Below are 57,040 nucleotides of genomic sequence, written 5' to 3'. Positions count from 1 at the left end.
TCAGGTCGCTGACGGTGTTGAGCTGGGGATACTCTTTGGCGATCTTGTCCGGCAGCCCCAAGGCGTAGGTGTTGCTGAAGCGCGACGGCGCCAGCCAGACCAGGCCTTTTTTGGCATCGAGTTCTTTGACCCGTGCGTAGCTCTGCTCGCTGTCGAGACGTTCCTCGACATGGTTGTAGGCGACCAGCGAAACCCCGGTGTACTCCCAGAGCAGATCCAGCTGGCCGCTCTCATGGGCACTGCGCGCCAGGTTACTGCCCAGCCCGCCGGTGATCTGCACGTCGTAGTTTTTGCTGCGCAGGTATTGCGCGGTGATCTCCGCGAGCATGGTCTGCTCGGTAAACACCCGTGCACCGATCCGCAGCAGCGGTTTATCGGCTGCTTGGGCGAACGCCGAGAACAGCGATCCCAATCCCAGAGTCAGGCTCAGCGCCAAACATAGCTTTTTCATGTCAGTTCCTTATCTCAGCGGTGCAGACCGCGCTCCAGCCAGATGCGACTACCCAGCGTGACCAAGGCATCAAGCAACAGTGCCAGCAACGCCGTGCAGGCAGCGCCCAGCAGCAGTTGCGGCTGATTGTTCAGACCAATACCGGGGAAGATCAGGCTGCCCAGGCTGTTGGCGCCAATCAGGAACGACAGCGGTGCAGTACCGACATTGAGCGCCAGCGAGACCCGCACACCACCGATGATGATCGGCACGGCATTGGGCAATTCGACCTTGAGCAGCACCTGACGCGGGGTCATGCCGATGCCGGTGGCGGCTTCTTTGAGCGAGGCAGGCACATTTTTCAGGCCTTCGTAGGTGTTGCGCACGATGGGCAACAACGAGGCGAGGAACAGCGCGAAGATGGCCGGACCACTGCCGATCCCGAGAATACCGAGAGCGATGGCCAGAACCGCGAGAGGAGGAACGGTGTTACCGATATTGAAGACTTGCATGAAGCGTTCTGCGCTGCCGACCATCGACGGTCGGCTCAGGACAATGCCGGCGGGGATACCGACCACCAGGGCCGCCAACATTGAAACCAGAACCAGAACCAGATGGGCCTGCAGGTAAAACAACAGGTCATCCTTGTACTTCACGAACGTATCAGTGCCGATCCACTGGACCAGCAGGGCCAGGAGCACGATGGTAATCGCACCTCCCAATAGCCCCTTGCCATAGCGATTAGCCACGGGCGGACTCCTTTTTTCAGTCGGCAAACCTCGCCTGTGGCGGCCCAATGGGTCGCGCGAAACGGGTTTGCGAAGAGCAGCAGGTGGGTCGCCGTAAACGGGGATGAACCCTGGCGAAAACACAAGCCATGAGCACAGCTTCGTCAAGCTGAAACGCAGGTAAATCAAGCCCTTGAAGCAGTGCCGAAATGGCCTGTTACAAGGGAATGGACGTCTCCGGGATCCGAAAGGTTCCCACGCAATGCAGCATTTGGCCACCCTTAATCGACTGAGCGGTTCGGCATTGGCCTTCACTTGCGCTATAATCTGCGCCCTTTTTTGACTCCCTTTTCAGGCGATTTCCCATGACCCAACAGGCCGCCGAAGTCGCGAAACGTCGCACTTTCGCCATCATCTCCCACCCCGACGCCGGTAAAACCACCATTACCGAAAAGCTGCTGCTGATGGGCAAGGCGATTTCGGTGGCCGGTACGGTCAAATCGCGCAAGTCCGACCGCCATGCCACCTCCGACTGGATGGAAATGGAAAAGCAGCGCGGCATTTCCATCACTACCTCGGTCATGCAGTTCCCGTATCGCGAGCACATGGTCAATCTGCTCGACACCCCCGGCCACGAAGACTTCTCGGAAGACACCTACCGCACCCTGACGGCGGTCGACTCGGCGCTGATGGTGCTCGACGGCGGTAAAGGTGTAGAGCCACGAACCATCGCCCTGATGGACGTTTGCCGCCTGCGCGACACGCCGATCGTCAGCTTTATCAACAAGCTCGACCGTGACATCCGCGACCCGATCGAGCTGCTCGACGAAATCGAAGCCGTACTGAAAATCAAGGCTGCGCCGATCACCTGGCCGATCGGTTGCTACCGCGACTTCAAGGGCGTGTACCACCTGGCAGGCGACTACATCATCGTCTACACCCCAGGCCACGGCCACGAGCGCACCGAGACCAAGATCATCCAGAAACTGGACTCCGACGAAGCCCGCGCCCACCTGGGTGACGAATACGACAATTTCGTCGAACAGCTTGAGCTGGTGCAGGGCGCCTGCCACGAGTTCGACCCGCAGGCGTTCATCGATGGCCAGATGACGCCGGTATTCTTCGGCACCGCGCTGGGCAACTTCGGCGTTGACCACGTGCTGGACGCCGTCGTCGATTGGGCGCCGCGCCCGCTGGCGCGCGCCGCCCACGAGCGGACCGTCGAGCCGGTCGAAGAGAAATTCAGCGGTTTCGTGTTCAAGATCCAGGCAAACATGGACCCCAAGCACCGAGACCGCGTGGCCTTCATGCGCATCTGCTCGGGCCGTTACGAGAAAGGCATGAAAATGCGCCACGTGCGCCTGAACAAGGACGTGCGCATCGGCGACGCCCTGACCTTCTTCTCGTCCGAGCGTGAAATGCTCGAAGAAGCCTATGCCGGCGACATCATCGGCCTGCACAACCACGGCACCATCCAGATTGGCGACACCTTCACCGAAGGTGAGAGCCTGGGTTTCACCGGCATCCCGCACTTCGCCCCGGAACTGTTCCGCCGCGTACGCCTGAAAGACCCGCTCAAATCCAAGCAACTGCGCCAGGGCCTGCAACAGCTGGCCGAAGAAGGCGCCACGCAAGTGTTCTTCCCGCAGCGCAGCAACGACATCATTCTCGGCGCCGTCGGTGTGCTGCAGTTCGACGTGGTCGCCAGCCGCCTGAAAGAGGAATACAAAGTCGAATGCGCCTACGAACCGATCACCGTCTGGTCGGCGCGCTGGATCGAGTGCGATGACAAGAAAAAGCTCGAAGAGTTTGAAACCAAGGCCTTTGAGAACCTGGCAGTGGACGGCGGCGGTCACCTGACCTACCTGGCCCCGACCCGGGTCAACCTGAGCCTGATGGAAGAACGCTGGCCGGACGTGAAATTCCGCGCGACGCGCGAGCATCATTGATATCACTGTCGCCCAGAAAGCCCGCCGCGAATGCCGAGGATGAACGAGGCATTTACGGAGCCGTTAAAAAAGCAGGCGTTCGCAATGAACGCCTGCTCAGACATCCCTGGAATGAACCGAACGCACCTGATAGGGGACTTTCGGTTCAATCACCGTGTTTTCCAGGTAACCGTGATTTAGAAGCAGGGCCTCTACAGTTTTCTCGCTGACATCAAAATGAAGAGCAGCTTGTTCACGAGAAGACTCTGAAAAATTCCCGACCAAATAATCAACCAGAGCGTCGACGGGACACAGAAACTCCGCGGCAAAGGCCCGCTGGAACTGCTGCTGTGCGGTAGCCAGATCAGTAGACACCTTCCAATGGCTACGGCTTTGCGCAGCCTCGTACAGGCTGGCGATGAAGCGGGCATATTCAAAGCGCCTGGCAACCGGATGTTTTTTGCGCGGTATCAGGCTTATTGATCCAGGCACGGATGTTTTCAGGACTGAGACACTCTGCCGATCAGCCACAGTAAACCTGTCGACCTGTTTCTCGGATACCCCCAGCAGTTGATACAACTCGAGGTCATCAATCGGCCGGTTCGCGTTATCAAGTGCAGCACGCAATTGCTTCGCAGCCGTCTCAGCCTTTTTCCAGGGCAATGCTGATACCGGTGTTGTGAAAGCTGGCAGCTCTGGCCTTCCTGAAATTCCAGGTTCCGAGTTCAGTTCCTGAATCAAACGAACCCCTTTCGCTCTCTGTGCTCCATGCAGTCCGATAAGAGGCGCCAACTCCCTCATGGCGTCTGGCCCCGTCGCCTGCTGCAGCCACAAAACTTCATCGAGCGTCGGCGCAGGACATTGCTCAGGGTCATAACCCATTTGCGCTTCCAGCACTCTGCGTTGCAAGGCCGCAGAGTCGTCCCGATCCTGGCAGACGTAACTCCAGAGTTGAGCAAGATCGCTATCTGGAAGGCCCATCGCATCAAGGCGTCCTATGACACTCTCGATAAACCCTGCGGCGCAGTTCTGGAAAGCGCTCAATGTCACGACACCTGGAGCGTCCAGACCGTACAAATAACGTACCGACTGATCTTGCCGGGCATTTTGCTCAGCCCAGATCTTCACTCCCTCTCCATCAGACGCCACGATCACCCGAGGCCAGACATAGCCATGATTGGCGGCTCCGAGCTCATGACTCATGCGCCAATCCAGCGAGGGACTGACTCCGGCTTCAGGCAAGGTCTCGTGACTGAGCCGCCACCATGACGAGGCCAGCCAAAGCGCCAAGGGATACGCAGACACGAGCACCGAGTCACTTATCGTGCGTGACCATATGCCCTCATTGCGGGTCAGGCATGTATCGGCCATCTGGAGTTTAAATTGCCCGGTGGTCGCACGAAGTACTGGATCACCCGAGCCGGGAGAAGACCACTCGATGGAAAAACTCAAATCATTCATGGCACCTCCAGCGGTCTAGAACCTCAGCAGCCAAGGGATCGCTATCAGGCATGGGATATCCGTGGTAGCGGCCTGTTTGCGGATTCTCAAGCTGCGCCTCAAGCGCAATGCCACCTTCTGCGACCGACCAGATATTCTTTGGCCAGCCGTTTTCCACTCTATCGCTGACGAGGCCCTTTTCCACGCCTTTTTTCAGTAATGCCAGGGCGACGTCGCGGGAGAAAATTTTCGCGACATCACACAGCGACTTGCCTTGTCGAGGATCAGCCGGAGGCGTCAGACCAAAATCGCCTGGATTTTTCTTGTGCTCCGGATTACCGCCATACGAAATAAGCCTGGCCCACGCTTGCAGGTGGCTTGGGGAAAACACATCAAACGAGGCAATCCGTCGCTTCAAATTAAATCTGTTATACCGTGTTTTCATACACATCCTGCCTGGTGCATCAACGATGCAAACGCTGATTGGCAGATCATCCGGGCTTTGATTTACCCAAGTGATCATTGGCTTGATGGTATCCAGAATGATCCGCATGAGCACCGCCCTCAGGCCGATTCAAAAGCAGATACGTTGTGTAAGAATTTTCTATTCAACGACACGCATACACCGCCAGCTTCTCCTGCATGAAATCCAGAAAGCACTGAATCCGCAGCGCCAGTTTGGAGTTGCGGTAGTACACCGCATTGATCGGCTGGCGATAACCGTTGTTGATATCGGCCATGATCGCAACCAGCCGGCCTTCGCGCAGGTCTTGATGGGTCATGAAGTGCGACAGGCAGGCAATCCCTTCGCCGGCCAGCGCCAGGTGGCGCAAGGTGTCGCCACTGGACGCCGCAATGGTCGGCTGAATCGGCAGGCGGTCGCCACCGGCATGGCGTAACGGCCAGTTATTGAGACTGTCGACCTGGGTAAAGCCCAGCAGGCTGTGCTGCCTGAGGTCATCAACAGTGGTCGGCCTGCCATGGCGCTCGAGGTAAGCCGGGCTGGCAACGATGTTCAAAGTGCAGCAACCCAGTGAGCGGGCGTGCAAGGTCGAGTCGCTCAACTCACTCAAGCGAATGGCAATGTCGGTGCTTTGCTCCAGCAGGTCGATGAACCAGTCGTTGCTGGTCAGCTCCAGCTGGATATCCGGGTACAGGCGGCGAAACTCGCCCACATGCGGCACCACGCAATGCAGCATGAACGGCGAGGCGGCATTGACCCGCAGACGCCCGGCCGGCTTTTGCCGCGACTGGGTCAGGTGTTCTTCGAGACTGAGCATTCGCTCAAGAATGTCCCGCGCCTGAGCGAGAAAGAATCGCCCCTCCTCGGTCAGGTCCATGCGCCGCGTGGTGCGATTGAGCAGCGTGGTGTCCAGCTTGCTTTCCAGCCGGCTGAGCGTACGGCTAACCCCCGACGGCGTCAGCCCAAGCTGTTCGGCGGCAGCGGAAATCGAACCGCTGTCGATCACGGCAACGAACACCTGTAACTCATCAGACCTGGCTTTCATGCTGCCTCCCCTGCTCAAGAGAGAGGATGGTAGCGCTGATTGGCAGGCTGATGAATGCGCTCAAACGCCAAACACCTCGCTCAGATGAGCTTCATAACGCTGCACATCGCCCTCAATATCCGGCCGCTTCATCACATCCACCGCCAGGAAGGTCGGCAGCGGCTGCATGCCCAAGAACTGGTTGGCCTTGTGGAACGGCAAGTACACCGCGTCCACGCCCTTGGCTTCGAAGAAATCGGTCGGGTCGTCGAAGGCTTGCTGCGGGGCGTTCCAGGTCAGCGACAGCATGTACTGCTTGCCATGCAGCAGACCACCGCTGCCGTATTTCTGCGACGCATCCGAACGGGTCCGACCGTCATTGGCGTACAGGCTGCCATGACCTTCGGTGAACACGTCGTCGACGTATTTTTTCACCGTCCACGGCGCCCCCATCCACCAGCCGGGCATCTGCCAGACAATCACGTCAGCCCAGAGAAATTTCTGCACTTCCTCGGCCAGCTCGTAGCCGCCGTCGATAAAGGTTTCCTGCACATCAAAACCGGCGCGGTCCATATGGGCCAGCGCGGCCTGGTGCAGGGTTGCGTTATAGCGGCCATCGGAGTGGGCGAACTGTTTGCCGCCATTCAAGAACAGAATCTTTTTCATGGTCAGAACCTTTGCCTGTCGGCACATAATCAGAGAATGGGCCGCAGAATAGACAGGTGCAGCAGCGCGACCAAGACCCGCCGGGGCAAATGACCTTTGCTTTAAAGTCACGAATTGCACAGTGATTACTGAATTAAAATCGGCTCACTGTCTATCGAGGAGATGCTCATGAGCGAGCCCGTCAGCTTCATCGTCTACGCCCATACCCGCCCGGAAAAGTCCGCCGAGTTCGCCGCGCTGTTCAGCAGTTACGTCGCTGCCAGCCGCCTTGAGCCAGGCTGTATCGAGTACCACATGCTGCGCGACCGGCAGGACCCGAGCCTGTTCATGTTCTTTGAAACCTGGGCAAGCCAGGCCCACCTGGATGTGCACGCCGCACAACCGCACATGACCCGCTTCGCCGAGCAGCGCATGGACTACCTGACCCGTGACTTCGACTTCCGCTTCGCCGACGTGCTCAGCCCTGCACCAACAGATGCAGACCCAGTGCAGCCATCCCGATAAAGAACACGCGCTTGAATACCACGGCGCTGATGCGCTGGCGCAGCCACTGGCCAAGCCACATGCCCAGCAAGGCCGGCAGCAGCGCCAGCCAGGAGGCGCCCAGTTCGGCGCCACCCAGCGCCCCGCTGCCGGCCAGCCCCGCCGCCAGCGCCAGGGTCGAGACGGTGAACGACAGGCCCAACGCTTGCACCAGTTGATCGCGCTGCAGCCCCAAGGCTTGCAGGTACGGCACGGCCGGAATCACAAATACCCCGGTGGCCGAGGTCACGATACCGGTCAGCCCACCGCACAACGGTCCCAGCCAGCGCTCGGCGCTGGCCGGCACCTTGAAGGCCGGTAACAACAGCCCGCTCAGCGCATAGACACACAGCGCAGCACCCAAGGCATGCGTCATCCACGGCCCGGCATTGATGCCCAGCCACCATGACCCCAGCCCGGTACCTACGGCAATCATCAATAGCATCGGCCATAAACGCTGGAGCAGCCCGCGCAGATGCCCGCCATTGGCCAGTTGCCAGACGTTGGTCACCGTGGACGGAATGATCAGCAATGCCGCCGCCTGCGCGGGCAACATCGCCAGGCCCAGCAGCCCCATCGCCACCGTGGGCAGGCCCAGACCAATCACCCCCTTGACCGCACCGGCCAGCAAAAAAGTGCCGACCACCAGCGCCGTCAAGGCCCATCCCAGGTTCTGATAAAACTCGATCAATGCGTTCATGGGCACAGCATGGCTCAGGCCAGACAGGTTGAACATCTGGCATATACTCAGCCAGCCTCAGGCCAAGCCTGAGGCTGAGCCCTGCAACGCAACCCCCAGCGCTGCCAGACAGCCCAAGGTAGTGATCCAGGCCCGTGCATGTCTCCCACATCTCCAATGACCCGGAATTCCCAATGCGCTTCGATCTCACCGACCTGCGGCTTTTCCTCAACATCCTGGAAACCGGCAACATCACCGCCGCGGCCAGCCGCAGCCATTTGTCGCTGGCCTCGGCCAGTGCCAGGGTGCGGGCCATGGAAGGATCGCTGAACAGCGCCTTGCTGGAGCGCAACCGGCGTGGCGTTACCCCGACCCCGGCCGGCAAGGCCCTGGGGCGGCATGCGCGGCTGATCCTGCAACAGGTCGAGCGGCTGCAAGATGAGCTGGCCGATTACGCCCAAGGCTTCAAGGGCCAGATCCGCCTGCTGTGCAACACCTCGACCCTGAGCGAGCACCTGCCCGAAGTACTGGCGGACTTTCTGGTCAGCCACCCGCATATCGATATTGATCTACAGGAACACCCCAGCCTGCGCATCCTCCACGCCCTGCGCCACGGCAGTGCCGATATCGGCATCGTCACCGATGCAGTCGACGCCAGCGACCTGCAGACCCTGCCCTTTCGCGCCGACCCGCTGGCGTTGCTCATCCCGGCCGGCCATCCACTGGAGCAGCACGACAGCCTTCGTTTCAGCCAGACCCTCGACCATGAGTTCGTCGCCCTCGCCGCCACCAGCGCGCTGGGCATCTACCTGGAAGAGCAAGCGCTGCACGCCGGCAAACGCCTGCGCATCCGGGTGCGTGCCGAAGGCGTCGACGGGGTCTTGCGCATGGTCGCCCACGGCGCTGGCCTGGGCATCGTGCCCCAGGCGGCAGTGGACCGTTGGCAGGGGACACACGGCTTCAGGGCCGTGCGCCTGGCGGATGACTGGGCAGACCGCCAGTTGCGACTGTGCGCGGTGGATTTCGCCGCGTTGCCGGGGTATGTGCGTGAGCTGGTCGAGGTCCTGGCAGCGCCCCGCTGAACGAGGCGCCAGGCAAATGCGTTACTTCAGCTCACACAAAAGCACGCGCCGCAGCCCGTTCTGGCAGGCGTTTCCCTTTCTTTCGTACGAAGTTTCCGAGAAAATCCCGACCGCTTGCATGTGTCAATTTCGGCCACTAGGCTGCGTTCGTCGCTGAAAAAACAGCGATCGGGTTTAGCAGCCTGACGAGATCATTGAGACATGCAAGCTGCCATTTATGGCGGCTTCGCGTGGGGCACCTTCGGGTGCGCCGGTCTTTCTCATGATCTCCCGGTCTGCTAACCCGCGTCGAAGCCGCCACCCTTGATCGTTTAGCAGCGATTCAGCGGTGGCCCCAACGAGGATCATGAGATGAATAAAGCAGTCCCCGACCCACCCAGCCTGGAAGACTCGATGGTCTACGTACTCAACGTGCTGCGCTGCGCCGCCGCCACCGCTTACGAGACCGCTGACAATCTGAGCGGCACCCAACGCGACCTGGCCTTTTCCACCCATCACCTGATCGACCTGGCCTGCCGCGTCGCCGACGACGCCTTGAGCCGGGTCGCCACGTAGCAACCGCTTCAGCGGCGAACGGCAGGGCGAACCTTCGCCGCTCACACGGTTCCTATCGGGGCACAGACACACAAGGAATCAGCATGGACATCCAGGACATCAAACGCCAGTTGGCAAAACCGGCGACCCGATTCGAAGCCGGCGGCTTTCGCCCGACCGATTCGCTGCAAGAAAGCTGGCTGGGCAAGGTCTTTCTTTACCGGCCCGATGAACAGATCCCCACCAATGCCGCCGGCCAGCCGCTGATTCCCTATGCGCAGTTCTACCTGCCGGCCCTGCCCTACGTCAGCCCGCTGCTGGACGGCGTGAACGTCATGACGGTGTTCATCAGCGAGCCTTTCCCCGACGGCGAAGAGCCCATGGGCGAGAACTGGCTGATCCGCGAATACACCGCAGACGATCAACTGGTGCGCAAAGACCTGAGTGTCGACACCTTTCTCAAGCCATTTGCGCTCAAGGCCACTCTGGTGGAGGCTGACTACCCGCTCTGGGATGGTGGCGGCGTACCCAGAGCGCTGGAGCTTGAAGTGCTCAAGCTGGAAGACGACGGGGTGATCGAGAGCTACTACGACCTGATTGACCACACCTACGACCACAAGATCGGCGGTTACCCCTCGTTCTGCCAGTCGGGTATCGATCCGGGCGACGACTACGAGTTCGTGTTCCAGATCTCAACCGATGACAAAATCCAGCTCAACGTGATCGACAACGGCAGCCTGATGTTCTGGAAGCACAAGACCACCGGTGAGTGGTTTCTGTACTACGACTTTCACTAAGCTGCATCAGCGTTTGCTGAACGCCAGCCGCGCCGCAAACAGCATGAAGATCACCCCGGTGGTGCGGTCCATCCACTTGATCACCGCCGGCTTGCGCAGCACCCCGGCCAGCGGCTGGGTCGCGCCGATCAGGCTCAGCGACCAGACCAGCCCCAGCACCACATGAATGCCCACCAGGCCGAAGGTCCAGGCCACCAGCGGCTCGCCCTGGGGGATGAATTGCGGCAAAAACGACACGTAGAACACGCCGATCTTCGGGTTGAGCAGGTTGCCCAGCAGCCCCTTGAGGAACCAGTTGGTCTGCCTGCCGTTCTCGCCGGCCGCCGGAGCGATGTGGCTGCGCGGGCGCAGCAGCATGTTCGCGCCCAGCCAGCACAGGTAGGCCGCGCCGCAATATTTAAGGATGTCGTAGGCCAGCTCCGACACCGCAATCAGCGCGCCGAGACCGAAGGCCACGGCCGCGCCCCATAGCAGGCAGCCCACATTGATACCCAGCGCAGCGCGCAAAGCTTGCTGTTTGCCCTCAACGGCGGCGGTGCGCAGGATCAGCGCAGTGTCCAGGCCGGGGGTGATGGTCAGCAGGGTGGCTGCGAGGGTGAAGGCGATGAGGTTATCGGCGAGGGGCATGGCTCGGGACTGCGCAGGATGGGAAAGTGCGCAGGTTAACACGACGCCATTATTCCACCGTAACAGCCGCTTTAGCGGCGATGCTTTCGCCGCTAAAGCGCCTACGGGGTTTGCTCACAACCTGACAGAATTACAACAACGGCAATGTATACGAAACAATAAAGCGGTTCTCATCGCGCCGTCCGGTCACGTCACCCACCAGTTCCACATTGCGCAGCCTGAAACTGACATTTTTGAACGTGCCGCTCTGCACGGTGTAAGTCAGGTCGATATTACGCTCCCATTCCTCGGCGTCGCGGCCCAGGTATTTGAAGTTGTCGCCATGAACATAACGGGCCATGGCCACCAGGCCAGGCACGCCTACGCCGGCAAAGTCGAAATCATAGCGGGCCTGCCAGGAGCGTTCGTCAGCGCGGTCAAAACGCAGCACCTGGACGGCGTTGGCCGCCGCTGGCAGGTCGGTGTCGTGCATGAATGGCAAGGCGCTGCCACCGGCGTTGTACTGGTAGCCGAGGCGGAACGTCTGCGGGCCGAGGGCTGCCGAAAGCATGGCCGAGGGCATGCGGCTGTCGAGCTTGCCGGCCATTTCTTCGCCCGCTTCACGGGTGTACATGTAATTGAGCTGGGCACCGAGTTTCCAGTCACCGAGTTGCTTGTTGAGGGTGCTAGTGATCAGGCTCTGCTGATACACATCCTTGAGCTCGCCTTGCCAGACGCCCACCGAAGCGTCCGGGGTGATGCGCCAGGTCGCGCCGCCATAGGTGAAGCGCTCGCTCTCGACGGTCCAGTAGTTGCCGACCTGAATCTTGCGCGCGCCAGCGAACTCGCGGTAGTTCACCCGGTTGACGCTGCCCAGGTCAAAGTCGAGGTTGTCGAACTCGCGCACGCTGAGCATCGCGCCTTCGAAGAACTGCGGCAGCAGCCGCGCATCGCCGGCCTGAAGAATCGGCAGTTTGGGAAACAGGCCACCGACTTTCAGTTCGCTTTTGGAGATCTTCATCTTCACCGCTGCAGTGGCTTCGGAGTATTCGTCCACCGAGCGCGGGTCGGCGTTACGCGCCTGGCCGGCATGCTTGTAGGCGCCGGGCAGTAACGCCGAGCCGCTGCGCGACGGCGAGGAGTCGAGTTTCAGGCCAAGACCTGCGTATACGTCGACGCCAAAGCCGATAAAGCCTTCGGTGTAGCCCGATTGCGCCTTGAAAATAAAGCCTTGGGCCCACTCTTCAATTTTCGATTGCGCCGGTTTGGTGGAGTCGCGCAAGTCGTGGTTGTAGTAGAAGTTGCGTGCGGTGATTGAGGCTTTGCTGTCGCTGATGAAGTCGGCGTGGGCGCTCAGGGGCAGGCTGGCGATGGCCAGAGTGAGTGGCGCGAGGTGCAGTTTTTTATGCGTGTTGTTCATGTTTTTTATTCTTCTTTAGTTGTGGTGGACAGCGTTGTTCAAGGCGAGCGAAACCGCCGCCCCTGACTGTTGGGCGTTGTGATGAGGGTTGTTACCTGGGGTGGATCAGGGATTATTGGCAGTGCTTTGCACTGCGTTTGCGGGCAGAGCTGCCTCCCACGAATCCGCTGGGAGGCAGCTTGCTGCCAAGCCTCTGCTCAACGATCCGTCCATTGAAAACAGACCTGACTGCTGAAGTTCTCACCCGGTGTAATCACCTGGGTGCCGGTGCTTTCATGCCCCAGCCTTTCAGCCAGATTAAAGCCATTGGCCAAGTGCGAAACCGGTTCCAGACACAGGTAATCGACACCCGCCGGGCCGAACACCACCAGGTGATCGAGCTCACTGCCAGCCTTGATGCTCAGCTGGCCTTGTGGATAACTCACCGACGCCTCACCCCCCCATTGCGACAGATAATCGGCCCAGGTTTGCGTGGCCCAATCCTGCGGGGTGATCGAGCGACGTTCTTGCCCTTGGGTAAATGCCCCACTGGCGAGGTAGTCCGGCGTGATCGCCCACTGGCGCTGGCTGTTAAAGGCCACCTGCATCTGTGGATAAGCATTGAGGTAGGGGTGCAGCCCCATGCCGCCCGGCATCGGCGTTGCGCCGTTGTTGATCAGTACCAGCTTGATCGCCAGCTCTGCGCCGCGCAGTTCGAAGTGTTGTTCGGCGCGGATTGGCCAAGGCCAGTGCGCGCCACTGTATTGCAGACTCAGCACTGCGGTGGTGTCGGACGCCGACTCGACGGTCCAGGCCAGGGTATGGCTGACGCCATGCAAGGTGTGCGGCATGGCGTCGGGGTGGACCGGCAGCGTATGACGCTCACCTGCAAAGTTCAGCGTGGCATCAGCGATCCGGTTGGAATACGGAATCAGCGGGTAAATGCCGCCACGCGGCCAGTTCAGCGGGTCAAACGGCAGGCTGGCGTCAATCGGCTTGAACACGTCCAGGCCATGCTTGCGCACCAGCAGGCGCCCTACCCGGCCACCGGATTCGGGCAGCAGGTGCAGGGTCAGGTACTCGTTGTGCAGGATCACTTCAGCTTGGGCCATGACCTTTCCCCTCTTTAATCAGGCGCGCCGGAACCGCTGGAAAACGTCCATGTCGATCTGCTGGCCCAGCCCCGCGGCCTGCGGAATGTCGAACAGACGCCCGTTGCGAATGCCTTCGATGTCGTACAGCCAACCTTGCGGCTCGACAAACAGGTACTCGATCTGCGCCACACTCGGCTGCGCGGCGGCCAGGTGCAGGCTGGCCAGAAAACCCGGGCCGAAGTACGGGCAATGCGGCAACACCGGGGTGTCGTACTGCTCGGCCAGGCGGGCGATGCGCAGGCATTCGCTGATGCCGCCGACCTTGGTCACGCTGGGCTGGATCGAATCCACGGCGCCGGCCTTGAGGGCGTTTTCGAACTGCACGGCGGTGCACCAGTTTTCCCCGGCCGACAGTGCGACACCCTGGCCACGGAAGCTGTTAAGGGTGGCGAAGTCTTCCGGCGGAAAGATCGGCTCTTCCAGCCAGGCCAGGTTCAGGTCGCGCAGGGCCGGCAGCCAGGCGCGGGTGTCATCCACCGACCAACTGCAATTGACGTCGGTGGCCAGCGGCACCTGATCGCCGATCGCGGTGCGGCAGGCGGCGATTTGCGGCAGCGTGACCTCATGCAGCTTGATGTCCGTGAAGCCCATGTCCAGAGCCTTTTCGCAGATCGCGGGAGCCACTGCGTTGTCGGCATAGCGCACCAGACTGGCGTAGGCCTGGATCTGCTTGCGCGGCTGCTCGCTGAACAACTGGTGCAGCGGCACGCCTCGGCGCTGCGCGGCGAGGTCCCACAGCGCGATGTCCACGCCGGAGATCGCGAAGGTGGTTACGCCGTAGCGGCCGAACAGGTGCAATTGCTGCTGGGTCTTGAGGTTCCAGGCCGGGATGTCAGTGATGGTTTGGCCGACCAGCACCGGCGCGATCAGCCGGTCGACGGTCGCCTTGGTGGCATCAGCGGTGAAGTAACCAAACGCCTCGCCCCAGCCCACATGGCCCTGATCGTCTTCGATACGCACCAGCACGTTTTCCAGGGTGTGCCAGGTGGTCGGGGTGATGCCCTTGCCTTTACCTCCATCAACGAAGGGAATTTCGACGATGAAGGTTTCGATCTTGCGAATGATCATTGGGCCTCTCCAGAACCGGACAACACACTGACCAGCGGACTGACCGCGTAGGCACCACCCAGGAACTGACGGCCCGAGGTTCCGGCGTCCATGGCGTCGAAGGCGAGAAAGTTCGCTGCCAGGAAGTCCTGGGCGTTGTCCTGTGGCCGGTAGCCCAGCGAACGCGCGTGATGATTGCTGAAGAACGCCTGTGGGCACTCCGACACGCCGTAGACCACGTCGTAGTTGATGGCCGGATGTTCCAGACCGATGCGCACCAGTTGCTCCAGGTCCCGGGCGCTGGTCCACAGCCGCAAACGGCGGGCATCGCTGACACGCGGGTCGGCGTTGCCGATGCGGATCACCAGGGCGCCCATGCCGGTGCGCTGTGCATACGTGGCGCAGGCGGCTTCACCAAACACCTTGCTGATCGCGTAGTAGCTGTCCGGCGCGATGGGCAGATCGTCGTAGACCTCATGGGCATCGGACGGGTACTGGCCCAGCACGTGATGGCTGCTGGCGAAGATGAACCGCTTGACCTGCGCGGCGGCGGCAGCTTCAAGCAACTGCAGGGTGGCGTCGTAGTTGGGTTTGACGGTGCTGTCGTAGCGAATGTCAGTGCCATGCGCGCAGGCCAGGTGCAGCACTGCATCGACCCCTTTGACCGCTTCCACCAGGTCCTGGGTGCGGGTCAGGTCGCCGACGAAGCCGGTTTCGTTGTCGGCCAGATCGGTGATCGGCAAACGATCGAACAGGCGCAGCGCGTAGTCCTTGCGCAACAGTGGACGAAGAGCGGTGCCGACGATGCCGGCGGCGCCAGTGATGAGCAGGGTCTGCATGGCAGCCTCCTTATATTTCGTTAGACGGTGTCAGGCTGGCGACAGGGCCGCTGTTTTGTTCTTCGCTTCACCGACAAACAGCGCCACGATCAGCGCGCCGACGATGCCCAGCGCACCGGCCAGAGCGAAGCCGCTGGAGTAGGTGCCGGACGATTGGATGATGAAGCCGGTGGCGGTCGGGGCGACGATGCCGGACAGGTTGGCCAGGCCGTGCATGAAGCCGCCCGCGGTGCCGACCTGATGATCAGGCACGGCGTCCTGGATCAGCGACCAGTAGGCTGGCGCGGTGAGCATCAAAAAGCCCACGGCGACGGTCATCACGATCACGCACTGGGTCACGCCATCCACCTGACCGGTCAGGCCGATGCAGCAGGCCGCGATCAGCAGGCAGGTGACCAGCACCACTTTGCGCGAGAACAGACGCTTGTTGGTGCGTTTGTAGATGGCGTCGATCAGCACGCCACCGGCCAGGAAGCCCAGGGTGCCCACCAGCCATGGCAGCGCGGTGACGATGCTCATGGATTTCAGGTCGATGCCCTTGGCGTCGATCAGGTAGCTGGGGAACCAGGTCATGAAGAAATAGAGGATGTAGTTGTAGCAGAACAGCGAGACGCCAGTGACCAGTACCGAACGTTGCAGGATGATCTGCAGCACCGGGGTGCGTGGCGCGTCTTGCGGCGCGGTGACCGGCACTTCACGCTCAAAGTTGATCTCGGCCAGCTCTTCGGGCGACACCTTCGGGTGCTCGACCGGGGTCGAAGTCGCCATGCGATACCAGCAGATGGCCCAGACCACACCAACGGCAGCGATGATCACAAACGCTGCGCGCCAGCCCAGCCACAGGGCCAGGAAACCGACGATGGGACCGGCCAGGGCGCCGCCCAACGGGCCGCCCGCCTGGTTGATACCGATGGCACGGGCCCGCTCCTTGATCGGAAACCAGCTGTTGACGGCCTTGTTGGCGGTGGTCGACACCGGGCCTTCACCCACGCCGAACAGGGCACGGACGATCAGCAGCGACCAGAAGTTGAAGGCCAGCGCCGTGGTGCCGCACAACACCGACCAGAAGCTCATGGCGTACGTCAGCACACGCTTGGGGCCGTAGCGGTCGGCCAGGTAGCCGCCGACGAAGCAGAACAGCGCGTAGCCGAAGAAGAAGCTACTGAAGATCATGCCTTTTTCAGCCGGGGTCAGGTGGTATTCCTGAGTGATGAAGGGCATGGCGATGGACAGTGCCGCGCGATCCACATAGTTGATCACCATGGCGATGAACAACATGGTCAGGATCGTCCAGCGGTAATTCTTTTTCTTATGCATAACGGATCTCCGTCCGGCGCACGCGTAACGCGCCAGTTATTGTTGTTGTAGTGTCCGTCGCAAAGCGCGTGCAGTGACAGGCCACTGCACGCGTTTAACGACTTTACTCGGTGTAATCGACGGCCGCCCACTCGAAGTACGTTTTCAACTCCGTGACCAGCGCGACATGCGCCGGGTGAGGCAGATAACGCTGTACCGCTGCGGCGTCGTCGAAACTCGATTCGAGCAGGTAGTCCCAGCAGATCGGGCGATCCAGCTCGTTGGCCGATACGCGCCAGGCGCGGATGAAGTCGATTTGCTTTTCGAGATCACGCATGCCTTGAACCAGCGCGGCTTCCCGTTCAGGATTCCTGTCCAGCCCCGGCAGGCGGCGGAACATCACCAGATGCTTCATCATCAGCGCGCCCTCAGTTGCCCACGACCCAGGCCGGAGCATCCTGCAGCGCTACCGGGCGCAGGAAGCGCTGGAGTGCGGCATAGCCCACGGACGTGGTCTGTGGTTGGGTTGAGGCTGGCCATGGCCCGCCATGCTGCTGCGCGGCGGTGACCGCCACGCCGGTCGGCACGCCGCCGAACAGCACCCGGCCGGCGATCTTGCGTGCCGTGCGGTAGATAGTGCGGGCCTGTTCATCAGCCTGCTCGAAGCCCCACAGGGTAGCGGTCAGGGTGCCACCGATGGCTTCCAGTACCTGATTGATCTGCTCTACCGAAGCGGCGCGAACCACCACAGCCGCAGGGCCAAATACTTCTTCACGCAAATGCACGTTGTCGATAAACGCCTGGCCGCTGACTTCGAACAGCCGTGGAGCCGGGCCTTGGGTGTCGGCGGCAGGCTGGAACAGCGCACGGGTTTCAGCCGCCTGTTCAAGCTGCGCCACGCCATGCTCGAAGCCCTTGCGCATGCCGTCGGTCAGCATGGCGTGGGTGCTCAGGGGTTGCAGCGCGGTGGCCAGGTGGTCGACAAAACGGTCGCTGGCAGCCCCTGGCAGCAGCACAATCACGCCAGGGCTGGTGCAGAACTGACCGCAGCCCATGGTGATCGAGCCGGCCAGAGTCTTGGCCAGGCTCTCGCCGTCGCGCTCAAGCACGTGCGGCAAGGCGACCAGCGGATTGATCGAACCCAGCTCGCCGAAGAACGGCACCGGCACCGGCCGTTCGTTGGCTGCACGCCACAGCGCGGTCCCGCCACCGAACGAGCCGGTGAAGGCCACGGCCGCGATCTGTGGATGCTGCACCAGGTAAGTGCCAGCGGCGCGACTGGCGCCATCGACCAGGCCGATCAGGCCGGCTGGCAGACTCTGCGCCTTGAGCACACCCTGGGCGATGTCGAACACGGCCCGCGACAGTTGCGGGTGGCCCGAGTGGGCCTTGACCACTACCGGGCAACCGGCGGCCAGCGCCGAGGCGGTATCGCCCCCGAGTACCGAGAAGGCAAACGGGAAGTTGCTGGCCGAAAACATCGCCACCGGCCCCAGCGGTTCACTGACCCGGGTCAGGCGTGGGCGACCGGCAGGCGGCGCACCGGCAATGGCCTCATCGTCGACAACGGCGTAAGGCACGCCGTTGCGCACTTCAGTGGCGAAACCGCGCAACTGGAACGCTGTACGTGCCACTTCACCATTAAGGCGACCAGCGCCCAGATGGGTTTCTGCATCGGCGAGGGCCACCAATTCAGCCTGATGGGCTTCCAGAGCCTGGGCCAGGCCGTCGAGCAGTGCGGCGCGCAAGGCCGGGGTCGAAGTGGCCCACAGCTCGGCAGTGGCGACACTGGCAGCCACCACCTGGTCAATCTGTTGCAGCTCTGGCGAGTTGTTGGCAGCCATCATTTGTCTCCTGTCGCCGGGCCGAGGTGGTAGCCACGGCCGCTGTAATCGAAGTCCACCAGCTCGTTGATCTTCACGTCCTTGTCCGCTGGCGAGGCGTAATAGGCGCGAATTTCTTTGATCAGGCCGCTGTCCTTGTCGAAGATGTACCACTCGTCGCCGCGCAGCGCGGTGCCCAGCTTGCCTTTCCAGTGGGTCCACTCGATCACCGCTTCGTCGCTGTCATGGCTGACCAGAATCTTCTCGATGGTCCACTGCGAACCGAGGTTCTCGACGCACCACACCCACTTGGCGGCGATGGTTTCAGCGCTGCGCCATGGCACCTCCGGCAGGCCGGCCGGAAAGTAGTGCACCGCGTCAGGGGTGAAGCAGGACACCAGCTTGGCGAAGTCGCCTTCATTGCAGGCGTCGAAATAGCGGCGAATGGTCTGGGCGTGCTTGTGCTCGGTCATTACGGGTTCTCCTTGTTGCCAATGACGCTCGGGATCGGCTGGCGGCCAGCGGCGATCCAGGCGTGGTACTGGGCCACGGTTTCCGGGCTGGGCGGGTACACCCCCCACAGCGCTTCGCCGGCGGCGATGCGCATGGCCAGGTAGTTCTCCAGGTCGTCCTGCACCGAGCAGTACTCGGCAACTTCTTCAGCCAGATGCGCCGGAATCACCGTCAGGCCATCGGCATCACCCACGATCACATCACCGGGATAAACCGCCACGCCGGCGCAACCGATCGGCACCTGCAGGTCGGCCACGTGGTGGTAGGAGATACGGGTGGTGGCGGTCACTTCACGGGCATAGGCCGGCAGCGGCAGTGCCGCGACCTCGCTGCCGTCGCGCAGGGCGCCGTCGGTGATGATCGCCTTGGCACCGCGAGCGATCAGGCGGGTGACCAGAATGTTGCCGGCCGAGGCGGCACGCGGGTCGTTCTGGCTGTCGATCACCAGCACATCGCCCGGCTGCACCTGCTCTACCCCCTGCCATTGCAGGTTGTCGCCGTTGGGTTTGGTGGTCATGGTGCCGTAGGTGTCGATGTCTTCACGGGCAGGAATGAAGCGCATGGTGTAGGCGCGACCAGCAAACGGCTTGATGTCCTTGCTCAGCGCACGCAGCCCCACCAGCGCCGGCTGACGAAAACCCAGCTTGAACAACTGGGTGGTCAACGAGCCACTGCTGCAGGTCGCCAGCTTGGCCAGCACGGCGTCGCTGACCACCACTTTGCGCTTGGCGGAATCTTCATGGCTGTCGGCGTAATGGTGGATCTCGGTCATTGTTGTTCTCCTGCACGGTTCGAAGACCCCGTCATGACCTTCCCGGTAAAAATTCCCAATATGCGGGAATCATAGAAAGGCTTCGGGGCCAAGGTGAGTGCGATGCTAGAGATAGATTGACTTGCTGAAAACGCCGTTTATGCTGCGACAACTTGTCCGTTCCAATCAGTGGGAATTTCTGATGAGCACAGCATCTGAAGGCACCGGCGCCCTGGAAAAAGCCATGGATGTACTGGAAGCCGTGGGTTCCAGCCCCAGCGGCCTGTCCCAGAGCGAGCTGGCGCAGAACCTTGGTCTACCGCGTACCACGCTATACCGGATCATCGCCACGCTGATCGAACGCGGCATGATCCGCCGCGACCCGGTGCGCAAGGTCTACCGCCTCGGGTTCCGCTATATGGAACTGGTGCGCAATGCCTACCTGATGCCCGACCTGGTCGCCGCTGCCAGTTTCGAGCTGCGTGCCCTGCGTGACCTCACCGGCGAGACGTCATACCTGGCGGTGCTCGATGGCAACCAGGTGATGTCGCTGGAACGCTGCGACGGTGCCCACACCCAACGCTCATCGGCCAGCCTCGGGCAGAGCAAGCCGGTGTACTGCACCGGCCAGGGCAAGGCGATTCTCGCCGCCATGGACGAGCAATCGCGGGAAGAAATTCTCAAGGGCCTGACCCTCACCCCACTGACCCCACTGACCCTGGTCGACCGTCGCCGCCTGAACGCCGAATTGCGCATCACCCAGGTGCGTGGTTACGCCATCGACAACGAAGAAATCCGGATGGGCGTGCGCTGTGTGGCAGCGGCGATTCGGGACAGCTCGGGCAAGGTCCATGGCGCACTGAGCGTGGCCGGCCCGGCTTACCGCCTGACCCTGGAGCGCCTGGAGCTGCTCGGCCCGGAGTTGGCCGAGGCGGCGCGGCGGGTGGGCGCGCAGTTGTCGGAGACGACGATAAAAATCAACGACAACGAACTGGAACTGGTCGACGGCCCGTGGTCGTTCCATGGCGCCTTCGCGCGCTGGAGCGAAGCGCGCCAGGCGCTGTTCTGGGCCGATACCCTGGCCCCGGCGATCCGCATTCGTGACCGCCAGGGCGACCGGGTTTTTGCCCGCTTCGACGCACCGATTCACGGCCTGGAACTGCACCGCAACGGCTTGCTGGTGAGCCACGCCCACGGCTGGTCGCTGCTCGATGAGCAGGGCAAGGAGCAGCCGCTGGCCAACTGGCCCGGCAAGCAGTTACTGGCCCTGGCCAGCCACCCCGACGGCAGCCTGTGGGCCAGCATAAAAACCGCCAGCGGCTGCAGCCTGGGTGAACTCAACCCGCAAGGCGAACTGCGGGCGGCCTGGCAGTTTCAGGAGCCCATCGGCAGCTTCTGCTGGGACGCCGAAGGCGCCTCGGTGTATGCCGTGGGGCCAGAAACCGGCACATTGTTCGTGATGCGCCGCGACGCCGCCAACGTGCGCCGGCTGGCAAGCCTGCCCAAAGGCTCTGGCAGCCCCAGCGGTATAGCACTGGACGCCGAAGGCGGCGTATGGACCACCTTGCGCGACGGCTGGAGCCTGGTGCGCTTTGGCCCCGACGGCGCGCTGGACCGCATGATCGGCCTGCCGGTGCCTGGCCCGATCGACCTGGCCTTTGCCGGGCCTGACAAAGACACCCTGTACATCACCAGCTCGCGCCATGACCTGCCCATGGAAACCCTGAGCAATGCCCCGGCCTCCGGGCATTTGCTGCGCCTGGATCCCGAACTCAAGGGCGTTACTGCCCACGCCTGCCATTGGGGCACGCGCTGATTCACTTTCTTCAAGGACCCGAACCATGAGCTTTCACGACCGCATACCGCTGTGCCCCGAGATCCTCGACTTTCTCGCCACCAGCCGCCGGATCGGCGCCAGCGACGGCAGCCTCGAAGGCGGCCGCGAGGCATTCCTGCGCGTCTGCCGCCATTTCACCCCGCCACGCCCGGACGGCTGGCAGGTCAATGACTTGCAGGTAGACGCACTGCCGGTGCGCCTGTACCTGCCGCTCGCACAAGCCCCGAGCGGTGGCTGGCCGGTGCTGCTGTACCTGCACGGCGGTGGTTGGGATCATGGCCATCTGGACACCCACGACTGGTTCGCCCACGCCATCGCCCGGCGGTTGAAGATTGCGATTGTCGCGGTGGCCTATCGGCTGGCGCCGGAGCATCCCTTCCCGGCCTCGCTGGATGACAGCCTGAGTATTCTGCACGCCATTCGCGCCGGCCGGCTGAGCGATGCCCTGAACCCACAACGCATAGTGGTGGCCGGCGACAGCGCCGGCGGCGCCCTGGCCGCCGGGCTATGCGTGAGATTGCGCGATCAGGGCCAAGCCCAGCCGCTGGGGCAGGCGCTGCTGTACCCGGTACTGACTACCCACAGCCATCAGCCCTCGGCCAGCCTGTACTTCGATGCACCGTCGCTGTCGGTCGAGTCGCTGGCCGGTTGCCTGTCACGTTACCTGCCTGACCCCGCGCTGCGCGAACATCCGTGGGCCATGGCCCTGCACGCGAAAAGTTTCGAGGGCCTGGCACCGGCATTCATCGGCGTGGCCGAGTACGACATCCTGTACGACGAATGCCTGCACTACGCCGAGCGCTTGCAACAAGCCGACACGCCAGCAGCGGTGCATGTGGGCAAAGGCATGGTGCACGGCAGCCTGCGCGCCATGGGCGTGGCTGAGGTGGAACATTTCTATGACGCGCTGGCGCGGGCGATCGAGGGCTTTGTACGGGGCTGACCCGCTTGGCAGAACGGGCCGGGCAGCCGTGCCCATCGCGCGGCTGATCGACGTGAATGCCCACCACCGACAGAGGTCGCAGGCCTGCGAACAATTGCCGCAGCAGAGGCAAAGAGCGTTTGATTGGGTAGAATGCCCCTCGCTAATGAGAATCATCACCAAAATCATCATTCGCCGCCTTCAGGTCCGTCATGAACGCCGTCGTAACACCCTGCGCGCCCCGCATTCTGGTCGTCGATGACCATCGCAAGATCCGCGACCCTCTGGCGGTGTATCTGCGTCGTCATCAGTTTGAGGTACGTACTGCCGAGGACGCTGCCGGCATGTGGCAACTGCTGCAGCAGCAGTCGTTCGATGTCGTCGTGCTGGACGTGATGCTGCCCGATGGCGACGGCTTCGAGCTGTGCCAGCGGCTGCATCGGCGCGATAACATCCCGGTGATTCTGTTGACCGCCCGCGACACCAGCGCCGACCGGGTTCGCGGTCTGGACATCGGTGCCGATGATTATGTGACCAAGCCGTTCGAGCCCCGCGAGCTGGTCGCACGAATCAACAGCCTGTTGCGCCGTCGCGGCAGCACTGCGGCCATACCCAGTGCGGCACCTGCCGGTCATGACACCCAGCGGCACGAGTTTGCCGGCATGAGCTTTACCGCCAGCACTGGCACGCTGTTGCGCGCCGATGGCACGGCGGTACGCCTGAGCACAGTAGAGAGCCGTCTGCTCGGCGTGTTTCTCGCTCACCCCAATCAGGTGCTGAGCCGCCAGCGGCTGATCGACCTGACCACCCGCCCGAACCACGAAGTGTTTGATCGCGCCATTGACCGACAGATCAGCCGCCTGCGCCGCAAACTAAACGATAACCCTGCCGTTCCTGAATTGCTGCGCACCATCTGGGGCGACGGTTACCTGCTGGCCGCCAGCGTCACGACGCACTGCACATGAAATGGCTGCGGCGTTTGTGGCCACGGCGGATGGCCCATCAACTGGGCCTGCAGCTGCTGCTGGCGCTGCTGGCCTGCAATGCAATTGCCATGCTCTACCTGCAACGCACCGGCGCGTTGCTGCACCCGCTGTCGCGCACCCTGGCGCTGGAACGGCTGATCACCGCCTATCATGCGGCCGAGGGCCTGACGCCCGAAGACGCCTCGCACTTGCTGGCGGCCATGCAAACCCATGAAGCGCATTTCTGGGTCGCCAGTAAAGCGGTGGCCGATACCCACGACATGCGCCCCGAAGAACAGCGGCTGATCGCCGACCTGCGCCAGCGCATGCCGCTGCCCGACAGCGTGCGGATCGGCATGCAACTGGAACGCACCAGCGGCGCCAATGCCCGCGAATGGGTGTTCAGCGGCGCCGGCTGGGCGCCTTTACGGCTGCGTACCAGCATCGACCTGCCCAACGGCGGCTACCTCAATGCCATACAGCACCCCACGGGCAGTTACGAATGGACCCGCATTCTTAGCTACAGCCTGCCGGTCACCACCCTGCCGGTGCTACTGATCGTGTTCTTCTTCATGCGCCGGGTGGTGCAACCGGTCAATAACCTGGCCCAGGCCACCGAACGGGTCAGCCGCGGTGAATGGATCGCGCCACTGCCCTTGCAGGGTCCGCAGGAAGCCCGTGACCTGACCCACGCCTTCAATGTCATGCAAGAACGTATCGCCCGGCATGTAGAAGGCCGCACCCGAATGCTGGCGGCGATCAGTCATGACCTCAATACGCCGATCACCGAATTGCGCCTGCAAATTGAACTGCTCGACGACGACCCTGCCCGCGACGACATGCTGGAAAGTCTCGATGAGTTGCAGGCCATGGTCCGCGAAACCCTGAACTTCGTGCGCGGCGATGCGGTGCAGGAAGACACGGTGCGGATGTCATTGAGCGATCTGCTTGACGATCTGGCCCGCCGCTACGCCAGCATGGGGCAGGCTATCGGCTGGCAGCGCGGCGCGGAGATTGTCTGCCATTGTCGGCCGCTGGCGCTCAAACGCGCGCTGACCAACCTGATCGACAATGCCTTGCGCCATGCCGGCGATGCGCATCTCAGTGCCTGGACAGCCGGCGGCGAGATCATCGTGCAAGTGCTGGATCACGGCCCGGGCATCGAACAGGCCTGGCTGAGCCAGGTGTTCGAGCCGTTCGTGCAGCTTGGTCAGAGAAACTCAGACCATAGCCAGGGCGGCGGGTTGGGCCTGGGGCTGGCGATTGCCCGCGCCTGCATCCAGGCCCATGGCGGCGAGTTGATCCTGGAGAATCGCCCGCCCGCCGGGTTGTGCGCGGTGGTGCGGCTGCCAGAGGCCTACTGACACACACCCCCATCAATTGGTAAGCGATCCCCCTGTAGGAGCTGCTTCAGCAGCGAAGGGCGGCGAAAGCCTTTGCAGCTAAAGCTGGTCCTACAGACAGAAGCCCGGTGTTTGCCGGGTGATCCACCAATCAGAACCGCACAGTAGTGCTCGCCCACAGGGTACGGCCGTAGTTGACGGTGCCGTAGGTCTCATCATCCAGGCGTTTGTCAGCGACGTTCTGCAAGGCCGCGTTGAAGCTCAGGTTCTTGCTGAACTCGAACGAGCCGCCGATATCGCCGGTGGTGTAGGCCGGCGCCGCTTCTTCGGTCAGGGTGGTGCCGTATTCCTTGCCGTAGTAGTTCAAAGCCGCATACACGCTTAGCCGGTCGTTGAGCTGCCAGTCGGCGCGCACGTTGGCCTTGCGCTCCGGGGTCAGCGCCAGTGGCGCTCCGGCGTTGGCGCCGCTCTTCTGCTCGGAGTCGGTGTAGGTGAAGTTGGCCTTGAGCGCCACGCTGTCAGTCACATCCCAGCGGCCGTTCAGTTCCAGCCCCTGAATCACCGCCTTGTCGACGTTGACGCGCTCCATGATCAGGTAGCCGTTCCAGCGCTCTGTGGTGGTGACCGTCGAGAGCTTGTCCTGGAAGTCGTTGTAGAACACCGTGGCGCCGGCCGACAGGTTGTCGCGGTTCGACCACAGCGCCGACAGCTCATAGTTGGTGCTGGTTTCGGGTTTCAGGTCCGGGTTGCCGAGCATCGCCCAGGTGTTACGGCGCAATACGGCGTAGTCCTGAATCACCGCACGCAACTCAGGCGCTTTGAAGCCGCGCGACACACCGCCTTTGAAGGTCCATTCATCGGTGGCATTCCACACCCCATAGACCCGCGGGCTGAAGTGCACGCCATACTGCTCGTGGTGGTCCATGCGCAGGCCGGTGGTCAGGGTGAAGGCATCGGTGACCGACCATTCGTTTTCAGCGAATAGCGCTTTTTGCACCACCGAATACTCGTAGTTGCGGCGGTCGTTCAGGCCCTGGTTCCAGTCGGTGACGGTGCTGTCGTTCCACTGGGTGCCGACCGTGGTGATGTTGTGCTCGGTGGGGATCACCAGCTTGGCGTCGAATACGGTGTTTTCCACGGTCGGCTTGCGGCCCAGCACGTCGCTCTGGCTGGCGCTGGCCAGCCCTTCGCGGCTGGATTTCTCATAGGCCAGCGACACGTCCGAAGTCGCCCAGCCCCAACGGCCCTGGTGCGAGATCGACCAGTGATCACGGTTGTTCTCCTGCTCGCGGGTCGACCAGTTGGCACTCAGGCCGTCACCGTTCTTCAAACGAGTGGCACCGGCCTCAAGCAGGATATCGTGGTCGGCATTCGGAGTGATCGCCAGGCGCGCGGTCAGGTCCTTGTGGTCGGCCTTGCTGAAACCGTTGGTGATTTCGACGTCATCGTCAGCCTGACGGTCCAGATAACGCCCCCAGACCTGCAAGCCCAGCAACTTGTCCATGATCGGGCCGCTGAGGAAGAACTGAGTCTGCCGGGCATTGCCCTGGTCGCTGTGCTGGCGTGCCGAGTAATCGTAGGTGAGCGAGCCGGTCCATTCAGGGGTGACCTTGCGGGTAATGATGTTGATCACCCCGCCGATGGCGTCCGAGCCATACAGCGACGACATCGGGCCACGCACCACTTCGATCCGCTCGATGGCCTCGGCCGGCGGGATGAAGCTCTGCTCATACCCACGGTTGCCGTTTACCCGCGACTCGCGGGCGCTCTGGCGCTTGCCATCGACCAGAATCAGGGTGTAGTCGGCAGGCATGCCACGGATCGAAATATCGGTCTCGTTGGCGCTGCCGTTGACCGTCACGCCTTCCACATCACGCAGCGCGTCGGTCAGGTCATGGAAGGACTTCTTGCGCAGCTCGTCGCCGGTAATCACGGTGATCGACGCCGGAGCCTGCTCCACGGTCTGCTCATAACCCGCCGCCGTAACCACCACATCTTCCAGCGAAATCACGCTGGCCGTCTCGACTGCTTCCTGAATCTGCTCTTGGGCGAAGACCTGGCCGCTGACCAGCGTGGCCAGGGCGAATTGCATCATTACAGCCGAAGGCCGCAGACGGAATGGAGAAGACATGGGCGTTCCTACGATTCAGGGGAGGTAAAAGAGAATCGTATGCATCTGCACTCAGGAAGGTTGGACAAGATGTGACAAGTGCTGCGGTGCGCCTCCCCCCTGCCAGCTACCAGCCGCCGCTGGCCTCGAACCCTACCCCCAACGCGGTCAGCAATGACAGCGGCAGCAACAGGGTGTCGAACAGCGCGCTGGCCGGCAGGTCCAGGGCCGGATAGCGCGGTGCTTCAGTGCCGAAACGCTCTTGGGCACAGCAGCCGCCCTGCAGCGCGTACAGGTCCAGGCGGGTGCCGGCATACACCAGCGGCGCGCCTGGCTGAGCGGCATTCAAGGTATTGACCGTGGCGCAGCCGCTCAGACCGAGCAGCAACACCACCAAGGCCAGCTTACTCATCACTGCCCATATGATGCTCGCCCCAGCGTGGCAACATGTCTTGCGGGATATTGAGCAGGTTGAGAATCCGCGCCACCACAAAATCCACCAGATCATCAATGGTCTGCGGCTGGTGATAGAAGCCCGGCGAAGCCGGCAGAATCACCGCGCCCATGTTCGACAGCTTGAGCATGTTTTCCAGATGAATGCTGGAATACGGCGCTTCACGAGGCACCAGGATCAGCTGGCGGCGCTCTTTGAGGGTTACGTCAGCGGCGCGCTCGATCAGGTTGTTGCAAGCACCACTGGCAATCGCCGACAGGGTGCCGGTTGAACACGGCACCACCACCATCGCACTGGGCGAGCCAGACCCCGAGGCCACCGGCGACATCCAGTCATCGCGGCCATACACCCGAACCTGCCCGGCTTCGGCACCGGTGTACTCGGTGAGGAAGGCTTGCATCATCGCCGGCTTTGGCGGCAGGCGCACGTCGGTCTCGGTGGCCATCACCAGTTGCGCGGCCTTGGAGATCAGAAAGTGCACCTCGCGGTCTTCACGCACCAGGCAATCAAGCAGGCGTAGCGCGTACTGCGCCCCGGAGGCGCCGGTCACCGCAACGGTGATGCGCTCCGGGCCGCTCATTGCAGCGGCTCCTGTTGCAGCGCTTCGGCCAGTTTGCCGTGCAGGCCGCCGAACCCGCCGTTGCTCATGATCACCACATGGGTTCCGGGCTGGGCCTGGCTTTTAACCCGCGCAATGATCGCTTCGAGCGAATCGCAGACCACCGCCGGCACCGTGCATTCAGCCGCCGTAGTGCCCAGATCCCAGCCCAGATTCGGCGGCGCATACCAGACCACCTGGTCGGCCTGCTGCACGCTGTCTGGCAGACCATCGCGGTGCGCGCCGAGCTTCATGGAGTTGGAGCGTGGCTCGATGACCGCGATGATCGGCGCATCACCGACCTTTTTGCGCAAACCGTCCAGGGTGGTGGCAATCGCCGTCGGGTGGTGAGCGAAGTCATCGTAGATCGTAATGCCCTGCACCTCGGCCACCACTTCCATGCGCCGTTTGACACTCTTGAAGGCGCTCAGCGCCTGTACACCCAGAGCAGGCACCACCCCGACGTGGCGGGCGGCAGCCAGAGTGGCAAGGGCGTTGGCGACGTTGTGTTGACCGGTCAGCGGCCAGTCGACCACGCCTTGTACCTGGCCTTCGAACACCACCTCAAAGCGCGAACCGTCTTCGCTGAGCAAACGCGCCTGCCATTGACCGCCCTCGCCAGTGGTCTGCACCGGGGTCCAGCAGCCCATCTGCACCACGCGCTGCAAAGCAGTCTCGGTGGTGGGGTGAATGATCAGGCCCTCACTGGGGATAATCCGGACCAGATGGTGGAACTGTCGCTCGATGGCGGCCAGGTCCGGGAAGATGTCCGCATGATCGAACTCAAGGTTATTGAGAATAGCGGTGCGCGGGCGGTAATGGACGAACTTGGAGCGTTTGTCGAAGAACGCGCTGTCGTACTCGTCGGCCTCGACCACGAAGAACGGCGTATCGCCGAGCCGCGCCGAAACCGTGAAATTCTGCGGGATGCCACCGATCAAGAAGCCCGGCGCCATGCCTGCGTGTTCCAGGACCCAGGCCAGCATGCTGCTGGTGGTGGTCTTGCCGTGGGTGCCGGCCACGGCCAGTACCCAGCGGCCTTGCAGCACGTGATCGGCCAGCCATTGCGGGCCTGAGACGTACGGCAGGCCGCGATTGAGCACGTATTCCACCGCCGGGTTGCCACGCGACAGCGCGTTGCCGATGACCACCAGATCCGGCGCCGGGTCAAGTTGCTCGGGGTCGTAGCCCTGGGTCAGCTCGATGCCTTGCGCCTGCAACTGGGTGCTCATCGGTGGATAGACATTGGCGTCGGAGCCGGTTACCCGGTGCCCCAGTTCCTTGGCGAGAACCGCCAGCGAGCCCATGAACGTGCCGCAGATACCAAGAATATGAATATGCATGACCACCTCTAAAATCCTTCGCGCAGGGTAGCCTAGGGAAGGTGAAATCGCACCCGCTGTTTATTGGCCTGTTCGACCAGATCTACGTCTGAAGTTCAGCCTACAGAACAGGGGTTTATGGCCTACGCTTGTGGACTGCACGAATGAAAAGCTCAGACGATAGTCACAAAAAAGAACTTCCACTCAAGGAGGCAACACCATGCGTTACGCTCATCCCGGTACCGAAGGCGCCATCGTCAGCTACAAGGAGCGCTATGGTAACTACATCGGCGGCGAGTTCGTCGCCCCGGTCAAGGGTCAGTACTTCACCACCACTTCGCCGGTCAATGGCCAGCCAATTGCCGAATTTCCCCGCTCCACGGCCGAAGATGTCGACAAGGCCCTGGACGCCGCCCATGCTGCCAGCGAGGCCTGGGGCAAGACCAGCGCCCAGGCCCGCGCCCTGGTGCTACTGAAGATCGCCGACCGGATCGAAGCCAACCTGGAAACCCTGGCCCTCACCGAGACCTGGGACAACGGCAAGGCCATCCGCGAAACCCTGAATGCCGACATTCCGCTGGCTGCCGACCACTTCCGCTACTTCGCCGGCGCGCTGCGCGCCCAGGAAGGCAGCGCTGCCGAGATCGACGCCGGAACCGTGGCCTATCACATCCATGAGCCGCTGGGCGTGGTCGGGCAGATCATCCCGTGGAACTTCCCGATCCTGATGGCTGCCTGGAAACTCGCGCCGGCGCTGGCTGCCGGTAATGCCGTGGTACTCAAGCCCGCCGAACAGACCCCGCTGGGCATCACGGTGCTGGTCGAGCTGATTGGCGACTTGCTGCCGCCGGGCGTACTCAACATCGTCCAGGGCTTTGGTCGCGAGGCCGGTGAAGCACTGGCCAGCAGCAAGCGCATCGCCAAGATTGCCTTTACCGGTTCGACCCCGGTGGGTTCGCACATCATGAAGCTGGCCGCCGAGAACATCATCCCGTCGACCGTGGAGCTGGGCGGCAAATCGCCAAACATCTTCTTCGAAGACATCATGAACGCCGAACCGCAATTCATCGAGAAGGCCGCCGAAGGTCTGGTGCTGGCGTTCTTCAATCAGGGCGAAGTCTGCACCTGCCCGTCCCGCGCCCTGATCCAGGAGTCGATCTACCCGCAGTTCATCGACGCGGTGCTGAAAAAGATCAAGCAGATCAAGCGCGGCGACCCACTGGACACCGACACCATGGTCGGCGCCCAGGCCTCGCAGCAGCAGTTCGACAAGATCCTCTCCTACCTCGACATCGCTCAGGAAGAAGGCGCCGAGCTGCTGACCGGCGGCAAAGTCGAAGCCCTGCAAGGCGATCTGGCCAGCGGCTATTACATTCAGCCGACCCTGCTCAAAGGCACCAATAAAATGCGCGTGTTCCAGGAGGAAATCTTCGGCCCGGTGGTCAGCATCACCACTTTCAAGGACGAAGCCGAAGCGCTGGCGATTGCCAACGACACCGAATTCGGCCTCGGCGCCGGGGTGTGGACCCGCGACATCAACCGCGCCTGGCGCATGGGCCGCGGTATCAAGGCCGGTCGGGTCTGGACCAACTGCTATCACCTGTACCCGGCGCACGCCGCGTTCGGCGGTTATAAAAAGTCTGGTGTAGGCCGGGAAACCCACAAGATGATGCTCGACCACTATCAGCAGACCAAAAACCTGCTGGTCAGTTATGACATCAATCCGCTAGGGTTCTTCTGAGCACTGAATCCTTAAGGCACCCGCCGTAGGAGCTGCCGGGCGGCGATCTTTAGCAGCGAAGGCTTCGTAGTCAAGAAGGCTTCGCTGCTGAAGCTGCTCCTACACGGGATCTGCCCTCCCACCGCTTTAGATTGCACTTTCTAAAGCGAGACGGCAGCATCGAACCCTCACCTGCGCAGCAGCCCATCATGAAGTTGAGGCCCACCCATGCAGATCATCAAAGCCACGCTGGAACATCTGGACCTGCTGACGCCGCTGTTCGTGAAATATCGCGAATTTTACGGCGAGCTGCCCTTCCCGGACTCTTCCCGGGACTTTCTTGAAAAACGCCTGAGCCGTGATGAGTCAGTCATCTTTCTTGCCGTAGCCAAAGACGACGAACGAAAGATTCTTGGTTTCTGCCAGCTTTACCCCAGTTTTTCTTCCCTGTCGCTCAAGCGCGTGTGGATCCTCAATGACATCTATGTCGCAGAAGATGCACGCCGCCAGTTGGTCGCCGACCATCTGATGAAACACGCCAAGAAGATGGCCAAGGAGACTCAGGCCGTGCGTATGCGGGTCTCGACCAGTATCGATAACGAGGTTGCCCATCGGGTCTACGAGTCGATCGGTTTCAAGGAAGACACCCAGTTCAAGAACTACGTTCTGCCCATCAGCGACAGCTGACAGCAGCGGTGGGCTGCGAACAGATCGCAGCCTGACCGGCCCGCTGCCGGAGCGCCTGCATCAATCTGTAACCTGTCGCCACACCCTCTCACACCCCATCCAGCAGTTCTGGCTCTATAATGCCGCGCGTCTGTCGTCGCCCGCGCTATAGACATCGGCTGTAAAACCACGCTGATTGACCAGGTACTCCAATGGATTTCAACCCGTTAGACCTTATTCTGCACCTCGATGCTTACCTTGAGTTACTGGTGGCCAACTATGGTCCCTGGATCTACGCGATTCTGTTCCTGGTGATTTTCTGCGAGACAGGGCTGGTGATTTTCCCGTTCCTGCCCGGCGATTCGCTGCTGTTCATCGCCGGCGCCGTGGCCGCTGGTGGCGGTATGGACCCGGTGCTGCTGGGCGGTCTGCTGATGCTGGCGGCGATCATGGGCGACAGCACCAACTACGTCATAGGCCGAACCATGGGGGAAAAACTGTTCACCAACCCCAATTCGAAGATCTTCCGTCAGGACTATCTGGCCAAAACCCACCTGTTCTATGAGCGGCATGGCGGCAAGACCGTGACCATGGCGCGCTTCCTGCCGATCTTTCGCACTTTTGCTCCGTTCGTCGCCGGCGTGGCGCACATGCCTTATCTGCGCTTCTTCGGTTTCAGCGTACTGGGTTCGATTATCTGGGTCGGCAGCCTGGTCACTCTGGGCTATTACTTCGGTAATGTGCCGTTCATCAAGAAACACCTGACGCTGGGCGTGCTGATCATCATCCTGCTGTCGCTGCTGCCGATGATCATTGGCCTGTTGCGCACCCGCTTCAGCCGCTCGGCGGACGCCCGCTAAGCCCATGTGGTCATTCGGCAAATGGCGCCGGGCACGCACCCTCAAGCGCAACCCGGTGCCAGACGCGCTCTGGCAGCGGGTGCTGGAGCGCCTGCCGATCCTTGACGGGCTGGGCGACGAGCGACTCGCCTGGCTGCGTGACGCCTGTGTACTGTTCCTGCAAGACAAACACCTCACCACCCTGCCCGGCGTGACCCTGGACGACGAACAGCGCCTGCTGCTGGCCGCCCAGGCGCAATTGCCGTTGCTCAATCTGGGCGAGCTGAACTGGTATCAGGGTTTTCATGAACTGGTGATCTATCCCGACGACTTCCTCAGCCCGCAGCGTTATCGCGACAGCAGCGGCGTGGAACACCAGTACGACGGTGAGCACAGCGGCGAAGCCTGGTATCAGGGCCCGGTGATTCTCGCCTGGGCCGGCGTTGCGTCCAGCGGCGGCTGGGAAGCCTATAACCTGGTGATCCACGAACTGGCGCACAAGCTCGACATGCTCAACGGCGACGCCAACGGTCTGCCGCCACTGCACAGTGACATGCGCGTCAGCGCCTGGGCCAGCGCCATGCAGGGTGCCTTTGACGACATGAACCGCCAACTGGATGCCGATCCAGACTGCGAAACCGCCATCGACCCCTACGCAGCGGAAAACCCGGCCGAGTTCTTTGCCGTCACCAGCGAATACTTTTTCAGCGGTCCGGACCTGCTGCACGAGGCATATCCCAAGGTGTATGAACAGTTGAAGCTGTTCTACCGCCAGGACCCACTGGCGCGCCTGCAACAGCTGCAACGTGATGACCCGGCCTACCAGCAAGTTGATGCTCACGAGGCCGTCGAGAACCCGGCCGGCTAATAACCGGGCGTGCTTCTACGTCTAATGGATAGATGCCCGGTGCGTGGCAAGCCCTCGGGAATATGCCTATAATCCGGGCCACTTTTTGGCGGTTAGCGCCAATAGGGTACCTCTTAAAACGTAGGCGAGGCAGTCAGCGCAAGGCGAAAACAGGCGAGAAAGCGGAGTTTACGAGTTGTAAATGAGCATTTTGAGCCTGTTTTCAACGCAGCGATGGCAACGCAGGTAGTTTTTAGAGGTGCCCGATAACTGTCTGTTAAACCACGGGGACATAGTCCAATGAGCTACAGCAAGATTCCGGCTGGCAAAGACGTGCCAAACGACATCTACGTCGCGATCGAGATCCCGGCCAACCACGCGCCGATCAAATACGAAATCGACAAGGACTCCGACACCCTGTTCGTTGACCGCTTCATGGCCACCCCGATGTTCTACCCGGCCAACTACGGTTTCATCCCAAACACCCTGGCTGACGACGGCGACCCGCTGGACGTACTGGTCGTGACCCCTTACCCGGTCGCCCCAGGTTCGGTAATCCGCGCCCGTCCCGTTGGCATCCTGCACATGACCGACGACGGCGGCGGCGATGCCAAAGTCATCGCAGTGCCTCACGACAAGCTGAGCCAGCTGTATGTTGACGTGAAGGAATACACTGACCTGCCAGCCCTGCTGCTGGAGCAGATCAAGCACTTCTTCGAGAACTACAAAGACCTCGAAAAAGGCAAGTGGGTCAAGATCGAAGGCTGGGGCAACGCTGACGCGGCCCGCGCCGAGATCAGCAAGTCGGTTGCCGCCTTCAAGGGCTGATACCGCTGCACCCTGTGCGAAGCGCCTGCCCGGGCGCTTCGGCACTGCCCCTCCAGGCGTTTCAGGCGCTTGAGCATGTTTAAAAATTACGTTTACACATCCTCCCGATTAAACACTGAACACCCCGCCCTCCATCGCACTCCATTCTGCCGCCGGGTTTATCAAGCTATATCAGGCTTGAGAAATGCCCTACAAGCACTCAGAGCCTGCGTAGGCACACTCATCACCCACCACAAGACGCACTGCGCATTTGAACGCTTCGTTCATTTAAACGCGCTCGCTGCACTCGTACACTCACTGCCCATGAATACATCAGGTGATCGACTACGTACCCTTCTGCGCGAGTGCCATCTCTCCGCCACGGACTTCGCCGCCAACCGCCGGGTCACGCCGCAGCACGTGAACAACTGGTTCAAACGCGGCATTCCCATGGCACGCCTGGACGAAGTGGCCGAACTGCTCAGCGTCTCGCCACGCTGGCTGCGCACCGGCGAAGGCCCTAAACACCCCACAGAGCCTGCCAATGAGAGCGATGGCGGCGAGCCCACGCCCGGCCCGGCACCCGCCAGCCTGGCGGATGTGGAAATACAGGTGTTCCAACAGGCCGAAGCCGGCCAGCACGTACTGAGTGAAGTCGCTGGCCGCAAGATTCGTCTGCCGCGCCATACCCTGGATGAACTGAACATTCACCCCAAAGACGCCATGTGCCTGAGCATGAACGGCAACAGCATGGCCGACCGTCTGCACAACGGCTCGCTACTGGGCATCGACCGCAACACCACCCAAGTCATCGACGGTGAGATGTACGCTCTGGAGCACGGCGGCCTGCTACGCATCCGCTACCTGTACCGCCTGCCCAACGGCGGCCTGCGTTTGCGTAGCCACAATAACCACGAATACCCGGACGAATCATTCAGCGCCGAACAGATTCACCAGCAAGGCATCCGCGTACTGGGCTGGGTGTTCTGGTGGTCAACCCTCAACCAGCGAAAAAATCCTCTGGCCGCCAGCTGAATCGCTACGTCCAGGCATGTTGCAAAGCATTTCAAGGCTGGGCAGCCGCGCTCAATCCCGGTATCCTGTGCGCCACTTACGGCAACGGTGGCTCACACGGTTGCCTGGCGGCACACTCCACACGAGCGTGTTGCACTCCAGACTCGCATTCCTCGCGAATGCACCTTTTGCAGGCGGCTGCGGTTTACCAAAAATAAGCCAAAGTCGCCAACGAGAAGCCGGCCACAAGCCGGCTTTTTAATTGCCCAAAGCCCCCTCGTCAGCCCGGACCGCTTTGTCAGTACTCGGTGTGCCGACCTGACTGCCCTCTTGCCTGCCACCGTTTCAGACACGTCTTATTCAGCCGCCTGCTCCGGCGCCCTACCTTTGCAGGTCTCAAGTGCATCCATAAGGCTGCCATCAGGCCGCTGACGGGTGTTGACCGGCAACATTCGTGGTTGAGGAAAGGGTAATGACGTTCAACGACAGCTCAAGGACCGTCTCGGTCGAAACCGAGCCTTATTGCTGGTTCCGGCGCGTGGGCATGGCGGCACTGGCCGTGGCCGTGTTCCTGGCTTGCCATCTGGCCGCCCTCGGCCTGGTGGGGGAAACGCGCTGGAATCTGCTGTGGCTGCTCGGCACACAGGGCATCACCGGCGCCATCCTGTTGTTGCTGGCCATCCTGCAATACCGTCGGCAGGGCGGCTTCAAGGCACTGCTCGGGCACGATCCGGAACGCGCATTACGCCTGGGCGCGCCGCTCATCATCGTCGCCTATCTGGTGGTCACCTTCATCGAAGCCGCCTTGGGTCATACCCAGGGCACATTCAGGGGGCCGGCCCTGTCCGACTTTTCGGCGGTCCAAATCATGCTGTTTTTCGCCATGCTCCTGGTGTTCCCGGCGATCACCGAAGAGCTGCTGTATCGGCATTTCCTGATTCGTCTGTTTCCCCTGAACGGGCGTACCTGGCAGACCCTGGCGGTGATCGTCACGACGCTGCTGTTCATGCAGGCCCAGGGGCAGTACCAGCACTGGCCCTCATACCTGCTGATGGGCGGCCTGGGCGTCATCCTCGGGGTGGCGCGGATCGTCAGCGGCGGTCTGGCCGCACCGATACTGCTGCATGCCCTGGCCGACGCCACGGGCATGACGTCGGACCTGTTCCTTACCAGCCTCGACTGAGCACTGCCAGCACACACCTTATCCAGGTTGTTTTTCAGTAGCAGGAGATCTCGAATACCCCGCCAGCATCAATCCCCATTCAAGGCGCCCAGATCAGCATGTCCGCTTCAATCGGGCACCTGAGCGGGGCTGCCGACTGACCGCTCCAGGCGACAGCTCGTCGCCTCGAGCCCCGGTGCGCTTCAGATAATCGCCCGGCACGCCGATAGCCAGGAAAGTCATTTTTCCCTGGAGTATCACTGTGAGCTGGAAATCGTTCGGACTCGGTCTTGCCCTCTTTTCCAGCCTCGGTTCGGCGTGCCTGGCGGCGCCCAGCAACGATCAGGGCGTGATCAGGTTCCACGGCAGCGTCGTGGAAGCCCCATGCTCGGCGTCCTCGTCGGCAGACGGCTGGCGCCTGGACAGTTGCACCGCACGCACGCGGGCACCGCGGATCGACGTGCGCCGCCTGGATACATCCCCCGTCAATACCCCCACTGCCAACGCTGCCGTGGATGACCCTTCGGTGCAGGCCAGACTGATCGCCAGCAACACCCAGGGTCGCTATTACAACCAGCAATACAGGCTGGTCGGCCGCACGGGTGAAACGCTCACCACCGGCCACTATCTGGTGACCCTCACCGAGCCATAAGGGCCTTGCCCGCTCGGCAGTGAGCCTTCCGCCTGGCACGACCAAGGCAGCTTCGCCCTCCGGGCGCTTTGAGATACGTCCTATTCAGATGTCGTCTCTCGCTCCTTACGCTGCAAGGATGAAACTCACACACTTCCTGCCTCTCGCCGATTCGTCCTTTTCGACACCCGAAGCTGCTCGCAAGCTCTTGCGCCTGTTCGCCCTGGCGCTGGTGGTAGGCATCTACCTGGGTGCCTACAGCTACCTGCACGCCGCGTTCAACCAGGAGATTTCACTGCGACGCAGTTACATGAACGAGGCGATCTCCGATGCCCAGAGCTTCTTCGTCAGCCGTCAGACCCTGCTGAAGGGCCTTGGGCTGTCGACGGTCCGCCACATGACGACACCACAAGGCAACCTCAACAGCGCGCCTACCGAGGAAGTGCACATCAGCCTCGGCGAACCGGGCAATCTCTGGAGCCTGTGGCTGACCCGGCGCATGCTCGGCCACCTGGAACGCAACCAGGTCAACCTGATCTATGTACCGCAACGCAAAGTCCCCGAGGTCCAGCGCCTGTTCACCTCCGGTGACACCTCCAAAGAAGTTCCGCTGGAGGTGTTGCAGCGCCTGCTCACCGTCGATACAGGCAAGGTCTCGGTCAGTGACGAACTCTGGCTGACCGAACAGAGCCGACTCGACTCCCCGCTGTACATCTTCACCCGCCTGGATGAGCGGACCCCGACCTCCGGCTGGCTGGGCCTGGAGGTGGACGGCCCCGAACTGGTCAATGCCCTGCGCCATGAACAGGCGGGCGACTTCATGCTGCTCGACGGCGCCGGCAAGCTGATCTTCAGCAGCACGCCGCACCAGCCCGGCGCAGTACACGCGCTGCGCCACGAGCGCTCCACGGCGCGCTTCGGCTGGGAAGGTGGCGGCTGGCTGCCGGACCGCCTGGCCATCCGCAAGCACCTGAGCTATTCGCATTGGCAGATCGTCTACAGCCTGGAGTTTCGCTCCCTGCTGCCGAGCCTGGCCGTGCCGTTCGTCGTCAGCCTCCTGCTGTGCGTGCTGGTCAGCGTGCTGATGCTGTGGCTGGTCCGGCGCATCGACCAGCGGCTGATCATTCCAGCAGCGAACCGTATCGAAGCCCTGGTGGAAAGCGAGGCCTTCAGCAGCACGGTGATCCGCATCGCGCCGGTCGCCCTGTGCGTCCTGCGCCGCAGCGACGGCGCGGTGGTACTGGAAAACACCCTGTCACAGCAGTGGCTGGGCGACAGTGGCGAGCGGGAGCAACGCTGTCATGGCTGGATCCACCGCGCCTTTGATGACGCCGAGCAGGGCAGCACCGACGAGCTGCAGATGGCCGACGGACGCCATTTGTTCCTGAGCTTTGCCCCCACCCGCTATCAACGCGAAGACGTGCTGATCTGCGCGTTCAGTGACATCAGCGAGCGCAAGCTGGTGGAACTGGCCCTGCAACAGGCACGTGCCATGGCCGATGCCGCCAACGAAGCCAAGACGCTGTTCCTGGCGACCATGAGCCATGAAATCCGCACGCCGCTGTATGGCGTGCTGGGGACCCTCGAACTGCTCGGGCGCACGGACCTCGACAGCCAGCAGCGCGGCTACCTGAACGCGATCGAAGGATCCTCCGCCACGCTGTTGCAACTGATCTGCGATGTGCTGGACGTCTCGAAGATCGAGGCGGGGCAACTGGCCCTGGAGCTGAGCGTGTTCTCGCCACAGGCACTGGCGCAAGAGGTGATTCAGGGTTATGCGGGCGCCGCCCAGAGCAAAGGCCTGCAACTGTTCGCCTGTATCGACCCGCAGGTGCCGGAGTCCGTGCGCGGCGACGTTACGCGAATCCGCCAGATCCTCAACAATCTGCTCAACAATGCGCTGAAATTCACCGAGAGCGGACGCATCGTATTGCGCCTGCACGAAGAAAGCCGCGAGGGCGAGCGCACCCTGCTGCAATGGCAAGTCACCGATACCGGTAAAGGCATCGCCGCCCAAGACCAGCCGTTTCTGTTCGAACCGTTCTTCCAGACCAGTGGCAACGCCAACGTGGTGGCGGGCACCGGGCTGGGCCTGTCGATTTGCAAGCGTCTGGTTCATCTGATGAACGGCACCTTGCGAGTGTTCAGCGAGCCGGGCCTGGGTAGCAGCTTTACCTTTGCCCTGCCCCTTGAACAGGTGCAGGCACCAAACACCCGAAAATGGGCACTGACGTTGCTGAGCGAGCGCGTCTACGTATGCTCACCGGTGCAGGAACTGGCCGACTGCGTGACCGGCTGGCTGCGCCGCTGGGGGGCGCAGGCGCGAGCGGGCCTGCCCTCTGCGGCCGAGCCCGATGCAGTGCTGGTGGAGCTGCAACCCGGTCCCGCCCGTACGGCTCAATGGCAGGCATGGTCAGGCCCCCGGGTCATGGTCACAGCCGAAGTTCATGGACTCACACGCGAATCGTCAACCTGCTGGCGCGTCGGTCTGAACGACCTGCAGGCGCTCAACCAGGCCGTCAGCCACGCCCAGGGCGTGACCGAGCAAGCGCGCCCGACGCCCCGTGAAGCAGCCATAGAACCCAGGCTGAGCCTGCACCTGCTGGTCGCCGAAGACAACCTGATCAACCAGTTGATCCTGCGTGACCAGCTCGAGGAACTGGGCTGTACGGTGGTGCTGGCGCGTGACGGCGTCGAGGCCTTGTCACTCTGGCAGGAGGCCGACTTCGACATCATCCTCACCGACGTCAACATGCCGCGCATGAATGGTTACCAGCTCACCGAGCAGTTGCGCCGCCTGGGCTGTTTGCAACCGATCGTGGGCGCCACCGCCAACGCGATGCTCGACGAAGCAGAGCGCTGCCTGGGGGCCGGCATGGATCATTTCCTGGTCAAACCTTTCACCCTGCGGGCGCTGTACCAGTGCCTGCAACCCTATCAGAGAAGCGAGCCTTGACTGTTTATCGCGTGCTCATCGTGGAGGATCATCCCTTTCAGCACCAATACCTGAGCAATGTATTCCAGGCCGCAGGCGGCTTCGAAGTCGACCTTGCCTGGGACGGTGCGAGTGCCATTCAACGCCTGGCACAAAAGCGCTATGACCTGTTGCTGAGTGACCTGATGATGCCGCAGATGGACGGTGTCCAGTTGATCCAGCAACTGGCGCAACTGCCGTCTCCGCCGGCCCTGGCACTGATGACTGCGGCCTCGCGGCGCATGCTGGTGGGCTCCGGGCAGGTCGCCAAGAATCTGGGCCTGCGGGTGGCCGGGCTGATCTCAAAACCCGTGAGCATCCCGGAAATCCGCGCCCTGCGCGACAGCCTGGACCAAATGGCCGAGCAAGCCTGCACGCCACGTGGCCTGCCACGCGGTTGTCGCTCCCGGGACACGCTGTTGCGCGCCTTGGGCAATGGCGAGATCCAGGCCTGGTTCCAGCCCAAGAAGTCGTTGCACGACGGACGCATCGCCGCTGCCGAGGCTTTGGTGCGCTGGGTCCATCCTGACGAAGGCCTGCTGCTGCCCGGCGCCTTTCTCGACGAGCTCGAAAGCGCCGAACTGGAAAACCAGCTGTTGACCTGCATGCTCGGCCAGACGCTGGCTGCCCAGGCCCGCTGGGCACAGCTCGGTTATCGCCTGCCCGTTTCGATCAATCTGCCGACCCACCTGCTGGATCAGGACGATCTGGTCGACCGCCTGCTGGGCCAGGTACGCGCCAACCAGGCCGAACCGCGACAGATCACCTTCGAGTTGATGGAGAACTCCACCACCCAGTTGTCCAGCAACTATTTCGCCGGGGCCTGCCGCCTGCGCCTGATGGGCTTCGGCCTGGCACAGGATGACTTCGGCAAGGGCTACAGCTCGTATTTCAATCTGGTCTCAACCCCCTTTACCGAGCTGAAGATCGACCGCTCGCTGGTCCACGGGTGTGCCAGCAACGAAGGGCTGGCATCGGCCTTGCTTAGCATCGCTGAGCTGGGACGAAAACTTGGCCTGGTCACGGTGGCCGAGGGTGCGCAAACCCAGGAAGAGCTGGCTGTGCTGCGGCGGGTGCGTTGCGATCAGGTGCAAGGTTTTCTGATCTCCCAGGCCGTGCCGTCGGACAAGTTCACTAAACTGCTGCTAGAAGATGGCCTATGGCTAGCACCAACCTGACTCACCGCGGTCCTATGCCATGCAGCCCCACGGATGGGCAGCCCTGATCAAAGGGGCGTTCGTTGCCGGGTGCATTGCGCATCGGCTCCACTACCCGAATCAGGTTGAGCGATACCCATCATGAAACATGCAAGCCTGCGCCTGGATAAGCTGGCGCAAAGCTCCCAGCGCCTGAACAAAGCCCTGCTCCTGCTCACAGGCTTGCTCCTGCTGCTGTCGAGCACCTGCTACTGGGCCGTGTCGCGCTTGCTGGAGTCAGAACAGCAGCGAGTCGAGTTCCACTTCGCCCGGGTGCTCGAAATCGTCCACGAGCATGAGACCTTCATGCGCAATGTCGCAGTGGGTTACCGCCGGACCAATGCCCCACCCTTATCCGACGTGCAGTCGATTTCAGTCATGAAATCGCAGACCGACGGTGACCAGACCCTGCTCCAGGCCAAAGGCTTCGAGCTGTCGCTGCCCTTTACCCTGTCGCACACCGCGACCTTTACCCAGAGTGACATTCGCCGGGCGCTGGCCTTGGGCGTTCAGTTGACCGACTACTACGGCGGGTTCTGGGCGAACTCCTTCTACGCCTCACCGCAGTTGTTCGTCCTGGCGCCAGAGGGCGATGCCAGCCTGGCCGTGCCGGGTATCGGCGACCTGCGCCAACACCTGTCGTTGCTGCCCGATCAATACCCCACCGTCGTCAACCGCCTGCAGCAACTGCGCCAGGCTCAAAGCCTGCTGCTCAACGACCGGCGTGTACGCTGGATGCGTGCGCCGCTGCAGCTTTACCACGGCAACCGCAGCATCGTGGCAATGATCGGCATCGATGCCGCCAACGCCCTGCTGCCCCCCGCGCGCGCCAAGGGGCTGCTGACCTTGACGGCGGTGGTGGACACAACACAGGTCGATGAGTTCGAGCGGGTATTGCGCCTGTCGGTGTACAACCAGTTCACCCTGATCTCTCCCGACGGGGACGTGATATTGGGCGACCTCGGCGAAGAAGAGCTGGCCCCCATGGGCCTGAGCTTCAACAGCCAGGGCTTGCGCTTCAAGATGGTCTCGCAGAGTGGTGCACGCTGGACGGGCCTGTACGCCATCACCTACCAGGACTTCCTGCGCTACGCGAAGTGGCCGTTGCTGGGCCTGGCCCTGACCTTCATCGCCGCCGTGCTGGCGGCAATCTGGATCAATCGCTGGTACAAATCGCGCATCGTCATGCCCGCGCAGCGCGCCCAGGAGCGTCTGTTCGACAGCGAGGCGTTCAACCGCATCATGCTGCACAACGCCCCGGTAGGGCTGTGCGTGATTCGGCGCAGCGACCGGCAGTTGCTGCTGGAAAACCAGCGGGCGGCACAACTGGGCGCCACGGCCCCCTTGCTGCAAGTGCTGGATGCCAATGACGGCGAGCAGGTGCCGGGCGAAATGTGCCTGGCGGTCGGCGAGCATTACCTGCAAGTGGTGGTGGTCGCCGCGCGCTACGAAGGGCAGGACGTGTTTCTCTGTGGCTGCAATGACATCACCCGGCAGGTGGACGAAACGCTGCTGCTCAATCAGGCGCATCGCCAGGCCACTGCCGCCAACGAAGCCAAGACCGTGTTCCTGGCGACCATGAGCCACGAGATCCGCACACCGCTGTATGGCGTACTCGGCAATCTGGAACTGCTCGGCCTCACCGAGATGAGCGAGCGCCAGCGCCAATACCTGGAGATCATCCAGGGTTCGTCCACCGTCCTGTTTCAGCTAATCAGCAACGTGCTGGACGTATCGAAGATCGAGTCCGGGCAGATGGCCCTGGAAATGGCACCGTTCGACCCCACGCAACTGGTCGAGGAAGCGGTCCTGGGCTTCACCGCCACGGCGCGCAACAAAGGGCTGCAGATCGAGGCGGAGATCGATCCGCAAGTGCCGCAGCAGATCGAGGGCGACGCCGGAAGGATCCGCCAGATCCTGCATAACCTGCTGGGCAATGCGATCAAGTTCACCGACTCCGGACGGGTACGCCTGCGCCTGACCGTACAGGCACTGACCGACGACGGCGTTTCGCTGCAGTGGCAAGTCACCGATACCGGTGTGGGCATTCCGGAAAAGGCCCTGGAGCAGTTGTTCAAACCTTTCTATCAGGTCGCTGCCGGCCAGGACGGCAATGGTGCGGGGCTCGGGCTGTCGATCTGCTCGCGGCTGAGCGAACTCATGGGCGGCAGCATGCGCGTGGTCAGCGAGCCCGGCCTGGGCAGCAGCTTCTCGCTGTTCATCACCCTGCCCGTGGTGCACAGCCCCGCGCCGCCGGCGCAGGTGATGCTGCCGCCTGGCCTGGGGGCACCTTGCCTGAACGTGCGGGTGCTGGTGGTCGAAGACAACCCGGTCAGCCAGGCCGTGCTGCGCGAGCAGCTCGAAGCCCTGGGGGCCCACCCCACTGTGGCCCGTGACGGCCAGCAGGCGTTGCAAATCTGGAACGCCCAGCCATTCGACCTGGTCATCACCGACATCAACATGCCACGCATGAACGGCTATGACCTGGCCCGTACCCTGCGCGAACAGGGCGTGCAGGTCCCGATTATCGGTGTCACCGCCAACGCCCTGCGCGAGGAGGGTCGCCGTTGCCTGGCCGTGGGCATGAATGCCTGGGTCGTCAAGCCGTTGAGCATGAGCCTGTTGCGTCAGACCCTGCTCGCGCACTGCAAGCGGGCCAGCGGCCTGATGGTCGCTACACCGGAGCGGGACAAGGACCGTGACGGCTGGATCGAACTGTCGGCGGCTATGCGCCAATTGATGGGCGACACCCTGCTGGCCGATGTCCAGCAGATCGAACACGCCCTGGAACGCAATGACGCGGGCCAGGTCCAGCAACACCTGCACAGCCTCAGTGGCGCCCTGGCCAGCGTCCACGCCGAGGCCTTGTATACCGCCTGCCAGCAATGGGAGAACGCCTTGCACGAAGGACCGTTGAATGCCCACGCAATCCAGCAGATCCGCTTGCTGTGCGCCCGGCTGTCCGCCGTGGCGCAGTGTCTGCTGGCCGAGCCGTCGTGATGATCAATGTCTTTTACAAGAGTACCCGACATGCCTGAAATGAACGTTGTCATCGCCGACGACCATCCCATCGTCCTGCTGGGCGTGCGCGAGATCGTCCAGCGTGACGCCCGCTGCAACCTTGTCGGTGAGGCCGTGAGCCCCAGCGAACTGGTGGAGCAGTTGCGCAAGCATCGACCGCAGTTGTTGATCACCGATTTCAACATGCCCGGCGACGCCACCTATGGCGACGGCCTGAAGCTGATCGAATACGTGCTGCGCCATTTTCCCGAGACCCAGGTGCTGGTCCTGACCATGATCTCCAACAACCTGATCCTCACCCGGCTGGAGGAACTGGGCGTGGCCGGCGTCATCCAGAAAAACCACCTGCACGGCGAAATAGAGAAGGCGATCAGCGCGCTCAGTGCGCAGCGCAGCTATAAAAGTCCGGTGGCCGAAGCCCGGTCAGTGGTGAGCAATCCACATCAGCTCGAAGAGCGGTTCCAGAGCCTGTCGCCACGGGAGCTGGAAGTGCTGCGCCTGTTCGTCACCGGCATGAGTGTGAGCGACATCGCCCGCCAGTTGTGTCGCAGCAACAAGACTGTCAGTGCCCAGAAAATCTCGGCCATGCGCAAGCTGGAAGTGGACAGTGACCAGGCGCTGCTGACCTACTGCTTCGAGGCCAGGCAGTTCCATTGATCACAGGTAGAGGATCTGCATCAGCAGGGTCGCGGTGAAGCTGCCGGCTGGCGGCAACGCCCCCAGGGATACCGGCCTGACCCGCAAGGTCAGCACCAGCGGTTCATTGCCGACGGTCCAGTTGCTGGTTTCACCCAGGGTTAAAGCGGGCTTGCTACCCACACCGACCAGCCGTAGCCCAAGGCCTTCGCGGCTGGTACGCAAGGTCTGGCTGTCGACACTGCCCAACCCGGCCGACAGCAGCAGGCTCACCCGGCTGTCGGGTCGACAGGCGAAGGTCAGCGGGACTTCGGTCACGGTCGCACTGTCGTCGAGCAACTGGCGCACGTTGACATCGTCCAGCTTCACGTCCAGCAAGGTCGCAAACCCCGGGCTGCAAGGCGGCGTGACCAGCGTGCCGCTGACTTGAACCCTGGCGGTGTCCGCCGGTTGTGCCAGTGCACTGCCGGCCACCGCCAGGCACATCCAAAAGAGCTTTTTCATTGGTAATTGATCGTCATGACGATGGAAGAGTTGAACTGCCCCGGGGCCAGGTCACCGCGTTTGACCAATTGCGCCTTGAGGCTGATATCCACGTTGCCGTTCAGGTTGCTGTAGGTTTTGGCACTGCCCTGCAGGTTGGCGGCAGAGTTGTCCGCCCACAGCAAGGAGACGCCCAGATTGTTCGCCGTGGTCTTGGCCACGGTGGAGGTATAGGTGCCGTTGCTCGAACTGAAGCTGACATTCAGCCCCGAACCGGCCGGGCAGTTCATCGTCACCGGCAGGCTTTTCGTCGCAGTCTGCGGGACCTCGTCGATGCGCACATTGCCGAAGTCCGCCGTGAGCGTCGTCCCCGTGCTGAGCTGACACGGCGGGCGCACCAGTGTCCCTTTGACGTTAAGGGTCACCACGTCGGCGGCGTTGACGGTGGCGCTGGCCAGGCACAGCGCAAACCAGATTTTTTTCATGAAAACCTCAGAGGTAGTTGATGACCAGCGTGTACTGGCTCTGGAACGCGCCGGACGGCGCCTGCGAGGATGCCAGCTGGGGCTTGAAGGTCAGGTTCAGGGCGTTGGAGCCGGCCCGCAGTTGCATGAACCGAGGTGTGCCAAACGCCACCGGGCTGGATGTATCGGTCCACAAGGCCTGCATGTTCAGGCCCGTCAGCGACGTGCGTGCCAGCCCGGAGCCGGCGTTGACCACCTCCTGGGTGGGCACCAGATAGACGTTGGCCGACTTCGCCGTGGGGCAATTGACCAGCACACTGGTGGACTGCTTCTGGTTGTTCAGGTTGGCACTGCTGATACTGCCGAACGACAGGTCTACCGAACTGGGCGACCTGACCGTGCAACTGGTATCGACGACCGTGAACCTGAAATTGACCTGATGCATCCACTCTGCGTAGGCGGGGTAACCGATCGCGGTATAGCCAAGGCGCAGGGTGACCTCGCGCACACCCGGTGACGTGGGAGCCCTGCCCACCACATAGAAGGTGTAGGAGAAACCCGCGCCAGGTGGCATGTACCCGCAATAGGGGTTGAAGCAAGTGCCGCCAAAGTTGCCCAGCGGCAATGGGGTGGGATACATGTTGTAGACAGGGTCCAGCAGTTGCAGTTGCACGCCGCTGCCCGAGGTCAGGTACAACTCGTGGTTGAGGGCGGCGCCGCGGGGAAAGACCCGGATCGCCTGGCAATTGCCGCTGAAGGGAATCTTCATCTCGGCGCCGGGTTCGAAGGTATAGCCGAACGTTGGAGTGCCAGACACGCTGCAACTGATGCTGCCGCCGATCAATGCATGGGCCTGCCCGGCGAACAGCCAGCCCAGCACCAGCAGCAGGATGGCCGGCAACTGGCGCCACGGGGTGAGTGAGGTAGGGTTCGCGTTCATTGTTCAGGAATCCTTGGCGCTGGCCGTACCCGGCGTGCGCTCGCATTGAAGGTTCATCTGGGTGATGCCGGCGGCGGCATCTTCGTCGTCGAGGTGCAGTTCAACGCTGCACCAGGGCTGGCCACCCGCACTGACCTGCAGACGCGCCTGCGGCGGTACGCCGGTCAGGAACGCCCGGCCGCTGTCGGCCACCAGGGTGCTGCCCAGCGAGCGGCCGTCGGCTGCGAACAGCTCGGCACTGGCGGCAAAAGGCGCCACCTGGCCTTGGGGGTCGCTGATGTGGAACAGGATCCGCCGACCGCTGCGGGTTTCGAAATCCGCTACCACGAAGGCACCGCGATTGGGGGTGACGTCCTGTACCAGTTGCTGAATGTCGACGTTCTGCGCAATCGTCTGGGTATCCAGCGATATCCGGTTCTTGCGATACGGCATGGCCGAAGGCACGACGGCGTAGCCATTGCCGTTGGTACGCACGCCACGTTTGTTGGTAAGGCTCACATGCGCCGCCCCCGGAGCGGCGACGATCACATTGGTCTCCCCCAGGGGCTGCCCGAAGATCACCTGGCTGTCGTAGGCCACGACCGAGCCCTCCATCCCCAGGTCCAGTTGGCGGTTGTCCCCGGACTGGTTGCAGCCACCATGGAAGATGGCGTTGGGCGCATCGTACTGGGCGGCGAACGCACCGCCTGCCGCGCCCTGGCCGGCACTGACCCGCTGGCTCACACCGGCGCTGTAGGCCAGCACGTCGTCCTGGAGCGCATTGCCGCTCAAGGTGGCCATGTGCGAGGCATTGCCGCGGGCACTGCGGCTGGTGGTCGCCGACAAGCGCCGATTGCCCGATCCGCCCAGCGGCATGCTGAAGCTCAGGGTCAGGTTGCGGTCCCTGGTCTGTCCTTGGGTCACTCCCGCCCCGAGCGAATACGAAATATCACCGACACTGAAGTTGTAGCCCATCTGCAGGTTGGTATCGGCGGCATCGCTGGCCCAGTAGGCGGTCTTGGACAGCGTGGCGAACATGGCTCCGTAGTGGCCCAGCTGTTGGGAGATGTTCGCGTTGAAATTGCTTTTCATATGGCCGCTGCGATAACTCACGGCAGGCAGCAGCTCACCTGGCTTGCGGTACGGCTGGACGACCTGGGCATTGGCGCGACTGTCCAGCGCTTCGGCAAAAGCGTAGTAACCGGAGGTGGAGTAGCGATAGCCGACCAGGCTGAACGTGGTATTGGTCACCGCCAGCGACTTGGAATAGCGAAAGCGTAACGACTGCCCGCTCTGGGTGGAGTGGTCTGGCCCCACTTCGGCCGCGCGCGCATGGGTTACATCGACGGACAACGCACCGAAGCCCGCGAAGTCATGGGCAACACCCAACAGTGCGGCGCTGTAGCGATCGCTAAGCAGGGTGCCGCCAAACACCGTGGTCCCTTGCGCCAGCCCACGGCGCAGGGTGCCCTGCAGGAAAACGGGCGTGTCTTGGCCGAAGTCCGACGACGGACGATAGCGGCCGGCATAAAGCGAATAGGTCTGCTGGCCCTCGCGCAGCATGTAGGGCACCGAGGAGAACGACTGGGTATAGACCTGCACCTGGCCATCGGCACTTTGAACGGTGACTTCGATGTCACCGTTGCTGGCCGTCGGGTACAGATCGGTGAGGGCAAACGGCCCGGACGGCACCCACTGCTCGTGGATGACATAGCCACGCTGGCGAATGATCACCCGCGAACGACCATTGGCAATGCCACGGATCACCGGCGCGAAGCCACGCGCCTGGTCGGGCAGCATTTCCAGGTCCGAAGCAATGCCCACGCCGCGGTAGGGAATGGCGTCGAACAGATCGCCTTCGGTGGCCGCATCGCCGACCGTGGCCATCGCCATCATGTCGCCCAGGTCTCGCTGGGCGTAGGTTTCCAGTGACTCCCAGCGCCCAGGCGTGTCGCTGCCCTTGCGCCAGGTGGAGAAGTTGCGCAGACGCCAGGCCCCGGCATTCAGGCCGCTGCGAAAGCTGCCGAACTGGTCCTGACGCCGGCCGGTCTCGGACTGCACAGAACTGCCAGACAGCGAATAATGGGTGAACGCCACGCGCTCGCCGCTGCTCCATTGGCGACGACGCACCTCGAAGGGGATCTCGCCCAGGTAAGCCTGTGGCACCTCGATCGCCAGGGTCTGCTGGTTGAAGTCGTAGTCATAGCTGACACCGGCCAGGCCCTGATCGAACGCCAGGCAGGTCGGGTCGGCATCGGTCCGCTTGGCCAACGCCTGCTCAGCCACGCCCTGGCTGCGGAAAAAGTCAGCGTCCAGGCAGGGAAACAGGCCGGTGTCCGACGGGTTGGCACCGCCCGTGGCGCGTACAAAACGGATATCGCGCTGATCGACGAAACGCTGGTTGAGCGAAATGCCGACGCGATAGACGCCTGGCAATTGACCTTCGCTCATGGCGCCGATCTGTTGCTGAAGCTCGGTCGAACCCTGGCCACCGCCGATTTCCAGAAACGACGGATCGAACTGGAAACCCGCCTGCGCCGGCACCAAGTGCAGGGCCAGGACGGTTGCCAGCAGGCAGCCTAAGGCCTTCACGGCGCCACGGCGCATGAATGGGAGCGAAACGGACATGGGATTTCCTGGGTGGCGAGTGCGGCGAATCAGTGCAGATGGACGACAGGGGCGGTGATGTGGGTGCCGTAGTCGTCGATGTAGCTGAGCAAGACTTCATCACCGGCTTTGGCCTTGACGGGGAAGTCACGGTGCTCACCGGGACGCAGCGCGTCCATGGCGCTGGTGATGGCCTGGCCATTAACCTTCAGTTCGCTGATCACCACGTGGAAACCGGACGGGTTGTCGACCGACAGCGTGCCAGCCTTCGCCGCCCAGCCGAGTTGTTTCACGCTGTCCTTGAGCGACCCCTTCAGGCCCGCAGGGCGGTAGAACAGTTTGATGGTGGTCTTGAGCGCGATCTGCAGGACGTTTTTGTCGCGCTGCGCATCGCTCATCGCCGGAATCGCCTTGACGTTCATCAGGAACAGGCTCTCGCGGTCCTGAGGCACATCAGCCCCGCCGGTGAACACGACGCGCAAGATGTTTTCCTTGTTGGCATCGAGCCTGAACAGCGGCGGCGTAACGATGAAGCTGTCGACACTGGCTTCGCTGCCGTTGTAGCGGCTCACCCAGGACTGCACGAGGAACGGCGAATCATCGCCGCGATTGCTGACCGTGAGGTTGGCCTCTTTCGAGGCACCGTCGTAGACCAGCCGGGTGGCGCCCACCATCACGGCGGCATCGGCGCCGGCCGGGAACCACAACGGCAACAGGGCCAGGGACAGGAAGAGTTTCAGACGCATGATCGATAACCTTTGGGATCCGCAGGCCGCGCCATTACACGCGGCCCACGGCAAGCAGGGAGAGGAGTTAGCGGTAGGTCACATCGAAGGTGGCCAGGGCGTTGACCTGACCGGTGCCGATGCCGGAGGTGGTCACCGTATCCTCACCCGAACCGGTGACCACGTCGGCGACAGTCCGCACGTAGGAGGCGGTGAAGTCAAAGGTGTTGCCCTGGTTGCGCAGGGCATAGTCGACCGGCGAATTCAGCGCGACCTTGCTGCCGTTGCGGGCATCGTCGATCTGGATGGCGATACCCTTGACCTGGCTGTCGCCCTTCAGGCCCAGCAGCGAGGCATCGGTGGCGTCCGGCTGGCCGCTGAAGGTGATCGATACGTTTTTCTTGGCCTCGGTGCTGCAGTTCTCCAGGTTCAGGGAGAAGTTCTTCGGTTTGGCCTTGGAGCCTACGGCGGAGGCGAAGTCGGCAATGCGCACTGGGTCCAGGGTGACCGACTTGCTGACGTCGGCGGTGCTGATGGTGCAGGCGTTGTCGGTGACCGAGCCGGTGAAGACGATCTGGCCCTGGTCGGCGAAAGAAGCGGTGCTGGCCAGCAGGCACGTGGCGCCGCAGACGAGAGTGAATTTGCTCAGAGTGTTCAGCATGGCAATGCCCTTTTACGGTTGGATGGTTGGTTACCGACCTCATCGGTAAGCCAGACCATGGTGCATTGCCATCGCCAAGCCAGACATTAGACGAATCTTAATTGCTGGCCGCATGCCTTTATTTGGTCATCTATCCGGGCATCGTTGCCCGGCCCCGGAAAATCCAACGGGCAGGAGTCTTTTCAAGGTTGGCCGGGCCAGGTCCGACCGGGCGTCTGCCGGGCGTGCCCTTGGGCTACAGAACGAAGTGAACAGGCTGCCATCCGGCAAGCAGGGCATGTGGCCTGCCGGGACAGTGTTGTCAGAAAGGGGGGACGCCAGGGTAGAACAGTCAGAAGCGCTGCCCGGCCATAGCCTGGGTGCGGGCTAGCTGGCCCCCTCGACGACAAGCCGTCGAAGAGGCCCGGAGCGGCGGGCTGTCAGCCGGCCAGTCCCGCTGCCCTGGCGCGCGCCGCATGCAGTTTTTTATAGCTGTCGACCAGCCGCTGGTGACGCTCGAGGCCTTCGAGCTTCGTGCTGGTCGGGGTCAGGCCGTAGAAGCGCACGCTGCCTTGAAGCGATCCGAGCACCGCATCCATACGCTCGTTGCCGAACATACGGCGGAAGTTGACTTCGTAGTCGGCCATTTCCAGCTCGTTGTCCAGTTCAACTTCCAGCGCCACGTTCACCGCCTGATAGAACAGGCCGCGCTCGACGGTGTTGTCGTTGTACTGCAGGAACATTTCGACCTGTTCCTTGGCTTCTTCGAAACGCTGCAGCGCCAGGTTGATCAGCAGCTTGAGTTCCAGAATGGTCAACTGCCCCCAGGCGGTGTTGTCGTCGAACTCGATACCGATCAGCGTGGTGATGTCGCTGTACTCGTCCAGTTCGCTTTCGGTCAGGCGCTGTACCAGATCTTCCAGTTGCTCCTGTTCGAGGCTGTGCAGGTTGAGGATGTCTTCGCGAAAGAACAGCGCCTTGTTGGTGTTGTCCCAGATCAGGTCGTCTACCGGGTAGATTTCCGAGTAACCCGGCACCAGGATGCGACAGGCGGTGGCGCCGAGGTCGTCATACACCGCCATGTACACTTCCTTGTCGAGGTCGGCAAGGATGCCGAACAGGGTCGCGGCTTCCTGGGCGTTGGAGTCTTCGCCCTGGCCTGAGAAGTCCCACTCGACGAACTCAAAGTCAGACCTGGCGCTGAAGAAACGCCACGACACCACACCGCTGGAGTCGATGAAGTGCTCAACGAAATTGTTTGGCTCCATCAGCGCCTGGCTTTCGAAGGTCGGCTGCGGCAGGTCGTTCAGACCTTCGAAGCTGCGGCCTTGCAGCAGTTCGGTCAGGCTGCGCTCCAGCGCCACCTCGAAGCTTGGGTGCGCGCCGAACGAGGCGAACACGCCGCCGGTACGCGGGTTCATCAGGGTCACACACATCACCGGGAATTCACCGCCCAGCGAGGCATCCTTGACCAGCACCGGGAAGCCTTGTTCTTCCAGGCCCTGAATACCGGCGACGATAGCCGGGTACTTGGCCAGGACGTCCTGCGGCACGTCCGGCAGCGCCAGCTCGCCTTCGAGGATTTCGCGCTTCACCGCCCGCTCGAAGATCTCCGACAGGCACTGCACCTGGGCTTCGGCCAGCGTGTTACCGGCGCTCATGCCGTTGCTGAGAAACAGGTTCTCGATCAGGTTGGAGGGGAAGTAGACCACCTCGCCATCGGACTGACGCACGAACGGCAGCGAGCAAATGCCACGCTCGATGTTACCGGAGTTGGTGTCGTACAGGTGCGAACCGAGCAGCTCGCCATCGGGGTTGTAGATCTCGCGGCAATGCTCGTCAAGGATCTCTTTGGGCAAGGCGTCTTTGCGCCCCGGTTTGAACCAGCGCTCGTTGGGGTAATGCACGAAGTCTGCATTAGCGATGTCCTCGCCCCAGAACTGGTCGTTGTAGAAGAAGTTGCAGTTCAGCCGCTCGATGAACTCGCCCAGTGCCGAGGCCAGCGCGCTTTCCTTGGTCGCGCCCTTGCCGTTGGTGAAACACATCGGCGAATGCGCGTCGCGCACGTGCAGCGACCAGACGTTGGGCACGATGTTGCGCCACGAAGCGATCTCGATCTTCATCCCCAGCGCGGCGAGAATGCCCGACATATTAGCGATGGTCTGTTCCAGCGGCAGGTCCTTGCCAAGGATGTAGGTGCTCGCACCGGCATCGGTAGCAGGAATCAACAGTGCCTGGGCATCGGCGTCGAGGTTGTCGACTTCTTCGATGACAAATTCAGGACCGGCCTGCACCACCTTTTTCACCGTACAGCGATCGATGGAACGCAAAATGCCCAGACGGTCTTTTTCCGAAATATCGGCGGGCAGCTCGACCTGGATCTTGAAGATCTGGTTGTAACGATTCTCCGGGTCGACGATGTTGTTCTGCGACAGGCGGATGTTTTCGGTAGGAATGTCGCGGGTCTGGCAGTACAGCTTGACGAAATAAGCCGCGCACAAGGCCGACGATGCCAGGAAATAATCGAACGGTCCCGGTGCCGAACCGTCGCCTTTATAGCGGATCGGTTGGTCGGCGATGACCGTGAAGTCATCGAACTTGGCTTCAAGTCGAAGGTTATCGAGAAAGTTGACCTTGATTTCCATGCGGGACTACCAGAATTGCGAGCAGAATTGGCGGCCATTATCCGGGTTTTGCATGGCAGGTGTTGTGGTTTTGCTCAGTGAGGCACACCACAGTTATTCGCATAGAAAACTGTAGCCTTGAAGCCACAGCCTGCCCGAGATCAAGATTACCTGATGCTCTAGAGCTACAAAACTGGCAGCCAATCCTGGTTTCTCAAAACGAGAGGCTTGGTCTTTTTGTATCCCTTGGGCTACATTTTATGACACCAAGCAATTTATTGACGCTTAAGGGCTACAAATGACGACGCTCTTCGATGTAGCAGAAATGCTCAAACAAGCTCGCAAAGAGGCTCAGCTCAGTCAGGAGGCGCTGGCCAGCCGCGCAGGTGTTTCGCGCTCTACCGTGGCTCGCATGGAAACAGTCGCCAAGGGCGATATGAGCGTGGCAGCCCTCGTTCGCCTGCTGGAGGCAGCCGGCTATGACCTGAGGATGGTCAGGGCAGGCCATGTGCGTACGGTTGAGGACATACTCGCCGAACAACGTTCGGGGGTGGCAGATCAATGATACTGGACGTCCATGTCTGCGGTAGAACGGTTGCCAGGCTGTACCGTGAAAGAGACGAATACGTCTTGCACTACCTCCCGCAAACAGCGGCAGCCGATTTCGTCAGCCTGGCACTACCGGTACGTGAGGCGCCTTGGCGCTGGCCACGTGATCTGTTCCCTTTTTTTCGCCAGAACTTGCCTGAGGGCTACCTGCTGGGCGTCATTCGCGAAGAGTTCGGTGCATTGCTTGACGGTACAGATCTTTCTCTGCTGGCCGTGATTGGTGCAACCGGTATTGGCCGGGTCACGATCACCCCCGAGGGCGTCAGACCAAAAGCCGAAATAGAGCCATTGGAAATCAGTCATCTACTGACGGCAGAAAATACCACCGGGCATTTTGCGACACTGGTACGCCGTTATGCCCGGGCAGCAATTTCAGGCGTGGTGCCCAAATTCATCGCCCAGGATGTGAGCGTTAACAAGCTACCGTTAGGCAAGCCCACTTTGCGCACCCGCTTTCACATCATCAAGGGTTCTGACGATACGACACCTTATCTGGGCTTTAACGAGTTCTACACCATGCGGGTTCTGGAGCGTCTGCAGACCGCCCCCGTAGCGCCATGCCGCATGTCGGAAGACGGCCGGGTTCTGGTGGTGGATCGCTTTGATGTAGATGAGCATGGCGTTGCATCTCACGGTGTGGAAGATGCCTGTGGTTTGCTGGGGCTGCCACCCCACGAAAAGTACGCAACAACCATAGAACGTGTATGCAATGCCACCCAGGTTTATGTACCTGGCGAACATCTGCGCAAGCAACGCGAACACCTGGGCTGGCACCTGCTGACAAACTATGTGGTGCGTAATGCAGACTGCCATGCCAAGAACATCGCGTTGTATTACACCTCACTGGCAGACGTGAGGTTCTCGCCTGTTTACGATCTAGTCACAACCCAGGCCTACCCGCGCTTCGCAGCAAATCCGCCCGGTTTATCTATAGGAGGTCGGCAGACCTGGACACCGGGGCGCACACTGGAAACTTTTTTCAATGCTCGCCTGGGCATTGGCCCTCGCCAGTATGCAGCGATGGTCGAGCAGTTGTGCGAGTCCGCAGTCGTTACCGGCAGAGAAGTGATTGAAGCCGCAAAGAACGAGCCGGCCTGGCGCGATGTAGCAAAACAGATGGTACACGCCTGGAACGAAGGCATGCAGACACTGCGCAGTTCAAAGGCCGCGCCCCACCTGCGCGGGCTGGATGCTGCCATCCATGAAGACGGGTTCTCCGACCCCATCGCACCTGAGGATAACCGGATACAGGTCGGCCGCTCAGAGTTGCTGGCTCCACGAAAGCGTTAGAGGCAACACTGTTTCGCACATTTCAACATGCCTCCCGCTGGAGGTGACTCAACCCGAAAGCCAGGCGGATCGCTCACAACCGTGTGCATGTGAGTAAGTGGGCGCTATCGCGTCTGACTCTGGCGATCCAGCCACCGGAGCTGCAAACCAACTGAGACCACCACAGGTTGAGGCCAAGACTTCGAAGGGCGTACCCTGACACTTTCGGTCGGGCAACCTCTGCCGAGACCTCGTGAAAACTGGTAACCCTGCCATGAGCCTCGACCTGCAACAGCTCTACAACAAAGCCTGGTTATTCGCCGCCCAGGCTCACCTGGGGCAGACGCTGAAAGCCTCGGATCTGCCCTACGCCACTCATGTGGCGATGGTCGCCAACGAGTTGATCTTCGCTGATCGCCACGAGTCGGTCGGCGCCCTGGACATCGCCCTGCCCGCCGCACTGCTGCACGATGTGGTGGAAGACACCGGCATCAGCCAGCAGGCGCTGGCCGAGGTGTTTGGCGAACCGGTGGCATCCACCGTGGCCAGCCTGAGCAAGAACCTGATCGCGCCTTACTCTGACGAGCGTTACCTGCAAGGCATCGCCGCACACTCGCGCGAGGCTGCGGTGATCAAACTGTGCGATCGCATCACCAACCTGCAATCGGCGCCCGACAGCTGGTCGCATGCCAAACGCAGTTCCTACCTGGCCGAATCGGCGCAGATTCTCAGTACGCTCGGCCATGCGCATGGCTATCTGCGCGAACGGCTGCTGGCGGCCATGGCGAGTTACCGGCAGCGTTACGTTGATATCAACTGATTCAATCGCCAGAAGCGCCTGATCAGCGCCTGCGCAAGCAATCGCCTGCTCAAGCACCCACATTCTGCAAACGCGGCGCACAGCGGCGAATCATCTTGCCAATGCGTCCATTAGCGCTGGCGAGATAGCGTGCTCGACTCAACGGCCTTTTTGCCGCGTGCCGAGATCACGCTCGCCAGGATGATGATCGCCGCCCCCAGCAACATGCGCACTGAAGGTTCTTCACTGAACAGCGCCCAGGCACAGGCAATCGCGTACACCGGCTCCAGCGCGATGATCAGGCCGGCACTACGCGCGTCCAGGTTTTTCAGGCTGCGCACGAACAGGTACTGCGACAGGCCGGTGCAGAACACCCCGAGCACCGCCAGGTAGACCCAGTCCATGTTGCTCAGTACGTGCTGCCCCAGGCTGTTGACCACGAACGGCGCCACCAGCAGCGATACCGTGAGGTTCTGCCAGAACGCGACCTGCATCGAGTCCAGGCCCTTGATGTAACGGCGGTTGACGATGGCCAGCAAGGCAAACGAAAAACCCGACCCCAAGCCCCACAGCAAGCCGATGGTACCCTGGTCGGCGAAGTCGAAGGACGGCACCACCAGCACCAGGCCGAGGCTGACCAAGGCCACCAGCACAGCATCACCGAACCTGATGCGCTCACGGAACACCACCCGGTCGATCAAGGCAATGAACGCAGGAAAGGGTCACTCCCTTTTCAAGTCCTTCAACAAAGCATGGCGCGATTTGGGGCGCAACCCGCAGGGCCGTGGCTGTTTTGTCGCATGCACCCCAACAGAGTGAAGCCTGTGCAGGCCGACAAAACAGACCTCGGCGCGGTTGTGATGAACCGACAACAGCCCCTATTACCATGGCGCCGCAACATTGAAAGGCTCTTCCCTGAGCTTTGATGCAAGTTCGCCTGAACGGTGAGTCATGCACGTGCAGTGCATGACTCTTTACCGCCCCGGGCCGCGTGGTGCCCAAGGCGGTAAATCAAACAAGGATCAGGTCAAGATGACCCGATACCTTACTGAGCATTGATCCAGATGGTCTTAAGCTCGGTGTACTGATCATGCGCCCACTGCGACTTGTCGCGAC

53 protein-coding genes (1 of these 53 cut by a window edge) are annotated in these 57,040 nt (G+C 61.8%); 24 read left to right on the top strand and 29 right to left on the bottom strand.

The annotated features are described in order from the left end of the window. Both NRB16_RS13650 and NRB16_RS13645 read right to left on the bottom strand, forming a co-directional pair. Positions 1-451: the beginning of a glycine betaine ABC transporter substrate-binding protein gene (locus tag NRB16_RS13650; protein WP_253114980.1), read on the bottom strand. Its footprint begins 455 nt before the window's first position; the window shows 451 of its 906 coding nt (coding positions 1-451); it begins with the start codon at positions 449-451; its stop codon lies off the left edge, out of view. A gap of 14 nt (positions 452-465) precedes the next feature. Next, complete coding sequence (locus tag NRB16_RS13645; protein WP_045487276.1) at positions 466-1,179, bottom strand: ABC transporter permease; 714 nt, start codon at positions 1,177-1,179, stop codon at positions 466-468. A gap of 344 nt (positions 1,180-1,523) precedes the next feature. Here NRB16_RS13645 and NRB16_RS13640 point away from each other — a divergent pair, with 344 nt between their 5' ends. Continuing rightward, a complete protein-coding gene (locus tag NRB16_RS13640; protein ID WP_045487273.1) occupies positions 1,524-3,107 on the top strand; it encodes a peptide chain release factor 3 in 1,584 nt (527 codons plus the stop codon). Between the two features lie 96 nt (positions 3,108-3,203). Here the strand turns inward: NRB16_RS13640 and NRB16_RS13635 are convergent, their stop codons facing one another. Genes NRB16_RS13635 through NRB16_RS13620 form a run of 4 tightly spaced genes read right to left on the bottom strand, consistent with a single transcriptional unit; the run spans position 3,204 to position 6,679 of the window. Next, positions 3,204-4,547 (bottom strand): hypothetical protein, encoded by a 1,344-nt coding sequence (locus NRB16_RS13635; RefSeq protein WP_253142509.1) that lies wholly within the window; start codon positions 4,545-4,547, stop codon positions 3,204-3,206. After that, a complete protein-coding gene (locus NRB16_RS13630) occupies positions 4,540-5,079 on the bottom strand; it encodes a hypothetical protein (protein WP_253114981.1) in 540 nt (179 codons plus the stop codon). The genes NRB16_RS13635 and NRB16_RS13630 overlap by 8 nt, the downstream gene beginning before the upstream one ends. A gap of 55 nt (positions 5,080-5,134) precedes the next feature. Then, positions 5,135-6,034 carry a LysR family transcriptional regulator gene (locus NRB16_RS13625; protein ID WP_253114982.1) on the bottom strand — a complete coding sequence of 300 codons (900 nt, stop codon included), beginning with the start codon at positions 6,032-6,034 and terminating at the stop codon, positions 5,135-5,137. Positions 6,035-6,094: 60 nt separating this feature from the next. Next, on the bottom strand, positions 6,095-6,679 hold the full coding sequence (locus NRB16_RS13620; protein ID WP_257106331.1) for an NAD(P)H-dependent oxidoreductase: 585 nt from the start codon (positions 6,677-6,679) through the stop codon (positions 6,095-6,097). Positions 6,680-6,847: 168 nt separating this feature from the next. On the opposite strand from NRB16_RS13620, the gene NRB16_RS13615 reads away from it, so the two are divergent. Then, entirely contained in the window at positions 6,848-7,183 is a 336-nt protein-coding gene (locus NRB16_RS13615; protein ID WP_045487261.1) for a putative quinol monooxygenase, read from the top strand. Here the strand turns inward: NRB16_RS13615 and NRB16_RS13610 are convergent. After that, positions 7,137-7,901, bottom strand: coding sequence for a sulfite exporter TauE/SafE family protein (locus NRB16_RS13610; RefSeq protein ID WP_253142527.1), 765 nt, complete (start codon positions 7,899-7,901; stop codon positions 7,137-7,139). The two genes, NRB16_RS13615 and NRB16_RS13610, sit on opposite strands and share 47 nt — an antisense overlap. Before the next feature lie 173 nt (positions 7,902-8,074). Between NRB16_RS13610 and NRB16_RS13605 the strand changes: the two genes are divergently transcribed. From NRB16_RS13605 to NRB16_RS13595, 3 genes are all read left to right on the top strand, one after another. Then, positions 8,075-8,962 carry a LysR substrate-binding domain-containing protein gene (locus tag NRB16_RS13605; protein WP_257106330.1) on the top strand — a complete coding sequence of 296 codons (888 nt, stop codon included), beginning with the start codon at positions 8,075-8,077 and terminating at the stop codon, positions 8,960-8,962. A gap of 351 nt (positions 8,963-9,313) precedes the next feature. Beyond that, positions 9,314-9,517 carry a DUF6124 family protein gene (locus tag NRB16_RS13600; RefSeq protein WP_052483395.1) on the top strand — a complete coding sequence of 68 codons (204 nt, stop codon included), beginning with the start codon at positions 9,314-9,316 and terminating at the stop codon, positions 9,515-9,517. Between the two features lie 83 nt (positions 9,518-9,600). Continuing rightward, positions 9,601-10,293, top strand: coding sequence for a DUF1963 domain-containing protein (locus NRB16_RS13595; protein WP_045487255.1), 693 nt, complete (start codon positions 9,601-9,603; stop codon positions 10,291-10,293). A 6-nt stretch (positions 10,294-10,299) separates the two neighbouring features. Here the strand turns inward: NRB16_RS13595 and NRB16_RS13590 are convergent, their stop codons facing one another. The 10 genes from NRB16_RS13590 to NRB16_RS13545 form a co-directional block, all read right to left on the bottom strand. After that, entirely contained in the window at positions 10,300-10,920 is a 621-nt protein-coding gene (locus NRB16_RS13590; protein WP_257106329.1) for a LysE family translocator, read from the bottom strand. A 130-nt stretch (positions 10,921-11,050) separates the two neighbouring features. Then, entirely contained in the window at positions 11,051-12,319 is a 1,269-nt protein-coding gene (locus NRB16_RS13585; protein WP_257106328.1) for an OprD family porin, read from the bottom strand. 197 nt (positions 12,320-12,516) lie between these two features. Continuing rightward, entirely contained in the window at positions 12,517-13,410 is an 894-nt protein-coding gene (locus NRB16_RS13580) for an aldose 1-epimerase (protein WP_253142514.1), read from the bottom strand. A gap of 18 nt (positions 13,411-13,428) precedes the next feature. After that, entirely contained in the window at positions 13,429-14,520 is a 1,092-nt protein-coding gene (locus tag NRB16_RS13575) for a mandelate racemase/muconate lactonizing enzyme family protein (RefSeq protein WP_257106327.1), read from the bottom strand. Further along, the gene (locus NRB16_RS13570) at positions 14,517-15,338 is read right to left on the bottom strand and encodes an NAD(P)-dependent oxidoreductase (protein WP_045487240.1); all 822 of its coding nucleotides are present in this window, start codon (positions 15,336-15,338) and stop codon (positions 14,517-14,519) included. The genes NRB16_RS13575 and NRB16_RS13570 overlap by 4 nt, the downstream gene beginning before the upstream one ends. 30 nt (positions 15,339-15,368) lie before the next feature. Beyond that, a complete protein-coding gene (locus NRB16_RS13565) occupies positions 15,369-16,655 on the bottom strand; it encodes an MFS transporter (RefSeq protein ID WP_253142516.1) in 1,287 nt (428 codons plus the stop codon). A 103-nt stretch (positions 16,656-16,758) separates the two neighbouring features. Beyond that, complete coding sequence (locus NRB16_RS13560) at positions 16,759-17,052, bottom strand: Dabb family protein (RefSeq protein WP_045487232.1); 294 nt, start codon at positions 17,050-17,052, stop codon at positions 16,759-16,761. Positions 17,053-17,062: 10 nt separating this feature from the next. After that, a complete protein-coding gene (locus tag NRB16_RS13555; RefSeq protein ID WP_257106326.1) occupies positions 17,063-18,481 on the bottom strand; it encodes an aldehyde dehydrogenase (NADP(+)) in 1,419 nt (472 codons plus the stop codon). Continuing rightward, the gene (locus NRB16_RS13550; RefSeq protein ID WP_253142518.1) at positions 18,478-18,930 is read right to left on the bottom strand and encodes a nuclear transport factor 2 family protein; all 453 of its coding nucleotides are present in this window, start codon (positions 18,928-18,930) and stop codon (positions 18,478-18,480) included. Before NRB16_RS13550 ends, NRB16_RS13555 begins: the two co-directional genes overlap by 4 nt. Next, positions 18,930-19,742, bottom strand: coding sequence for a dimethylmenaquinone methyltransferase (locus NRB16_RS13545; protein ID WP_045487223.1), 813 nt, complete (start codon positions 19,740-19,742; stop codon positions 18,930-18,932). Before NRB16_RS13545 ends, NRB16_RS13550 begins: the two co-directional genes overlap by 1 nt. A gap of 181 nt (positions 19,743-19,923) precedes the next feature. Between NRB16_RS13545 and NRB16_RS13540 the strand changes: the two genes are divergently transcribed. The 4 genes from NRB16_RS13540 (at position 19,924) to NRB16_RS13525 (ending at position 24,809) form a co-directional block, all read left to right on the top strand. Further along, on the top strand, positions 19,924-21,537 hold the full coding sequence (locus NRB16_RS13540; protein WP_257106325.1) for an IclR family transcriptional regulator C-terminal domain-containing protein: 1,614 nt from the start codon (positions 19,924-19,926) through the stop codon (positions 21,535-21,537). A gap of 25 nt (positions 21,538-21,562) precedes the next feature. After that, positions 21,563-22,501, top strand: coding sequence for an alpha/beta hydrolase (locus NRB16_RS13535; RefSeq protein WP_257106324.1), 939 nt, complete (start codon positions 21,563-21,565; stop codon positions 22,499-22,501). 191 nt (positions 22,502-22,692) lie between these two features. Further along, complete coding sequence (locus NRB16_RS13530; RefSeq protein WP_257106323.1) at positions 22,693-23,445, top strand: response regulator; 753 nt, start codon at positions 22,693-22,695, stop codon at positions 23,443-23,445. Positions 23,446-23,474: 29 nt separating this feature from the next. Then, positions 23,475-24,809 (top strand): ATP-binding protein, encoded by a 1,335-nt coding sequence (locus NRB16_RS13525; RefSeq protein ID WP_257106372.1) that lies wholly within the window; start codon positions 23,475-23,477, stop codon positions 24,807-24,809. Positions 24,810-24,939: 130 nt separating this feature from the next. Here the strand turns inward: NRB16_RS13525 and NRB16_RS13520 are convergent, their stop codons facing one another. The 4 genes from NRB16_RS13520 to mpl all read right to left on the bottom strand — a co-directional run bounded on the left by NRB16_RS13520 (position 24,940) and on the right by mpl (position 29,293). After that, positions 24,940-26,919 carry a TonB-dependent receptor domain-containing protein gene (locus tag NRB16_RS13520; protein ID WP_257106322.1) on the bottom strand — a complete coding sequence of 660 codons (1,980 nt, stop codon included), beginning with the start codon at positions 26,917-26,919 and terminating at the stop codon, positions 24,940-24,942. 106 nt (positions 26,920-27,025) lie between these two features. Next, positions 27,026-27,310 (bottom strand): YceK/YidQ family lipoprotein, encoded by a 285-nt coding sequence (locus NRB16_RS13515; RefSeq protein ID WP_253114988.1) that lies wholly within the window; start codon positions 27,308-27,310, stop codon positions 27,026-27,028. Then, on the bottom strand, positions 27,303-27,932 hold the full coding sequence (gene ubiX / locus NRB16_RS13510; protein WP_253114989.1) for a flavin prenyltransferase UbiX: 630 nt from the start codon (positions 27,930-27,932) through the stop codon (positions 27,303-27,305). Before ubiX ends, NRB16_RS13515 begins: the two co-directional genes overlap by 8 nt. Further along, positions 27,929-29,293 carry a UDP-N-acetylmuramate:L-alanyl-gamma-D-glutamyl-meso-diaminopimelate ligase gene (mpl, locus tag NRB16_RS13505; protein WP_257106321.1) on the bottom strand — a complete coding sequence of 455 codons (1,365 nt, stop codon included), beginning with the start codon at positions 29,291-29,293 and terminating at the stop codon, positions 27,929-27,931. The genes ubiX and mpl overlap by 4 nt, the downstream gene beginning before the upstream one ends. A gap of 199 nt (positions 29,294-29,492) precedes the next feature. On the opposite strand from mpl, the gene NRB16_RS13500 reads away from it, so the two are divergent. The 12 genes from NRB16_RS13500 (at position 29,493) to NRB16_RS13445 (ending at position 44,806) form a co-directional block, all read left to right on the top strand. Beyond that, positions 29,493-31,013: an aldehyde dehydrogenase family protein gene (locus tag NRB16_RS13500; protein WP_253114991.1), complete on the top strand. Its 1,521-nt coding sequence runs from the start codon at positions 29,493-29,495 to the stop codon at positions 31,011-31,013. A 207-nt stretch (positions 31,014-31,220) separates the two neighbouring features. Next, a complete protein-coding gene (locus tag NRB16_RS13495; protein ID WP_045487195.1) occupies positions 31,221-31,679 on the top strand; it encodes a GNAT family N-acetyltransferase in 459 nt (152 codons plus the stop codon). A 191-nt stretch (positions 31,680-31,870) separates the two neighbouring features. After that, complete coding sequence (locus NRB16_RS13490) at positions 31,871-32,518, top strand: DedA family protein (protein ID WP_253143034.1); 648 nt, start codon at positions 31,871-31,873, stop codon at positions 32,516-32,518. 4 nt (positions 32,519-32,522) lie between these two features. Next, complete coding sequence (locus NRB16_RS13485) at positions 32,523-33,365, top strand: zinc-dependent peptidase (protein ID WP_253143033.1); 843 nt, start codon at positions 32,523-32,525, stop codon at positions 33,363-33,365. 279 nt (positions 33,366-33,644) lie between these two features. After that, positions 33,645-34,172 carry an inorganic diphosphatase gene (gene ppa / locus NRB16_RS13480; RefSeq protein ID WP_045487186.1) on the top strand — a complete coding sequence of 176 codons (528 nt, stop codon included), beginning with the start codon at positions 33,645-33,647 and terminating at the stop codon, positions 34,170-34,172. A 303-nt stretch (positions 34,173-34,475) separates the two neighbouring features. Beyond that, positions 34,476-35,186 (top strand): helix-turn-helix transcriptional regulator, encoded by a 711-nt coding sequence (locus NRB16_RS13475; RefSeq protein ID WP_257106320.1) that lies wholly within the window; start codon positions 34,476-34,478, stop codon positions 35,184-35,186. A gap of 451 nt (positions 35,187-35,637) precedes the next feature. Beyond that, positions 35,638-36,348 (top strand): CPBP family intramembrane glutamic endopeptidase, encoded by a 711-nt coding sequence (locus tag NRB16_RS13470; RefSeq protein ID WP_257106319.1) that lies wholly within the window; start codon positions 35,638-35,640, stop codon positions 36,346-36,348. A gap of 241 nt (positions 36,349-36,589) precedes the next feature. Next, positions 36,590-36,979 (top strand): type 1 fimbrial protein, encoded by a 390-nt coding sequence (locus NRB16_RS13465; protein WP_253114995.1) that lies wholly within the window; start codon positions 36,590-36,592, stop codon positions 36,977-36,979. A 118-nt stretch (positions 36,980-37,097) separates the two neighbouring features. Continuing rightward, positions 37,098-39,914 (top strand): ATP-binding protein, encoded by a 2,817-nt coding sequence (locus NRB16_RS13460; protein ID WP_257106318.1) that lies wholly within the window; start codon positions 37,098-37,100, stop codon positions 39,912-39,914. Further along, positions 39,911-41,110: an EAL domain-containing protein gene (locus NRB16_RS13455; protein WP_257106317.1), complete on the top strand. Its 1,200-nt coding sequence runs from the start codon at positions 39,911-39,913 to the stop codon at positions 41,108-41,110. The genes NRB16_RS13460 and NRB16_RS13455 overlap by 4 nt, the downstream gene beginning before the upstream one ends. A gap of 120 nt (positions 41,111-41,230) precedes the next feature. Next, positions 41,231-44,128: an ATP-binding protein gene (locus NRB16_RS13450; RefSeq protein ID WP_257106316.1), complete on the top strand. Its 2,898-nt coding sequence runs from the start codon at positions 41,231-41,233 to the stop codon at positions 44,126-44,128. Between the two features lie 30 nt (positions 44,129-44,158). Then, a complete protein-coding gene (locus NRB16_RS13445; RefSeq protein WP_253114999.1) occupies positions 44,159-44,806 on the top strand; it encodes a response regulator in 648 nt (215 codons plus the stop codon). Here NRB16_RS13445 and NRB16_RS13440 read toward each other — a convergent pair whose 3' ends face one another. The 7 genes from NRB16_RS13440 to NRB16_RS13410 all read right to left on the bottom strand — a co-directional run bounded on the left by NRB16_RS13440 (position 44,807) and on the right by NRB16_RS13410 (position 53,268). Next, positions 44,807-45,289: a fimbrial protein gene (locus NRB16_RS13440; RefSeq protein ID WP_257106315.1), complete on the bottom strand. Its 483-nt coding sequence runs from the start codon at positions 45,287-45,289 to the stop codon at positions 44,807-44,809. Next, positions 45,286-45,753, bottom strand: coding sequence for a fimbrial protein (locus tag NRB16_RS13435; RefSeq protein WP_253115001.1), 468 nt, complete (start codon positions 45,751-45,753; stop codon positions 45,286-45,288). Before NRB16_RS13435 ends, NRB16_RS13440 begins: the two co-directional genes overlap by 4 nt. A gap of 7 nt (positions 45,754-45,760) precedes the next feature. Next, the gene (locus NRB16_RS13430; RefSeq protein ID WP_253115002.1) at positions 45,761-46,672 is read right to left on the bottom strand and encodes a fimbrial protein; all 912 of its coding nucleotides are present in this window, start codon (positions 46,670-46,672) and stop codon (positions 45,761-45,763) included. Positions 46,673-46,675: 3 nt separating this feature from the next. Then, entirely contained in the window at positions 46,676-49,279 is a 2,604-nt protein-coding gene (locus NRB16_RS13425) for a fimbria/pilus outer membrane usher protein (protein ID WP_257106314.1), read from the bottom strand. A 29-nt stretch (positions 49,280-49,308) separates the two neighbouring features. Then, positions 49,309-50,004 carry a molecular chaperone gene (locus NRB16_RS13420; RefSeq protein WP_253115004.1) on the bottom strand — a complete coding sequence of 232 codons (696 nt, stop codon included), beginning with the start codon at positions 50,002-50,004 and terminating at the stop codon, positions 49,309-49,311. 67 nt (positions 50,005-50,071) lie between these two features. Then, positions 50,072-50,644, bottom strand: coding sequence for a fimbrial protein (locus NRB16_RS13415; RefSeq protein ID WP_253115005.1), 573 nt, complete (start codon positions 50,642-50,644; stop codon positions 50,072-50,074). Positions 50,645-51,063: 419 nt separating this feature from the next. Further along, positions 51,064-53,268 (bottom strand): OsmC domain/YcaO domain-containing protein, encoded by a 2,205-nt coding sequence (locus tag NRB16_RS13410; protein WP_257106313.1) that lies wholly within the window; start codon positions 53,266-53,268, stop codon positions 51,064-51,066. A 304-nt stretch (positions 53,269-53,572) separates the two neighbouring features. Here NRB16_RS13410 and NRB16_RS13405 point away from each other — a divergent pair, with 304 nt between their 5' ends. The 3 genes from NRB16_RS13405 (at position 53,573) to NRB16_RS13395 (ending at position 55,945) form a co-directional block, all read left to right on the top strand. Beyond that, positions 53,573-53,812, top strand: coding sequence for a helix-turn-helix transcriptional regulator (locus NRB16_RS13405; protein ID WP_257106312.1), 240 nt, complete (start codon positions 53,573-53,575; stop codon positions 53,810-53,812). Continuing rightward, the gene (locus tag NRB16_RS13400; RefSeq protein WP_257106311.1) at positions 53,809-55,146 is read left to right on the top strand and encodes a type II toxin-antitoxin system HipA family toxin; all 1,338 of its coding nucleotides are present in this window, start codon (positions 53,809-53,811) and stop codon (positions 55,144-55,146) included. The genes NRB16_RS13405 and NRB16_RS13400 overlap by 4 nt, the downstream gene beginning before the upstream one ends. 253 nt (positions 55,147-55,399) lie before the next feature. After that, positions 55,400-55,945, top strand: coding sequence for an HD domain-containing protein (locus NRB16_RS13395; protein WP_257106371.1), 546 nt, complete (start codon positions 55,400-55,402; stop codon positions 55,943-55,945). Between the two features lie 110 nt (positions 55,946-56,055). Here NRB16_RS13395 and NRB16_RS13390 read toward each other — a convergent pair whose 3' ends face one another. Further along, complete coding sequence (locus tag NRB16_RS13390) at positions 56,056-56,625, bottom strand: DMT family transporter (protein ID WP_306456438.1); 570 nt, start codon at positions 56,623-56,625, stop codon at positions 56,056-56,058. Between the last annotated feature and the right edge of the window lie 415 nt (positions 56,626-57,040).

The sequence above is a fragment of the Pseudomonas sp. LJDD11 genome (assembly GCF_024584215.1).
In the GTDB taxonomy this organism is placed as follows: Bacteria; Pseudomonadota; Gammaproteobacteria; order Pseudomonadales; family Pseudomonadaceae; genus Aquipseudomonas.
The sequence above is the reverse complement of the archived record's forward strand: the minus strand, read 5'-3'. Positions and strand labels throughout refer to the sequence as shown.

Excerpts from the sequence above, each read along its gene's own strand:
- NRB16_RS13620 (WP_257106331.1), bottom strand. The coding sequence starts at position 6,679 with ATGAAAAAGATTCTGTTCTTGAATGGCGGCAAACAGTTCGCCCACTCC.
- NRB16_RS13495 (WP_045487195.1), top strand. The coding sequence starts at position 31,221 with ATGCAGATCATCAAAGCCACGCTGGAACATCTGGACCTGCTGACGCCG.
- NRB16_RS13470 (WP_257106319.1), top strand. The coding sequence starts at position 35,638 with ATGACGTTCAACGACAGCTCAAGGACCGTCTCGGTCGAAACCGAGCCT.
- NRB16_RS13590 (WP_257106329.1), bottom strand. The coding sequence starts at position 10,920 with ATGCCCCTCGCCGATAACCTCATCGCCTTCACCCTCGCAGCCACCCTG.
- NRB16_RS13630 (WP_253114981.1), bottom strand. The coding sequence starts at position 5,079 with ATGCGGATCATTCTGGATACCATCAAGCCAATGATCACTTGGGTAAAT.
- NRB16_RS13525 (WP_257106372.1), top strand. The coding sequence starts at position 23,475 with ATGGCCCATCAACTGGGCCTGCAGCTGCTGCTGGCGCTGCTGGCCTGC.
- NRB16_RS13435 (WP_253115001.1), bottom strand. The coding sequence starts at position 45,753 with ATGAAAAAAATCTGGTTTGCGCTGTGCCTGGCCAGCGCCACCGTCAAC.
- NRB16_RS13445 (WP_253114999.1), top strand. The coding sequence starts at position 44,159 with ATGCCTGAAATGAACGTTGTCATCGCCGACGACCATCCCATCGTCCTG.
- NRB16_RS13410 (WP_257106313.1), bottom strand. The coding sequence starts at position 53,268 with ATGGAAATCAAGGTCAACTTTCTCGATAACCTTCGACTTGAAGCCAAG.
- NRB16_RS13460 (WP_257106318.1), top strand. The coding sequence starts at position 37,098 with ATGAAACTCACACACTTCCTGCCTCTCGCCGATTCGTCCTTTTCGACA.
- NRB16_RS13585 (WP_257106328.1), bottom strand. The coding sequence starts at position 12,319 with ATGAACAACACGCATAAAAAACTGCACCTCGCGCCACTCACTCTGGCC.
- NRB16_RS13565 (WP_253142516.1), bottom strand. The coding sequence starts at position 16,655 with ATGCATAAGAAAAAGAATTACCGCTGGACGATCCTGACCATGTTGTTC.
- NRB16_RS13610 (WP_253142527.1), bottom strand. The coding sequence starts at position 7,901 with ATGAACGCATTGATCGAGTTTTATCAGAACCTGGGATGGGCCTTGACG.
- NRB16_RS13550 (WP_253142518.1), bottom strand. The coding sequence starts at position 18,930 with ATGACCGAGCACAAGCACGCCCAGACCATTCGCCGCTATTTCGACGCC.
- NRB16_RS13485 (WP_253143033.1), top strand. The coding sequence starts at position 32,523 with ATGTGGTCATTCGGCAAATGGCGCCGGGCACGCACCCTCAAGCGCAAC.
- NRB16_RS13395 (WP_257106371.1), top strand. The coding sequence starts at position 55,400 with ATGAGCCTCGACCTGCAACAGCTCTACAACAAAGCCTGGTTATTCGCC.
- NRB16_RS13555 (WP_257106326.1), bottom strand. The coding sequence starts at position 18,481 with ATGATGGCTGCCAACAACTCGCCAGAGCTGCAACAGATTGACCAGGTG.
- NRB16_RS13440 (WP_257106315.1), bottom strand. The coding sequence starts at position 45,289 with ATGAAAAAGCTCTTTTGGATGTGCCTGGCGGTGGCCGGCAGTGCACTG.
- NRB16_RS13600 (WP_052483395.1), top strand. The coding sequence starts at position 9,314 with ATGAATAAAGCAGTCCCCGACCCACCCAGCCTGGAAGACTCGATGGTC.
- NRB16_RS13405 (WP_257106312.1), top strand. The coding sequence starts at position 53,573 with ATGCTCAAACAAGCTCGCAAAGAGGCTCAGCTCAGTCAGGAGGCGCTG.
- NRB16_RS13625 (WP_253114982.1), bottom strand. The coding sequence starts at position 6,034 with ATGAAAGCCAGGTCTGATGAGTTACAGGTGTTCGTTGCCGTGATCGAC.
- NRB16_RS13530 (WP_257106323.1), top strand. The coding sequence starts at position 22,693 with ATGAACGCCGTCGTAACACCCTGCGCGCCCCGCATTCTGGTCGTCGAT.
- NRB16_RS13545 (WP_045487223.1), bottom strand. The coding sequence starts at position 19,742 with ATGACCGAGATCCACCATTACGCCGACAGCCATGAAGATTCCGCCAAG.
- NRB16_RS13415 (WP_253115005.1), bottom strand. The coding sequence starts at position 50,644 with ATGCTGAACACTCTGAGCAAATTCACTCTCGTCTGCGGCGCCACGTGC.
- NRB16_RS13515 (WP_253114988.1), bottom strand. The coding sequence starts at position 27,310 with ATGAGTAAGCTGGCCTTGGTGGTGTTGCTGCTCGGTCTGAGCGGCTGC.
- NRB16_RS13450 (WP_257106316.1), top strand. The coding sequence starts at position 41,231 with ATGAAACATGCAAGCCTGCGCCTGGATAAGCTGGCGCAAAGCTCCCAG.
- NRB16_RS13475 (WP_257106320.1), top strand. The coding sequence starts at position 34,476 with ATGAATACATCAGGTGATCGACTACGTACCCTTCTGCGCGAGTGCCAT.
- NRB16_RS13605 (WP_257106330.1), top strand. The coding sequence starts at position 8,075 with ATGCGCTTCGATCTCACCGACCTGCGGCTTTTCCTCAACATCCTGGAA.
- ubiX (WP_253114989.1), bottom strand. The coding sequence starts at position 27,932 with ATGAGCGGCCCGGAGCGCATCACCGTTGCGGTGACCGGCGCCTCCGGG.
- NRB16_RS13580 (WP_253142514.1), bottom strand. The coding sequence starts at position 13,410 with ATGGCCCAAGCTGAAGTGATCCTGCACAACGAGTACCTGACCCTGCAC.
- NRB16_RS13400 (WP_257106311.1), top strand. The coding sequence starts at position 53,809 with ATGATACTGGACGTCCATGTCTGCGGTAGAACGGTTGCCAGGCTGTAC.
- NRB16_RS13575 (WP_257106327.1), bottom strand. The coding sequence starts at position 14,520 with ATGATCATTCGCAAGATCGAAACCTTCATCGTCGAAATTCCCTTCGTT.
- NRB16_RS13520 (WP_257106322.1), bottom strand. The coding sequence starts at position 26,919 with ATGTCTTCTCCATTCCGTCTGCGGCCTTCGGCTGTAATGATGCAATTC.
- NRB16_RS13595 (WP_045487255.1), top strand. The coding sequence starts at position 9,601 with ATGGACATCCAGGACATCAAACGCCAGTTGGCAAAACCGGCGACCCGA.
- NRB16_RS13490 (WP_253143034.1), top strand. The coding sequence starts at position 31,871 with ATGGATTTCAACCCGTTAGACCTTATTCTGCACCTCGATGCTTACCTT.
- NRB16_RS13570 (WP_045487240.1), bottom strand. The coding sequence starts at position 15,338 with ATGCAGACCCTGCTCATCACTGGCGCCGCCGGCATCGTCGGCACCGCT.
- NRB16_RS13540 (WP_257106325.1), top strand. The coding sequence starts at position 19,924 with ATGAGCACAGCATCTGAAGGCACCGGCGCCCTGGAAAAAGCCATGGAT.
- NRB16_RS13420 (WP_253115004.1), bottom strand. The coding sequence starts at position 50,004 with ATGCGTCTGAAACTCTTCCTGTCCCTGGCCCTGTTGCCGTTGTGGTTC.
- NRB16_RS13560 (WP_045487232.1), bottom strand. The coding sequence starts at position 17,052 with ATGATGAAGCATCTGGTGATGTTCCGCCGCCTGCCGGGGCTGGACAGG.
- ppa (WP_045487186.1), top strand. The coding sequence starts at position 33,645 with ATGAGCTACAGCAAGATTCCGGCTGGCAAAGACGTGCCAAACGACATC.
- NRB16_RS13635 (WP_253142509.1), bottom strand. The coding sequence starts at position 4,547 with ATGAATGATTTGAGTTTTTCCATCGAGTGGTCTTCTCCCGGCTCGGGT.
- NRB16_RS13615 (WP_045487261.1), top strand. The coding sequence starts at position 6,848 with ATGAGCGAGCCCGTCAGCTTCATCGTCTACGCCCATACCCGCCCGGAA.
- NRB16_RS13430 (WP_253115002.1), bottom strand. The coding sequence starts at position 46,672 with ATGAACGCGAACCCTACCTCACTCACCCCGTGGCGCCAGTTGCCGGCC.
- mpl (WP_257106321.1), bottom strand. The coding sequence starts at position 29,293 with ATGCATATTCATATTCTTGGTATCTGCGGCACGTTCATGGGCTCGCTG.
- NRB16_RS13425 (WP_257106314.1), bottom strand. The coding sequence starts at position 49,279 with ATGTCCGTTTCGCTCCCATTCATGCGCCGTGGCGCCGTGAAGGCCTTA.
- NRB16_RS13640 (WP_045487273.1), top strand. The coding sequence starts at position 1,524 with ATGACCCAACAGGCCGCCGAAGTCGCGAAACGTCGCACTTTCGCCATC.
- NRB16_RS13500 (WP_253114991.1), top strand. The coding sequence starts at position 29,493 with ATGCGTTACGCTCATCCCGGTACCGAAGGCGCCATCGTCAGCTACAAG.
- NRB16_RS13535 (WP_257106324.1), top strand. The coding sequence starts at position 21,563 with ATGAGCTTTCACGACCGCATACCGCTGTGCCCCGAGATCCTCGACTTT.